Origin of the sequence: Blastomonas sp. AAP25, from assembly GCF_001295965.1 — a bacterium.
Classification (GTDB): Bacteria; Pseudomonadota; Alphaproteobacteria; order Sphingomonadales; family Sphingomonadaceae; genus Blastomonas; species Blastomonas fulva.
In genome coordinates this window covers 52,371-107,975 of sequence record NZ_LJHP01000005.1, presented here as the reverse complement: position 1 = coordinate 107,975, position 55,605 = coordinate 52,371, and the positions used below count along the sequence as shown (strand labels likewise).

Here is a 55,605-nt window from a genome sequence, read left to right as displayed (position 1 = left end):
CCCAGATCGCCGCCGCCGCGGACATGGGCAATCACATAGGCCACGCCGCGCGTCAGCAGGCTGAAGCGCTGGGTATCGAAGTCGGGATCGGACGGGACGCCGTAGGCGCCGTAGCCATACAGCACCGCCCCGTGCAGGGGGCCTGTGCGCGGGCGGATCATCGACATCGGGATGATCGTGCCATCGGGCGAAGTCGCCTGCAGACGCTCGGCAAGGTAGAGGCCTGATGCTGCGGTGCCCGCTTGCAGCTTCTTGAGCGCGCCTTCTGCAAAACTGTATTCATACAGCGCCTTGGGCTGCGCAAATGTCTCGACCCCCAGCCGCAGCTGTGCAGGCTCGGGCTCGCGATTGGCCTCGGGCCCCGCGGTCCAGCGGTCGAAGCCGACCACCGCCACCGGCTCGGGAATGTCGATGATTCGCCATGTGGCGCTGGCCCGGTCGAACACCCGCACCCGGCTGTTCCCTTCATGGCGCTCCGCCACGACCAGATGACGGCGGAATGCCTGATGCCATGCAAGGCCGGTTCGATCCTGCGCCGGAACCAGCTCGCTCCACCGGTCCGGCTGGTCCAGCGGCGCGCTTACGAGGCGGAAATTGGGGTGAGTGTCGTTGGTGAGAATATCGAGCGCATCGCCGCCGCCATGATCGACGGCATAAAGCCTGCCGGCCCTCCGCGCGCTTACCAGTCGCACAGAGTCGGTGTTTTCGCGGTCGACAAGCCGTGCTTCCGTGGTGTCGACCGAGCTCGAGTGGATTACGGCAAAGCGGCCCGAGCCGGTCTGCCGGATTTCGATGAAGAAGCCAGGGTCGGCTTCCTCGTGGATGATCGGCGCCCCGACCTGCGGCCGTCCCAGCCAATGGATGCGCGCCCGCCACGGCCGCCCCGACGCATCGACCTCGCCATAGATGACCCCGCGGCCATCGGCGGTCCAGACCAGCCGCTCCGAGGTGATCTGCACTCCGACATCGCGCACCACCTCGGTCCGCATCTGGCCCGTCGCGATGTGCTTGAAGCGGATGTCATGATGTTCGGGCACGGCAACCGTGGCAAACGCCAAGGTTGCGTCGTCGGGCGAAATTCCCCAAGCCACGACATTGCCGATCGCCTTGCCGTCGGCATCGGTCTCTGCGGCATCGAGCAGCAATTGCCGGGCACCGCTGGCAAGATGGATCCGCCAGAGCTGACGGCGGCCTTGCGACCAATCGCTCCAATAGCCGTATGCGCCGTCGGGCACGGGCGCAGGGTCGGATGGGGGCGGGCTGGCGGCATCCGCCTCGGCGCGCAGCCGACGGGTGAGCGCTTCCAGCCGAGCCATCACCTGATGGGCTGAGGCGTCGAATTTAGCCCTCAGCCGGATCACCTGCGGATCATCCAGCGCTGCATCGTCCAGCCAGCCGAATGGGTCGGTCAGGGTGACGCCGTGGATGATGCGGGTGCGCCCGCCTGTCGCCGCTGTCTCACCTGCCGCGGCCCAGACCGGGCCGGCAAGACCGCTCAAGCTGGCGGCCACTGCCAGGCCGCGCAGCAGTTCGCGCCGGTCCAGAGAGCTTATCGTGCCGATATCTGTGGGGGACAAAGGAATCATCGCGCTGCTCCAAGGTTGATGGAGCCTGCAAGTGCGCTGAACACTCTTTCGAGTGGGAATTATGCCGTGAACGGACAGATCGATCCTGCGAACGGACCCGTCAGACGATCAATGCGCGCAAACTTTGTGAGCCTGTCCGGCTGAGCGCAACAGTGGTGCCATCGGTCATGTGCGCGATCAGGCGCCCCGCCCCGGCGGGCTCGGCATAATCGAGGTGGTCGATGTTGATGATCCGCGAGCGGTGGACCCTGATGAAGCGCTGCGGATCGAGCCGCTGCTCGAACTCGCTCAGGCTCATGCGCACCAGATGCGTGTCGGTCAGCGTGGTGACCTCGGCATAATCCTGCGCGCCCGCGATCACGATGATATCGCGCACATGGACCGGCGCGATGTCGTCGCCCTTGCGGGTCAGATAGCGTTCAAGCGGGGGCGCGGAAACGATGGTGACCGGCGCCGCGGACCGCCCGCCACGCACCGCATAGGTGGTGGCGGCAAGCGCCCAGTAGAGCACCAGCCCTTGCAGGTTCTGCCAGATGAACGCGCCTCCGGTTAAGCCCGACAGATCGAACTGCCCACGCTGCACATAGCCGACCAGCGCCAGCGTCAGCGTAACCAGCGCAAACCATGTCGCAGCGAACGCCGAACCGATCAGCACATGGCTGATGATCTGAGCCGGGACAGACAGCCGCATCACATGCCGCTTGATCAGCAGGTGCGCTCCAGCGGCAAGCAAGGCGAGCGGCGCGACATTGGCCAGCGCATTGATGGCGGCATTCCCCAGGCTAGCCTGGGGCACCTGCAGGAACACCGCAAAATACATCAGCCACGCGCCTGCCACTCCGCACAGCCACAGCGTCAGCGCACTGGGTGGCGGAAGCAGGGTTTGGGGTTGCGGCGCGGGGTCCGGGGGCTTCAGCATGGCGCGAGCCTATCATCCGCCCCGGTTTGATCAAGCTGGTGCGGCTGCTTGAACACCGCGTGGCCAACTGTGCGAAATCGCCATGCTGCGCGATTCTCACACTAGTTGGGAAATGCCGCGCTCAACCCTCCATCGGGCTCGGTTGCCAAAGTTCGATCTTGCGCCCGTCGGGATCCATGATGTGTGCGAAGCGGCCATTGGGTGCGGGCGGAAACAGCTTCGCCGGCTGCACCCCCTCGGCGGCGCAGCGCACGAGCATCGCATCGAGATCATCGACCATCAGGTTGAACATGAAGTCCTTTTCCGATGGCGAAAAATAGTCGGTGTCAGCGCTGAAGGGCGAGAAGACGGTGCCGGCTCCCGGGTGCGCGGCGGCGGCATCCGGCGTGAACACCACCCCGCCCCATTCACCGAACTCGAGCCCGAGCACCCGGCGGTACCATGCGCAGGTGGCCGCCGGATCCGCCGACTTGAAGAACAGACCACCCAGTCCCAGAACCCGTGCCATCGTCGCCCCCCAAGATTGCCGTATAAGGCGACCATAGCATGCGGGCAGTTGCGCATCACAAGGAAAAACCCGCCGGCGTTGCCACCGGCGGGTTGGTCCTTTTCCTCCCCAGGAAAACTCTATCGGTTATTCTGACCCATCCGGATTAGCCGAACTGGTTCATGGTGTTGTTGACGCCGCCAGCCTTCAGCGCGGCTTCCCCGGCGAAATACTCCTTGTGCGCATCGCCGATGTCGCTGCCCGACATGTTCTGGTGCTTCACGCAGGCGATGCCCTGGCGCAGTTCCTGGCGCTGCACGCCCAGAACGTAACCCAGCATGCCCGCCTCGCCGAAATATTCCTTGGCCAGGTTGTCGGTCGAAAGCGCTGCGGTGTGATAGGTCGGCAGCGTGATCAGGTGGTGGAAGATGCCTGCGCGCTTGGCACCATCGGCCTGGAAGGTGCGGATGCGCTTGTCGGCGGCGATGCCGAGTTCGGTATCGTCATACTTGGCGTCCATCAGCTGGGCACGGTCGTACTCTGACACGTCGAGACCTTCGGACACCATCGCATCATAGACCTGCTGGCGGAAGTTCAGCGTCCAGTTGAACGACGGCGAGTTGTTGTAGACCAGCTTGGCGTTGGGAATGACCTCGCGGACGCGGTCCATCATGCCGGCGATCTGCTCGACGTGGGGCTTTTCGGTCTCGATCCACAGCAGGTCGGCGCCGTTCTGCAGCGAAGTTATGCTGTCGAGAACGCAGCGGTCCTCGCCGGTGCCTTCGCGGAACTGGAACAGGTTGGAAGGCAGACGCTTGGGACGCAGCAGCTTGCCGTTGCGGTTGATGATGACATCGCCGTTGCGCGCGGTGGCGGGGTCGATTTCCTCGCAATCGAGGAAGCTGTTGTACTGGTCGCCCAGATCGCCCGGCTCGTTGCTGACCGCGATCTGCTTGGTGAGGCCCGCGCCCAGCGAGTCGGTGCGGGTAACGATGATGCCGTCTTCGACGCCCAGTTCGAGGAACGCATAACGGCAGGCGCGGATCTTCGCGAGGAAGTCCTCATGCGGCACGGTAACCTTGCCGTCCTGGTGACCGCACTGCTTTTCGTCCGACACCTGATTTTCGATCTGCAGCGCGCAGGCACCCGCTTCGATCATCTTCTTGGCGAGAAGATAGGTGGCTTCGGCGTTACCGAAACCGGCGTCGATGTCGGCGATGATCGGAACGACATGCGTCTGGAAATTGTCGACCTGCGCAAGCAGCTCCTTTTCCTTTGCGCTGTCGCCAGCGGCACGCGCCTTGTCGATGCCGGTGAACAGCAGGTCGAGTTCGCGTGCATCGGCCTGACGCAGGAAGGTGTAGAGCTCTTCGATCAGCGCAGGCACGCTGGTCTTCTCGTGCATCGACTGATCGGGCAGCGGTCCGAAATCGCTGCGCAGCGCCGCGACCATCCAGCCCGACAGGTACAAATACTTGCGCTTGGTGGTGCCGAAGTGCTTCTTGATCGAGATCATCTTCTGCTGCGCGATGAAACCGTGCCAGCAGCCCAGCGACTGGGTGTACTGCGACGAATCCGCATCATAAGCGGCCATGTCCTCGCGCATGATCTTGGCGGTGTAACGGGCAATGTCGAGCCCGGTGCGGAAACGGTTCTGCAGTTGCATGCGCGCGACCGACTCGGCATCGATGCCGGTCCAGCGACCCTGCTTGGAGCCGATAAGCTGCTCATTTGCGCGGATTTGATCGGTATAGGGCATGGGACGTCTTCCTTCTGCGAATCACGAGGTGTCATAACTTGACATCTGATGATGCGGGAATACGCCCGAACCCCTGCCTATCCTAATGTGCAGTGCAACATTTCGTGTCTTGCCCTATCAGAAAGCGCCAATCCGCCTGTCATGATGTAAATATAATTACAAATGACTGCCTCTTGTGGAAATCGGAAGTCGGCCCAAATCATGCCGCAATTTGTTGCAATGCAGCACGCGCTGCGACGACACCTCCCCGGGTGCTTACAGCAGCCGGGGGGCAATTAAATACAGGATGCCCTCGATGATCTTCAAGACCCTTACCGCCCTGGCTCTGGTCGCCGGCGGCAGCAGCGCCGCCCTTGCACAAAGCGCAGCCCAGCCTTCCCCGAATGCCACAGCAGACACCGCCGACATGGGCCCTGTCGACCTTGCCCAGGCGACGCCATCGCCTGCTCCGGATGCAGCCAAGCCCTATGGCCCCACACCCGAGGAGCTCCGGCTGCTCGCCAAGGCCGCGCGCATGTCGCAATCGGTGTTCGCCAAGGATTTCTACATGACCGTCGGCCTGGGTGCCGGGATGGTGCCCAGCTATGAGGGGTCGAACCAGTACGTGTTCTTCCCCGCGCCGGTCGTCCAGGGCAGCTACAAGGGCTATAATTTCGGCGCGCGCGGCCCCGGACTGTTCGTCGATCTGATCAAGGACCCGGTGCTGCCCAAGGTGGAATATATCGCAGGTCCCGTGATCCGCGCGCGCATCGAGCGCAACAACCGCATCCGCGACGCGGTGGTCAAGCGCCTCGGCAGTCGCCCGATCGCGGTCGAGACCGGTGCCGCCGGCGGGGTCAAGATCAACCGCATCTTCAACCGCTTCGACAGCCTGACCTTCCAGGCTGATGCGGTGTTCGACATTTCGGGCGCGCATTCGGGCGCAATCGTCACCCCGCAGGTCAGCTACAACCGCCTGCTCGGCACCAAGGGCGTGGTCAACATCTCGGCCTCGGCCGATTTGGTCGATGGCGATTTTGCCGATTATTACTTCAGCGTCGACGCCGCGGGCAGCGCGGCATCGGGCCTGCCCCGCTATCGCGCGGGCGGCGGCCTCAAGTCGATCGGCACCAGCGCACTGGTCGGCCTGGACCTTTCGGGCAATGCGCTCGATGGCGGCTGGGGCGTGTTCGTGCTGGGCAGCTATTCGCGGCTGCAGGGCGACATCGCCGACAGCCCGATCGTCGCCATCCGCGGCGATGCAGACCAGTTCTTCGGCGGCATGGGCGTGACCTACACCTTCTGATCGCCTAGAAGCCCTTCTGGTCAGCCTGGCGGCAGGCCGATCACGCTGACCAGGAGGGGGATGTATGGGCCGGACATTACCACGCGCGCTGACCGGGTTTGCAGCGCTGGCGCTGGCCGGCACGTCCGGCTCTGCACTGCCTGCCCCGGCGGGACCCGCCGCGTCCGTCGCAGCGCGGACGCCGCCGGTCAGCCTGCACATCACCCGGTCGTCGGGCGACAGCGTCCAGGCCGAATACCGGCTGGCCCGCCCGACCCGCGCGCTGCATTTCGCGCCCCCGCTCGATGGCTATCGCGCCCGGGACTGGAAGAGCCTGCCGGGTGAATTCCGCTGGGTGCGCGAGGGCGATGGCGAGCGGATCGAACGCACCGACGGCAAGCCGTTCGCGCGGCTGAGCCTCGACATCCCCGTGCGCTACAGCGCGCTCGAAAAGGCCTATGCGCCGTTTTCCCCGTTCAGCGATGGCGGGGTGCTGGTCTATTCGGGGCACTTCCAGGCCTGCCCCGCGCTGCCCTGCAAGGGTACCGAGCCACTCGCCGTGTCCATCGCGGCGGAAGGCGAAACGATCGGGGTGGGCGGCAAGCGCAGCGCGAACACCGCCGCCTTTGTCAGCCGCGAGGAAGGAACGAACGTCTATATCGGCAGCGCCCAGCCGGTCCCCACCTCGGGCTTTCTCGCGATCGTCGACCCGGCGCTGCAACCTGTGCTGCGCGACCATCTGCTCGAATCGCTGCCGCAATCGATGCGCGACTTCGCCGCCATCTACGGCCCGCTGTCGATCACCCCCGAACTCTATGTCTCGCTCGATCCCAAGCCACCATCGGGCACCAGCCTCTCCAGCCAGGGCGGGACGCTGCCCGGCCAGGTGTTCATCCACCTTTACGGCGATGGCTGGCGCAAGCCGATCCGGCTGGGCGATGTGGTGTGGCTCGACTGGTTCTTCGCGCACGAGGCCGCGCATTTCTTCCAGCGCGCGGGGACAAACGACGTGATCGGCCCCGATTCGCAGGCGTGGATCCATGAGGGCGGCGCCGACGCGATGGCGGCGCTGGTGATGCGCGGCCGCAGCGACACCGAACGCAGCTATGTCACCCGGCGCATTGTCGAGGCGCGCAAGGCCTGTGCTGCGGGGCTCGCCGAGGTCGCGCTGAACGCGGCGTCGCGCGCGGGCAAGTTCGATCTACACTATCAGTGCGGCATGCTGATCGCGCTGGCGATCGACGCCGATGTCCGGCGCGGATCGGGCGGTGCCCGCAGCCTGCACGACGTCAACCGCCGCTTCTTCGCCACCGTGCGCGCGGGCACGCCCTGGAACGGCCGCAGCTTTCTCGATGCCGCGCGCCGCACTGGCCTCAGCGCGCCGACGCTGGCCACGATCACCGCGATCACCAGCCAGAAGCTGGCCGACCCCGCCCGGCAGATCGACACGATGCTGCGCCAGGCGGGGATGGATCCGGCTGCGCCCTGACGCGACTCAGTTGCCGCTGATCAGATCGCCCAGCGATCCGAGCGCCGAGCCCTCGCCGCGGTTCGGCCCGCCCCGGCTGCCTGCCGCAGCCAACATCCGTCCGGCGAGCCGCGAGAACGGCAGCGACTGGATCCACACATGGCCCGGACCGCGCAGCCGTGCGAAGAACAGCCCCTCGCCGCCGAACAGCGACGACTTGATTCCGCCGGCCGAGATCAGATCGAAATCCACGCTCGAAGTGAACGCCGCAACGCAGCCGGTATCGACATGCAGCTCTTCGCCGGGCGCCAGCTCGCGCTCGATCAGCGCGCCGCCCATCTGCACGAACACCATGCCATCGCCCTCGAGCTTCTGCATGATGAAGCCCTCGCCGCCGAACAGCCCGGTGAGGATGCGCTTCTGAAAGTGAATGCCGATAGACACGCCCTTGGCCGCCGCCAAGAAGCTGTCCTTCTGGCAGATCAACCGGCCGCCATAACGCGTGAGGTCGAGCGGCAGGATGTTGCCCGGGGTCGGTGCGCCGAAGGCGACGCGCGCCTTGCCCGATCCGGTGTGCGTGAACACTGTGGTGAACAGGCTCTCGCCGGTGACCAGACGCTTGCCCGCGCCGAGCAGCGCCCCCATGAAGCCGCCACCCTGGTTGGCGCTGCCATCGCCGAACACCGTGGTCATCTCGATGCTGGCATCCTTCCACACCATCGCCCCTGCTTCGGCCACCGCACTCTCGCCGGGGTCGAGCTCGATTTCGACGAACTGCAGTTCCTGTCCCTTGATTTCGTAGTCGATTTCGTGCGCGGGCATGATGGGCTCCTGATGGTGGGTGTTGGCGGAAGATTATCGTGCGACTGTGACAGCGGCAATGCAGCGGGTCACAGGGCCAGGACGAATGTTCAGGCGCTAGCTGGACAGATAGACGTACCAGCCGATCAGCAGCACGACGCGCGGGGCAAACGACGAACCCGTCAGCGCCGCCAGCGCGATCGCAACAACCGAGGCGGCACCTCCGCTTGCCAGCGCCAGCAGCAGCGGGTCTGCCGATCCGCGCGCTGCTGCTGCAGGAACCGCGAGCAGCAGCGACCAGCCCGTTCCTGCCAGCACGAAGGCGAAGCGCCGGACAGCAGGCGACATCGGGGTGGTCAGCGCAAGCTTGAGCAGGCCGCGCGCCTCGCTGCGCCCGGCATGCGCGCTGAGGCCAAAGATGAGCAGCAACAGCGCAAGCGGGCTGCCGACATGGCGATAGTCCCCGTACAGACCTGCAAGCGCAGCGGCGGCGGCGAGCAGCAGGAAAAGCCGCCCCGCACCGATCAGCCGGGCCTCTGCTATCACCAGCCCCGCAAGGCGCGATCGTGCAGCTTTTGCGGGGGGTGCATCGCTCTGCGCCGGGGCTGGCGGCCCCGCAGACAGCAGCCGGGCAATCCGCCCCTGCCGGGCCTGGCTGCGTCTCGACCGGTGCGGGCGGTAGATCCCACCTGCGAGCAGCACCAAGGCAAACGCAACGGCGACCCAGCCCAGGCGCGCAGCGACGTAGCCGGGCGCATGCAGCCCGGCCATCACGTCCAGCGCAATCCGCCCCGCGCCGAGATCGCGGGGCGCGCCGATGATGATGTTGCTGTTGTCCGCAGGCTGAGGACCGACAAGCGGACGGACAAAGCCGCCATAATCCAGCATGTTGGCAGCCAGGCTGGATGGCTGGTCCGCAGTTATGATCGGCGCGACGAGCGAAAACATCCAGATGAAGAAATAGCACAGGTCACCCAGCGCACCGCGCAGCCATGGCACCGCATCGAATATGATGCGCAGCGCCGCTAGCCCGATCAAAGCGGGCGCCGCCACTAGCCACAGGGCATAGGCGATCAACCAGGGCTGCCAGGGGCCCGTGACCATCAGCCAGCCCAGGAACCAGCCTGCGACGGTCAGCGTGCCCAGCGACGCGAGCAGCACCGCAGCATCAGCGAGAAATCGCCCCATCAGCATCGCAACGCGCGGCGCGGCGGTCACCTCTTCAACCTGCCAGGGCTGGCGGCGGTTGGTGTTGGCGCGCAGATAGATATAGCCTGCGGGCAGCAGCAGCGTCGTCACCACGATGCCCAGCCACACGCCCAGCACCGGCGAGGTCAGCACCGGAAGCTGATCGTTCACCGCAATCGCGATGCCCTTGCCGCTTTCATCCGATATCATGAAGCGCGCGCCCACGGGCGCGATCAGCAGCAGCAGCCACAGGCCCCAACTGCGCTGATAGCGGATCAGGCTGGTGACGAGCGACGACCGGAGCACCGCGCCGGTTTGCGGCCCTGCAATCATGCCGGCACGACCCTGCCCTGATCGACGCGCAGCACCTGAACCGCTGCCGGAGCCAGCGCATCGGCGAGGTGCGTGGTCATCACCACCACCGCCTCGCGGGCGCGTTCGACGATCAGCTCGCTCAGCCGCGCTGTAGTCTCGCCGTCCAGTTCTGCCGTGGGTTCATCCAGCGCCAGCAGCCGGGGTGCGCCCAGCATAGCCTGCGCGAAAATCAGCCGCCGCCGCATGCCGCCTGAGAAGGTCGAGATGCGGTTGTTGATATCGGCGTGCAGCCCGATCCGCTCGGTGATCGCTCCGAACTGCACATCTGCCTCGCGCGCATCCAGCCCCTTCAGCGCGGCCATGTGCAGCGCGAATTCGCGCGCGGTCAGATCATCGGGCAGTTCGACCGCCTGCGGGGCATAGCCCAATGTGGCGCGCAGCGCCTGCCGTGCGCCCGGCAGCGCGGCGCCATCCCAAGCAACTTCCCCCTTGTTGGGCTTTTCCGCCGTGGCGATCAGCCGCAACAGCGTGGACTTGCCCGCCCCGCTCGGCCCGACCAACAGGGTGAGCCCCACCGGAAAGCTCGCGGAAACCGCATCCAGCACCGTCTTGCGGCCATAGGATCGTGATATCTGTGTCAACTTCAGCATATCGCTGTGTTATAGCGGCAATACAGTGCGCGCAAGCGGATTTCTCTGGTCAAGCCGCACCGGACCCCCTAATCTCCCGCCCATCCCCGGGGAGCCGAGCGGCTGAGAGGTGGGCGTTGCGCCCCACGACCCGTTGAACCTGAACCGGCTGATACCGGCGGAGGGAGGGAGCGGCGTTTTTACCATCCGCCCGCGTCCGCTCTCCCGTCGACCAAGGAGAGTTTACCCATGGCAGATATCCACGCACGCACCGAAATCGGCGTTACCACCGGCCCCATCCGCGGCAGCCGCAAGGTGCATGTTGCCACCAAATCGGGCAGCGGCATCCGCGTTGCGATGCGCGAGATCGATCTCGCCGGTGGCGAGCCGTCCGTCCGCGTCTACGACACCTCGGGCCCGTACACCGACGCAGAAGCGCATATCGACATTTCCGCAGGCCTGCCCGAGCTGCGCCGCGACTGGATCTGGAATCGCGGCGATGTCGAGGTGGTCGACCAGCGCGAGGTCAAGCCCGAAGACAACGGCCAGCTCGGCCCCGATCGGTCGGGCGGCGTGCCCGCCTTCCCCAACGTCCGCAAGCAGGTGCTCCGCGCGAAGCCCGGCATGAACGTCAGCCAGATGCATTATGCCCGCCGCGGCATCATCACGCCGGAAATGGAATATGTTGCCGAGCGCGAGAACCTGGGCCGCGAACGCCTCGCCGAATACAGGCGCGACGGCAACAGCTTCGGCGCCTCGATCCCCGATTACGTGACGCCCGAGTTCGTCCGCGACGAGGTCGCGCGCGGCCGCGCGATCATCCCCAGCAACATCAACCACCCCGAAAGCGAGCCGATGGCGATCGGCCGCAACTTCCTGGTCAAGATCAACGCCAATATCGGCAACAGCGCGGTCGCATCGAACGTAGCCTCCGAGGTCGACAAGATGGTCTGGTCGATCCGCTGGGGCGCGGACACCGTGATGGATCTCTCCACCGGGCGCAACATACACGACACCCGCGAATGGATCCTGCGCAACAGCCCCGTGCCGATCGGCACCGTGCCGATCTATCAGGCGCTGGAAAAGGTCGGCGGCGTCGCCGAGGAGCTGACCTGGGAGATCTTCCGCGACACGCTGATCGAACAGGCCGAACAGGGTGTGGACTATTTCACGATCCACGCCGGGGTCCGCCTCGCCTATATCCCGATGGCGGCCAAGCGCGTCACCGGCATCGTCTCGCGCGGCGGTTCGATCATGGCGAAATGGTGCCTGGCGCATCACAAGGAAAGCTTCCTCTACGAGCATTTCGACGAGATCACCGAGATCATGAAGGCGTACGACATCGCCTATTCGCTGGGCGATGGCCTGCGCCCGGGATCGATCGCCGATGCCAATGACGAGGCGCAGTTCAGCGAGCTCTACACGCTGGGCGAGCTGACCCACCGCGCGTGGAAATCCGACGTGCAGGTGATGATCGAAGGGCCCGGCCATGTGCCGATGCACAAGATCAAGGAAAACATGGAAAAGCAGCTCGAGGTGTGCGGCGAGGCGCCGTTCTACACCTTGGGCCCGCTCACCACCGACATCGCGCCGGGATATGACCATATCACCAGCGGCATCGGCGCGGCGCAGATCGGCTGGTATGGCACCGCGATGCTCTGCTACGTCACGCCCAAGGAGCATCTGGGCCTGCCCGATCGCGACGACGTCAAGGTCGGCGTGGTCACCTACAAGCTCGCCGCGCACGCCGCCGATCTTGCCAAGGGCCACCCGGCAGCGCAGGTGCGCGACGATGCGCTGAGCAAGGCGCGCTTCGAATTCCGCTGGCGCGACCAGTTCCACCTCAGCCTCGATCCCGACACGGCGGAACAGTATCACGACCAGACGCTGCCCGCAGAAGGGGCGAAGACCGCGCATTTCTGCAGCATGTGCGGGCCCAAATTCTGCTCGATGCAGATCAGCCAGGAAGTCCGCGACTTCGCGACCAAGCAGAACCAGGGGGTAGAGGGCTTCATCGCCACCGGGCCGAGCGGGGCGGAGACGGCAGCGGCAAGCAAGGAAGCCGCGCTCAAGGGCATGGCGGAGATGAGCCAGCTTTACGAGGACATGGGCCGCGAGCTGTATCTGGGCGCGGGCGACCGCGAGCATGATTGAGCCGGTGAAGGCCGCGCTGGCAGCCGCATCGCTCGCGGTGCTGCTGCTCGCGGGCTGCGGGTCCGAACCCGCAGCCGAGCGGGCCGCGCCGGGGCCGGATGCTGTGGTCGTGGCGGATGCGCCTCAGGCGGCAGACCCGGCGCCACCAACGCCGCCGATCGCCACTGCGCAGACGCTGACGCTCGAAGGCTTTGGCGGACTGACGATCGGCAAACCGGTGCCCGCAGGCTCGCCCTGGGCCGCGCGCGGCGCGCAGATTTCCGAGGGCTGCACCGAAATCAGCGCGCCCGACTGGCCCGGCGCCTATGCGATCGTCGAGGAGGGCGTGGTCCGCCGCATCACGGTGAGCAACAAGTCCGAGGCGAAACTGCTCGAAGGCATCGGCTCCGGATCGACCGAGGCCGATGTGCGCAAAGCCTTCCCCTCATTCGTCGCCGAGCCGCACAAATACGTCGACGCCCCCGCCAAATACCTCACCCAACCCGGCAACGACCCGCGCCTGCGCTTCGAGATCGACGCCGAGGGCAAAGTCAGCCTGGTTCATGTAGGGATGATGCCGACGCTGGCGTATGTCGAGGGGTGTGCTTGAGGGTTGGGTAGCGGTTGACGAGGACGACGGGAGGCTGGGTCGTGAGCGGGTCGTCAGGCGCTGAACAAGCTATGACTTACAGTGGCCAGCGCCTGTCAAACTTTAAGCGTCACATCACAAAGACTAAAGCTCCCAACTGCCAAAGGGCATGGGCGGATAGACAATTTTGTCATCTCCGAAATACGAATGGACCACTTCGTCCCTGACCTCAAACTCATCTTTTTCAAGGTCGATATCCTTAGCGTAGAGAATGTTTGTGGTGAGCTTTCCGGATTTTATAAACATCTCGATAGCTTCACACCGGCTAGCCGGGGGAGGTGTGAATGCCAACTCCCATAGAAGATCAAGATTTTCTCTGTCATCAGCCACGACATTACAATATTGAATATAGCCTTTTTTTCCAATAAACACACTGTACGTGATGCTGTCTGTAGAAATTCCGCTCAAAAGCAGAATTCCTCTGTTTTCCGATCCATGTTTCGCTACCAGATTTCGGGCAATTTCAGAAATGATATCTGCCATTTCAACCTGCCATTCGGTCATTTCCGTTTCCCCTTTCGCTTCTTTGGAGCTCGAATAGCGCTGGGTCGATTAGGTACTTCAGCAAATTCCGTGCGCCCACCGATATTGTACCAAATGAGAAGCCGATCAGGTCGCCTCGATCCCTTGGGATAAATTATGTCCATGGCCAGACTGACGGGCTTACCCTTGGCTTTGGCATCGAACCACTTTTGTTCGAGGACGCGATACTTTCCGCGATTGATCGATGCGTCCTGCGCGAAATGGTTAAAGGCATCGCGTGGTCCATTGAAGCGGTGCGCAATGAAATGGCCGCCGTCATCCGTCGGCAGCCGGTCCGGCTTACCGGCATTGCGCTGCGCCGATCTAGACCTTGGTGTCCGGGCGTCGATCGAGAGGTCAGGAACTTCAATCCTGTGGGGATCGCCGTTCTCATCCAGCGAAAAGTGGTAACCATTGCGTTCAACCTTCCGCCAACCTGGCGTCCTGACGGGCCGCGCCAGTTCAGGCTTGACGGATGGACGCGGTTTGACCGGTCCTGTAAGGATGGTAGCCTGCGCAGGCGCGCTTCGAGGAATCGGTTTTGGCTTGGGCTTGACCTGACCACCAGTTGATCCTCTCGCGTCCCATGAACCACTGGCACCCCCGCCACCGAAGGAACCCTCGCCCCTAACCGGTCGGCGCGGTGGATGGCCTTGAACATCCACCCGGTGCGGAGGCCTACGAGGCGGCGAGCTTGCCTGTCGTGCCGCACGCCCCTGCCCGCCCGACCCGTAATGCCGCCCGGTGCCGGCAAAGGTGAAACGACCGTTCTCCGGGTCGTGCCAGGGATTGAACTTGCGTTCAATCGCGCGAATCGTTCCCCGATCAGGCCAGCGCCCCGTTCGCAACCATATTGCAAAGCCATTGCGCGTGCCATCCGACGAACCCTGCATAGTGCCGCTCCATAAAGGAAAATCGGCAAGAACATATCAGCAACATTTTCCAACAAGTCAATCGACGGTAGAAAAGCTTGAGCAGGGGAACCCTAAACGACATTGCGTGAATAGTAATGGATACCCACCGTTTCAGTAACTTAGGTCTGGATCAGGCTCGCTGCAGGTTGTCGCCGGCCATCTGCTCCGTTTCGGATGCAATAGCGCTGCAGAGGGTGCTTCTAATCCAGTCGCTGGTTTATGCTCACTCTCGCGGCGCGAAGCTGCAGCAAGAGCCGGGGGCGAAACAGTGAGGCGTATCAAAATAGCTTTGGCGCTGGCGCTCTCCGCCGCCTCGGTCATGACCCCGCCCGCGTGGACCATGGCGCCCAAGGACTCTCAAGCCATGCCGATGGACTTTTCCCATGTCACCAGCCGCGCGCAGGCCGAAGCCCTGGTCAAGCGCGGGGATCTGGTCAGGATACGCTTCTTCCCCAAAAGGTTCGGCGGACGGGCTGATCGGGAGAACATCGGCTATGTCCCTCCGGGCGCGCTGATGATGATCGACTTTGCCAATGACCGGGTCAGCGGGCTGATCGATCTGAAGGCCATCGATCGCCTGGTGGTGGAACCTAAATATCGCGGCAAAAGCATCGTTCCGGTGCAGATCGTCTACATCTGCTCGGGCGAGGGCGAAGCCACGATCGACATGACCCTCAATATCTGGTGAGCGCAGATGCTTGCATTCGCGCACCGGAGCCCCGCTCTGCAGGGCGGCCTGCTTCTGTAGGTGCGCCTCGGGCAGGTGCCGGTACGGGGTTGCCGGTAAACGGTCATCGGGTTCGGGGATCATGACTCGAGACAAGGACCGCCCCGCCAATCCGGCATGCCGGATGACGCGCGAAATCGACCCAGGCGTGCCTCGAACGCCGGACGAAGATATTGGCTTTCGCTCGACCGATATAGGCAGCTTCCTGCCGGAAGCGACGTATCGCGCTGTGCCCATCGTGTGGTTCGTTAGCGCGCTGATGGTCCAGTTTTTCGCGCTGGCATTCCTGCTGTCGTTGCCCGTATCGGCGTCGCGATAGTCGCGCTTTCGACGGTGGTGAGTGTGATGGTCCGCTACTGGACATTCAGGCGCGGCATGTCGCGCGCATCGCGCGCATGGAAGATAGCGACCGATGTCTCTTTGCTGCTGAACTGGGCCTGGTTGTCGGGAATCGCGTTGGTGCGATAGGCGCTGCAGGAGCGAGAACCTCCGTGCGAGGCGCCCCCGTCACCCCACCACGAAGTCCCCCTCGTCCTCGCCATCCCAATACGCCACCCGGCTCGCGCGGACGTGGAGCATGACCAGGCCTTCGGTGTCGATGCCCTGTTCGAACCATCGTTCGAGATCCTTGCTCCAGTGCTTGGCGAACTGCGCCTTGTCGCGCACGATGTCGGCGGTGCCCTCGACCGCGATGAAGATGCCCGGCTTGCCGAACAGCGAGGTATTGCCCTGCAGCGACAAGCCTACCTTGGGGTCGCGCTTGATGTCGTCGACCATGCGGCAGTCTTCCCAGGTGAAGTAATAGCTGTCGCCGTCGTAATCGACCTCGCGGTTGTTGCTCATCGGCCGCCCGCCGATCGCGCCGCCTTCGGCATGGGTGTTGAGCATCGCGAAATCGATGTCCCGCATGGCCTTGGCGATGTGGGTGAGCTGCTGGGCGTGGGTGGTATCGGGCATTGGGGCGTCTCCTGGCGGGTGTGCCAAGGATGCGCGTGACCCGGCGGAAGGTTCCGCGGCGGCTGTCAGCGGACCGGTTTGACCCGCGAGCGGGATCAGGCCAGTTCGATCTGCCGGGGCTCGCTCGCCTGGGCCCGGGGCGCAGCGGTCGGCGCGGAGGCATCGGTTGCGATGGTTGCGGGAATGTCGCTGCCGCGCACGCGTACCGCGCGCCGCATCGCCAGTGCCACCAGCGCGATCAGCAGCAGCAGCGGGGGCGCCATCAGCGAGAGCGGATCGCGGCCGACGCCGGCGATCTCGGGCTCCTGCGCAAAGGCGGTGAACAGGCCATAGCCGGTGCCGACCCAGCACAAGGCGAGCAGCGCGAACTGTTCGATCGGGCGGGTGCGTTCGAGCAGCCCGGGCAGGACGAAGGCCAGCCCTACGCCCAGGATGCACAGGTCGTAATCATAATTGTACGGGCTGACGAACAGCGATGCGGCACATGCGCTCGCGGCGAGCAGCTGCGGCGGCAGCTTGCGCCACCAGCCATAGAACAGCAGCGCGATCACTCCCGCGGCGGATGCCCCGTGCACCGCAAACGCCATGTCCGAGGACAGCCCCGCGCTTCGGGCGGTGGCGTAGATCGATGTCATGCGGAACAGCGGGTATTTGCCCTGCGCCAGATAGGCGCTCGATTCGCGTACGCCATCGAGGAACGCCGGCCAGATCGACAGGCCGAAGATGAAAGTCGGCAGCGCCAGCGCGGCGATGACGATGCCGGCGGCGATGAACATCGCCTGCCAGCGGCGCTCGACCAGAGCGAGCAGCGAGATCGCCGCGGCCAGATGCGGCTTGATCACCATCAGCCCCAGGGGAATGCCCGCCCGGGAGCTGCGCTGCTGCAGCGCGAGCAGGAAGGTCCCGATCAGGGCGCCGGTGAGAAAGCCGTTCTGTCCGGTCATCACGGTGAGCAGGATCACCGGCAGGATCGCGACGATCACGCCGGGCAGATGGTCGCCCGCAATCCGCCTGAGCACGGTGACGTAGAAGGCCAAAGTCAGCCCCACGAACAGGCCATAGGCCCATCCCAGCGGCAGCGCGGCCAGCGCGGTGACGAACAGGGTGAACGGCGGCGGATAGGTCCACGGCATGAACACCTTGACCCCGGTGAAGTCCTTTTGCGCGACCTCCATCTTGGCCATGTTGTAGCTGTCGTTGGCCCGGCCTTCCTGGCCCAGCTTGCCCGCGACATAAAAGGCGTGGAAATCGACCACCGTCTTGTCGCTGCCCGGCGGAACCGGGGTCTGATAGGATATCGCCGCGAAGGTCAGCAGCATGGCGGCAACGGTCAGCGCGGCCTTGAGCAGCAGACGGCTGGTTGCGATCGGGTGAAGATAGGCCTGGGTCATGGATCGGTCGGACGCGGCGGGCCTCAGGCCGGCGGAGCGGCGGCCACGGCATAGGGCGCGGTGCCCGCAGCCTTGGTGTTGAACACGAAGCGGCGGTCGAGCTGATACTTGACGAAATAACCGATGCCGAGCCCCAGCAACGCGCCCGCGACGCGCGCGTCGTGCGTGTGCCAGGTGAACCAGAACAAGGTCTCGGTACCCCAGAAGATCAGCGTGGTGACCACGCCCATCAGCGTGTAGAGCGAGAATTTCTGCGCATGGGCGGCAACACCGCGGCTGTGATCGGCAAAGATCCAGCGCTTGTCGAGCAGGTACTTGACCACCAGCCCGACCCCGGTCCCGGCGGCGAGCGCGAGGTAGTAAACCAGCGCCTGGTCGTCAAAGGCGAGGATCGCCGATTGCGTGCCCAGATTGGCCGTGGTGGCAAGGATGGCGAAGGCGCCATAATGCAGCGCGAGGGTCAGGTTGCTCACAGCGCACCCCTTTCAAACGCCAGTGCGTGCGGCTGAACCCCAGGATTTCGCTCGGCAGCTGGCATCGAACACCCCATCTTCGCTCCCGTCGCGACATGCAGACAGGGGGCTTTGGAGCGAGGATAGGATCGGCTGGCTTAGATTTCGTTAACGCAACGCGGATGGCGGGCGATGAAGGCGCCGACTGTGGCCGACAGCCTGATGCCTACAGATAGTATTTGATCTTCACCCGCTGGCTGGTGCCTGCGCCCTGGGCCACGAAGACCACCTGCGAAAAGCGCGGCGGGCCGAAGCTGAAGCTGGGATTGCGCGAGAAGCCGATGCCTTCCTTGGGAATACCGGCAAAGGTGTCGAGCTTGCTGTTGCCGTTCTCGTCGTGGACGATGGCGAGTGCATACTGGCCTGCGGGCAGGTTGGAGAAGCGCGCGACGCCATCCTTTGCTCGCGCCGTCATCCGGCGCGCCGCAGGATCGTCCTCGCAATCGGGAAAGCTGCGTTCGTTGGCGGTCAGGCAAAGCTGGAGCAGTCCCTTGGACGAGCGCAGATGATCGACGGTGATGTCGATATCGCTCAGCGGAGCGGCCCCCGGCAGGACAGACAGCGCGGCCAGGCCGAGCGCCAGAGTCTTGGGCAATGCCACCATATCAACTCCCAGAATGTGCAGAACGCGCGGCGTCGAGCGCCGCATTTGCCTGCCCCTTGTGCGATCCCGTTGCAGGGAACTCCCCCAGCCCCTTGTCCGTACCGCATAGCCTGTCCCAGAAACGGAAATAAAGCCCGTAATTGCAGGTGTAGCGCGCATGGTGGTGCTGATGGTGGCTGGCGGTTATCAGTCCCTTGCCTAACGGCCCGTGAACAAGCCAGCGCGGAAACAGCTCCCAGCCCATATGGTTGGTCACCCCCATCAGCGTCATGATACCCAGCACCAGCCCCAGCATCGCGGCATGGATGGGGATGACGAACACCAGCACGGGGATCACGATTGCCCCGGTGAGCGCCTCGATCGGGTGAAAGCTCATCGCCGCCCAGGCGGTGGGCGGGCGGCTGTCATGGTGCACCGCATGCGCGATGCGGAACCATCTGGGCTGGTGCATCCAGCGATGTGTCCAGTAAAACCATGTATCGTGCGCAAAAAGATAGGCGATCACCGAAACCGGCAGATACCACAAGGGATAGGCGCTCCAGTCGGTATAGACCTGCGTCCAACCATGGTTCTGCCAGCCCCAAGCGACTACGCCGGTGGGGATGCCATAGATCGCCGCGCTGTACAGCGACCAGCGGATTTCCCGGCCGATCTGCGGCTTCATGCCCTTGTAAAGCCCCGGGCGGACCTTGTCAGTCAGCCACGCAAACAGGCCGCTGGTCAGCAGATAGCGCACACCGACAATCAGCGTCATCGCCAGCGCCGACAGCGCGATGTGAGAGGAACCGAGCATCGTCACGCTGTAGCGTGGTTATGCTGCGCTGCAAAGCGGTCCCTGAACCCTTCCCCTGCGCCGCTGGCTGCGCTAGGGCGGGTGGGACATGAAATCTCCGCGCAATCTCTCCAGCAAGACTCTCAAATGCGATGTGGCGATCCTCGGTGGCGGGCTGGCCGGCGGGCTGATCGCGCTCGCGCTGCGCCGCAAGCGGCCCGAGCTCGACGTGCTGCTGATCGAGGAGAGCGCATCGCTGGGCGGCAACCATATCTGGTCGTTCTTCGGACCCGACGTCGCGGACAAGCATCGCTGGCTGGTCGCGCCCTTGGTCTGCCATGGCTGGCGCGGCTACGACGTCAAGTTTCCCGGGCACGAGCGCGCGCTAGAAGAAAGCTATTATTCGATCCTGTCCGACCGGTTCGACGAATATCTGCGCGAAACGCTGCCCGCGCATCACATCGTCACCGGCACCCGCGCGCTGGCGGCCAGCCAGACCAATGTCGTGCTGGAAAACGGCGCACGGATCGAGGCCGGCGGCGTGATCGATGCGCGCGGCGGGGGCAATGTCCGCCATCTGCGCTGCGGCTGGCAGAAGTTCATGGGGCAGATGCTGCACCTTAGCGAACCCCACGGCCTCACCCGCCCGATCGTGATGGACGCGACGGTCGAGCAGATGGACGGCTATCGCTTCGTCTATTGCCTGCCGATCAGCCCGATGGAGATCTTCGTCGAGGACACCTATTACAGCGACACTTCGGACCTCGACACGCAGGCGCTGTCGGCGCGGATCAGCGCCTATGCCGATGCCAAGGGCTGGCAGATCGAACGCGTCAGCCGCACCGAGACCGGCGCACTGCCGGTGGTCTATGGCGGCGATTTCGGCGGATACTGGCAATCGACCGGCGGCGATGTCGCCAAGGCAGGCACGCGCGCGGCGCTGTTCCACGGCCTCACCGGCTATTCGCTGCCCGATGCGGTGCGGCTTGCTGCGCACATCGCCGAGATGCCCGACCTGTCGGGAGCGGCTCTGGCCGAAATGAGCCGCAAGACCAGCCTCGACCATTGGCAGGCAGACGGCTTCTATCGGATGCTCACCAAGATGCTGTTCAAGGCGGCGGGCCCGGATGAGCGGTATCGCGTGCTGGAACGCTTCTACACCCTGCCCGATGCGCTGATCGCGCGGTTCTATTCGGGCAAGTCGACGCTGTTCGACAAGGTCCGCGTGCTGGCGGGGCGCCCGCCGATGCCGATCTGGCGCGCGATCCGGGGACTGTTCAGCTAACGCGAGCGGTCTGCCAGCCTTGCAAGCAGCTTGGTGTTGTAAGCCGTGGACTTGAGCCGACGACAATCCTTGAGGAACTCGGTATTTCCCGCCCGCGCAAACGCCTCAGCCTCTTTTTCCGACTTCGAATGGTCTAGCAGGAAGCTGCGAATTCTGGAGACCAGGCTGTCGGACGGAAGCCTTTTGTCCGTGATGGAAAGCGGAGAAAATTCCTTTGGATACACGTTGTGCTTCCACAGGAAATCGCCCTCCGCGATATCGTGTTGAAGAATTTCCAGGTTCATGTGCTTGCCGCGCGCGACGATCACGCCAGTATCGTAATCGATCCGATATTCGTCCCGCATCTTCCGGATGAAAACCCAGCAAAACGGCGTCATGGTCGCAAACGGACCAGCAATGATGTGCTCTGCGTCCAACTCGAAGTAAGTCAGACCGACGTCAACTCCGGCAATCGCCTGACAAATTGATTTGCGATCCGATCTGGCTGACAGAGGCTTTCTCCTTGCGGCGGGTTAGATGAGGCGCGGAGCCTATCACCCTCGGCGCATGGCAGCCATGGGGTCGTTGGGTGGACAACAGCTTATTTCGCAACAGCGCGGCGAACGGACGGGCGGCTTGGCCCCGCGGCACCCTAAACGGGCCTCTGCGCGGCTACCCGATCGTCCCGATGACATCGCCGATCTTGTAGGCTTCGCCTTCCTCGCCGGTCACGCGCAGCACGCCCGATTCCTGCGCCTCGATCTCGGTGGTGCTCTTGTCGGTCTCGACGGTGTAGAGCACGTCGCCCTTTTCCACCGTCTCGCCGTCACCGAACATCCATTCGACCAGAGTGACCTCGGTGACGCTCATGCCCAATTTGGGGATGCGGATTTCGGCCGGCATCAGCGTTTCCATTCCATCGTCGTGCGGATTGCGCCTGCAATCTCGTCCTTGTTGGGGATCCAGGCCTGCTCAAGCACGCTCGCCATCGGCACCGCGGAGAACGCGCCGCCGATGCGTTGCACCGGAGCCTTCAGCTCGTTGAACAGCGCCTCATGTAGCCGCGAGGCGATTTCCGCGCCGGTGCCATAGGCGCGCACCGCCTCGTGCAGCACGACCGCCCGCCCCGTCTTGCGCACCGATGCAGTGACGGTCGCCTCGTCATAGGGTGCGATGGTGCGCAGATCGATGACCTCGACCGACACGCCCTCTCCGGCCAGCGTCTCAGCCACTTCCAGCGCATCGAGAACGGTGCGACCATAGGTGATCAACGTGACATCGCTGCCCTCGCGCGCGATCGCCGCCTTGCCCAGCGGCACGCGGTAATCGACGCCCGGATCATCCGACTTGAGCCCGTAGCACAGGATATTCTCGATGAAGATCACCGGGTCGTTGCATTCAATGGCGCTGCGCATCAGCCCCTTGGCGTCTGCCGCGTTCGAGGGCGTGACGATCTTCAGCCCCGGCACATGCGCGAACCACGCCTCCAGCATGTCCGAATGCTGGCCACCGAAACCGACACCGACCCCGGTGGTGGTGCGGATGACCATCGGCACGTTGGTCTGCCCGCCGGACATGAAGCGCAGCTTGGCCGCGTGATTGACGATCTGGTCCATCGCCACGGTGACGAAGTTCATCAGCATGATTTCGGCGATCGGGCGCATCCCCGCCAATGCCGCGCCGACGCACGCGCCCATGATCGCCTGCTCGGAAATCGGCGTCGCGCGGATGCGGTGGTCGCCATATTTCTCGCTGAGCCCGGACGATACCTTGAACACGCCGCCGCCCTGCTTGGCACCGACATCCTCGCCCAGCAGGATGACGCCCTCATCCGCGGCCATGGCCTCGTCGATCGCGGCGTTCAGGCCTTGCACGACGGTGATCTGCTTCACCTTCGCCTTCTTCTCCGCCTTGGCGTCCAGCGTGGCTGCATCGCTCATGCCGCGATCTCCTCTTCGAATACATCCTTGCGGATTTCGTCGGCGTCCGGATAGGCGCTGGCGAACGCGAACTCGACCGCCGCTTCCAGCTCCGCCTCAAGGCCGGCGACGATCGCGTCGAGCTCGGTTTGGTGGAACTGATGCTCGAGCATCAGCGCGTTCAACTTGGGCAGCGGGTCTTCAGCCTTCATCTCCTCGATATGCTCGGGCGGCATGTACGAGAAGTCGGCGCCGAAGAAGTGCCCCATCATCCGGTAGCACATCGCCTCGATCAGCGTCGGCCCTTCGCCTGCCCGCGCCCGGTCCACGGCCTCCTTGGCGACCTGATACATCGCGACCGCGTCGTTGCCGTCGACCTTCACGCCCTTCATCCCGTACGCGGCGGCGCGGGTGACGATCGAGTCCACCTTGGTGTGATCGGCAAATGCGGTGTGCTCGCCATAGCGGTTGTTCTGGCACAGGAAGATCACCGGCAGCTTGTAGAGCTGCGCCATGTTCATCGCCTCGTGGAACGCGCCGATATTGGTCGCGCCATCGCCGAAGCAGGTGACGGTAACCTTGCCGTCCTTGCGGTTCTGGCTGGAGAGCGCGAGGCCGTTGGCGATCGGCAGCCCCGATCCGACCACGCCTGTCGTGACCATCACGCCGGTCGCGGGATGAGTAATGTGCATCGACCCGCCCTTGCCCTTGCAGGTGCCGGTGACGCGGCCAGCAATCTCGGCGATCAACAGGTCGAGCGGGACCCCCTTGGCGATCTGATCATGCTGGCCGCGATAGGTGGTGACGAGATAGTCGTCCTGGTTGAGCGCCGCCATCATCGCCGACGTCACCAGCTCCTGACCGCGCATCGTGTAATAGATGGTGGCAAGCTTGCCGCTCATCAGCAGCGAACGCATCTTCTCGTCGAAGCGCGCGACCTTCATCGTGCGGGTGTAGATATCGAGCAGTTTTTCTCGGTCGATGGTCATTACGCCACCCCCTTTTTGGCGTCGAGGCTGGCGGTGGCGCTGGGGCGCGCGGCGACCCGCTCCGACCAGGCCTTGAGGTTGGCGAGATCATCGGGCGTCGGCTGCCCGACCATCTTGCCAAACTCGGTGAGGCAATAGAGCAGGATATCCGCAAGCGTGAATCGGTCGCCCGCCAGCCAGGTCTTGTTGCTGAGCAGCGCGTCGAACGCGGCGAGCCCATCGCGCGCGCAGGCCTTCAGGCCATCGGCGGCCTCGGGCAGGCAGCGCAACCGGTTCTGGAACATCGGCAAGCCCTCCGAGCCGCGGAACGCAGTGGTCATCGGGGCTACGACATCATAATCGAGCCTGCGCACCAACATGTTGGTCACCGCGCGCTCTTCTGCGGTGGCGCCGATCAGCGGCGGGGCGGGGAATTTCTCCTCGATGTATGCGCAGATCGCGGTGCTTTCCGACAGATGGCTGCCATCGTCCATCTCCAGCAAAGGCAGCTGGCCGAACGGATTGAGCGCGGTGAACGCGGGCTGGCGGTTTTCGCCGGTCATGATGTCGACGAACGCACGGTCGATGGTCGCGCCCTTCTCTTCGAGGAACATCAGGACGACGCGCGGATTGGGGCCGATCGACTGGTAGAGTTTCATCTGCAAAGGCTCCGGATCAGAACTGGACGCGCTGGGTGAAGCCGCCATCGATGACGACATTCGCCCCGGTCATGTACGGGCATGCCGGGCTGGCGACGAAGACAATGGCCTTGGCCACCTCTTCTGGCTCGCCGAAGCGACCCATCGGCATCTTGGCCAATGTGGCCTCGTACAACGCAGGGACGACGCCCTTGATCATTTCCCAGTTGCCGCCGGGATATTCGACCGCGCCCGGGGTGATGCAGTTGACGCGAACGCCCTGCCCGGCCAGCGCCTGGGAGAGCTGCGAGCCATAAGTGATCAGCGCGGCCTTCAGCGCATTGAAGGCCTGGGGCGCGATGAAGGTTTCCAGCGCGGCGGTGGACGACATGAAGATGACCGATCCGCAATCCGATTCGGTGAGCGCGGGGGTCAGCACCTCCATGCCATGCACCGCGTTCATGATGTCCATGTCGAGGCAGCGCTGCCAGTCGCCGGTCGCGCCCTGGCCCGAGGCACTGGCAGTGTGGACGAAGATATCGCAGCCCCCCAAAGCTTCCAGACAGCCGTTCAGCCAGGCCCTGTAGCCTTCCGCATCGCCGGTGATGTCGATCGCAGTGCCGTGCACCTTGCCCGGGCCGCAGCCATCGATCTCCTTGACCGCAGCCTCGACCTTGGCCGGATCGCGCGAGAGGAAAGCGACATCGGCGCCTTCGCGCGCGAAGTGCCTGAGCGCAGCGAGGCCCAGCCCGTGCGCACCGCCATTCATGATGACCTTCTTGCCTGCCAGACCCAGATCCATAACCGCTCTCCTGCTGCCTATCGCGCGTGATTTTATGGCCGCCACGCTAACGGAATCACCTTTCCCCCGTAACCAGCAAAAGTGACAGCAGACGCCGCGGGCAAAGCCGTTTCTCGCGAGGCCGACCGGGATCGAAAGCGGTCCCTGCCCGTATCTGCGCAATGCTGGACATGGTTACCGCGAGCCCATAACAGGGGGCAAAAGGGCCAACGGAGAAGGATCACATTTCATGACCTGGGTCATTCGTCTGCTCGTCGCCGCGATTTCGGCGCTGTTCCTCATCATCGGCGTGCGCGCGATGCTGGATCCACAGAGCATCATCACCCAGTTCGAGCTTGGCCGCCAAGGTGTGACCGGCACCAGCGCGATCCGCGCCGACATGGGCGGCTTTTTCGTCGGAACCGCGCTCGCTGCGCTGATCGGACTGTTTCCGGGCAAGCGGCAATGGCTGTTGGGCGCCGCCGGCATGGTCGCGCTGGCGTTCACCGGACGGGCGATCGGACTGCTCAGCGACGGGCTGACCGCCAACATCGCGCAATCGATGATCATCGAGGCGATCACGATCGCGCTGCTGGTCGCCGCCTTCGGCATTCTCAACCCGCTCCGCCGCGAAGCGCTGGCCGCAGAAAGGGCGGCAGAAGCCGAAACCCAGCGGCTCACCACCGAGCAGGAACGCCTGGCTGCCGAGCAGAACGACATGATGGCACAAAACGATGACCAGCAGCAAAGGGACCGTGACTTGGCCCAGCCGATTGTCTAGGGCAGTATCCATTCGATTCTGTCGCCGTTCGGGGGTTTTGCGATCTTGTCTTCGACCCGCTTCCAGCAGCCCCCGGCCCGGACTGCCTGACCCATGGCACTTGATGGCCTGATCGTCACCTGTCCGCTGTCCGCCGATGCCGCGCTGCACTGGTGGCGTGCCGAAGACGGCCATATTGTCGCGCGCGGACAGGATTTCAGCCCGCCTTCTGCTGCTCCAGGAACCGACCGGGGCCTTACGCTGGCGCTGATTCCGGCCGCCGACACCGTGATCCGCATCCTCGACATGGGCGAGATGAGCGCCGCGCAAGCCGAGGCCGCCGCGCGCTACCGCGCTGCTGACCTGTCGATAGGCGGCGACCTGTTCGTCGGTGTCCGCGCGTTGGGCAACGGCGGCGGCGGCATGCAGGTGCTGTGCGCGACCATCTCGCGCGCGCGTCTGGCCGATCATCTCGCCGAACTCGCGCTGCGCGGGCTCGACCCCGATGTGCTGGTGCCTGTCGGACTGCTGCTGCCTGCGACCGACGCGGCCGTCAGCGCCGTGTTCGGCGATCTCGGCGCGGAACGGCTCGGCGATGTCGTGCTCCCCCCGGATGACGCACTGGGTGCATTGCTTCTGGGTGAAACACCTGCGCTGGCGCTCGACCAGGATGCGCGCGATGCCGCGATGGTTGCCGCGCTCGCCGATCCGCCGCTGAACCTGCGCCAGGGCGACTTTGCCCGCCGCACGCCGATGTTCGCGCTCAGTCCCGGCCAGGGCCGCACCCTGGCATGGCTGCTGGGCGCGCTGCTGCTGGTCAGCCTCGCCATCCCGCTGATCGAGATCGGCAAGAACTATCTGGGCGCGGACCTTGCCGAGCGCCGTGCGCTCGCCAGCGCGCAGCGGCTGGTGCCCGGCGCCACCGACGTTGCGCAGGCCGAACAGCAGCTCGACGGCAAGCTCGCCGCGCGCGGCGCGGGCAACGCCATCGCCACCGTCCCGCTCGCCGGATTGCTCTCCGCGATGCAGCCTGTAGCCGGCGTCACGATCCGTCAGGCCGATTACCGCCCCGGCGGCGTGATCGGCGCGATGATTGCCGCGCCTCGCGTCGAAGACCTCAATGCCGTGCTGATCGCGCTGCAGAACAACGGCTATACCGTCACCGCCGCCAACCGCAGCGATGCGACCGGGCAGGCCGTGGCCGACATCACGGTGCTGGCACCATGACCGAGGCAGCGAAAAACTGGTTCATCGCGCTGTCGCGGCGCGAGCAGATCATGGTGGGCCTCGCCGCGGTGCTGGCGCTCGCCGTCATCGGCTTTTACGGCATCTATCGGCCGCTGTATGATGTTGCGACCGATGCCCGGCGCAGCTTCTACGAGGCCACGATGCAGGCCGGGCGCATCGAGGCGAAGACACAGGCGCTCTCCATGCCCGCCGACACGCGCCCAGCAGAGGCGATTGCCGCACTCAACCTGCTGCTCGCCAGCGAAGCGGCGGAACGCGGATTCACGCTCGATGCCAACACCGCGCAAGGGTCTGACCGCGCCGAGATCGCGATCGGATCGGCCCGATCGACCGCGTTCCTCGGCTGGCTCGCCGATCTGGAGCGGCGCGGCGTTGTGCCTGAAACGCTGATCATCCGGCGGATGGACAACGGCACCGTCTCGGTCTCGGCGCGGCTGGCCAAGGTTGGCGGATGACCTGCGCATGACGGGGTTCACAGTGAAACGCGCAGGCCTGATCGCACTGGTGCTGCTGGCGGCGCTGCTGGTGCTGCTGCCGCTCAGGATCGCGTTCGACATGAGCGGGCTGGGCAGCAGGGGCGTCAGCGCGCGCAGCGTCGAGGGCACCATATGGTCGGGAACCGTGCGCGATCTGCGAATCGGACGGCTGAGCCTGGGCGACATGGATGCATCGCTTTCCCCCCTGGCGCTGCTGGGCGGCGAGACGGTGCTGGCGATGGCGCGCGCGGGTGACACGCCGGGCCAGCCGCCGCTCGCCTTCGACCTGGCACGCAGCGGCGACAGCATCGCGATGCGTAACGCCAGCGGCGATATCGCCACGGCTGATCTGTTCGCCCCGCTGCCGCTGCGCAGCGTGACGCTGGATGGCGCGAACATCGCCTTTGCCGGGCGGACGTGCAGCGCGGCATCGGGTGCGGTCCGGGTCAATATCGAACAGAGCCTGTTCGGCATCTCGCTGCAGCGCGGGCTCAGCGGCACGCTGCGCTGCGATGGCGGCGACCTGCTGATCCCGCTCAAAGGCCAGTCGGGGCTCGAACAGATGGACATCCGCATCACCGGCCAGGGCCGCTACACCGCCGATTTCAAGCTTGGAGGCCTCGCCGGCGGTGCAGGCGCAGCGCTCTCGGTCCTCGGCTTCCGCCAGCAAGGCGATGCCATGGCGATCAGGATCAACGGACGGTTTTGATCGTGGCACTGGCTCAGGGACGGTGCTGCGCGCGATTTTCTCCCCTCCCGCCTGCGGGAGGGGTGCCCGCAGGGCGGGGTGGGCGCGAGGCGCAGCCGAGCCAGTCACCTACGTCTTTCATGCCCACCCCGGTCCGGCTGTGCCGGACCTGCCCCTCCCGCAAGCGGGAGTGGAGAGGGCTGAGCATCATCCGCAGACCATATAGCAGGAGCAGGCCATGACCCTTTCCCCCAATACCCCGGTGCTGATCGGCGTCGGCCAGACGGTGGATCACTGGGACGGCAGCGATCCCGCCGCCGCGCCCAGCCCGCAAGGCCTGATGCAGCGCGCGTGCGAAGCGGCGCTGGCCGATAGCGGTGCCGCCGACGCGGTCCGCGCGGCGATCGATGTCGTCGCGGTGGTTCGCCATTTCGCCGACAGCGCGCCCGGCATGGTGCCCGAAGGCACCGGCGGCTGCGACAAGCCGCCGCTGGGCCTCGCCCACCGGCTGGGCATCACCCCTGCGCGCGCGATCTATTCTATCGTCGGCGGGCAGACTCCGCAGTCTTTGGTCAACGAGTTTGCCGCCGCGATCCATGCGGGCGAGGCGCGCTGTGTGCTGCTGTCGGGCTCCGAAGCGATTGCCGCCGCCAAGACCGCCGCGCGTGCGGGCGTGGCGATCAACTGGAACGAAAGCATCGCGGGTGAGATCGAGGATCGCGGGCTTGGCCCCATGCTGCTCGACCGACACGAGCTGAAGAACGGCGTCGGCGCGCCGATCCTCACCTACCCGCTGTTCGAGCATGCGCTGCGCGCCCGGCTGGGCCGTAGCCGCGCCGAGCATGTCGCAGCGATGTCGTCCTTGTGGGCTGGCTTCAGCGAGATCGCCGCGGCCAACCCCTATGCGCAGTTTCCCAAAACGATGAGCGCGCAGTATCTGGCGACGCCATCGGACAGCAACTACCCGGTCGCCGACCCCTATCTCAAATGGCATGTCGCGCAGGATGCGGTGAACCAGGGCGCGGCGCTGATCCTGACCAGCGTCGCCCAGGCCGAGGCAATGGGTGTACCGCGCGACCAGTGGGTCTTCCTGCACGGAAGCGGCGAGGCGATGGACAAGCCCGTCAGCCTGCGCCCCGATCTGTCGCGGTCGCGCGCAATCGAAGTGGCGCTGACAGGGGCGCTCGACAGTGCGGGCAAGACCGCGAGCGATATCGCGCATTACGATATCTACAGCTGCTTCCCCGTCGCGGTGCTGCTGGCGGCAGAGGCGCTTGGGCTCGATCCTGCCAACACCGCGCTGACGCTGACCGGTGGGCTGCCGTTTGCAGGCGGTGCGGGTAACAATTATTCGATGCACGGCATCGCCGCAATGGCGCAGACGCTGCGCTCCAACCCCGACAGCTTCGGGCTGGTGCTGGCCAATGGCGGGTTCCTCTCCAAGGAAGCGGTGGGCATCTACAGCACCACAGCGCCCGAGAGCTGGGCACCGGTCGATCACGCGCCGATGCAGGCCGAAATCGATTCCGAGCCCGCCCCCACAAGGCTGGAGGAGGACGCGACCGGCACGATCGAAAGCTACACCGTGGGCTATGCCAAGGGCCGACCTGCGCGTGCGGTGGTGGTCGCGCGCACCCCGCAGGGCCGGGTGATCGCCCGCCCTGCCGACGCCGACAAGGACGCGGCCTTCGCCGCGCTGACCGATCCCGAGCGCGATCCCATCGGGCGCACGGTGCACATCACGCATGCCGATGGCGTCAACGGCTTTACGGTCGCCCCGTGAGCCGACCGCAGCGCCCCGTTCGTTCCGATTATGCCGCGTTCACCACGATCAGCACCCGCTGGTCGGACAACGACATCTACGGGCACGTCAACAATTCGGTCTATTATTTCTGGTTCGACACCGCGGTGAACGAATATCTGATCCGTGCAGGTGCGCTCGATATCCATGCCGGAGACACCATCGGTCTGGTGGTCGAAACCGGATGCGCGTATTTCGCGCCGACCGCGTTCCCGGACATCATCCATGCGGGCGTCCGGGTCGATCATGTCGGCACCAGCTCGGTGCGCTATGGGGTGGGGCTGTTCGCCAACGACGACGCAGATGCTGCCGCCGCGGGACATTTCACCCATGTCTATGTCGGGCGCGAAAGCCGCCGCCCGGTGCCCCTGCCCGACGGTCTGCGGACGGCGCTGGAGGCCATCCGCAGATAGACGTCAGTAGCTGCAGTCAGCCGACGAACGCGCGCTCGAGCACATAGGTGCCGGGGTGCGAATGCGCTCCCTCGATGAAGCCCATGCTTTCGAGCAGCGCGCCGGTTTCCTTGATCATCGCCATGCTGCCGCACAGCATGACACGGTCGGTCTCGGGGTTCAGCGGATAATCACCCGCCTCGATCCTGGTGGTGATGCGGCGGCTTTCTCCGGTCCAGGTCGGGCACTTTGTCACAGCGCTGTCATAGATCAGCCGCGTCACCGCCTCTTCGCCGACCAGCGGATCGTGCTCCATCCGCCCTTCCAGCTCCCGGCGATAGGCCAGATCCTGGATCTCGCGCACGGTGTGCTGAACCGTGATCTGCTCGAACCGCTCGTAGACCTCGGGATCGCGGATGATCGACATCCACGGCGCAAGACCGGTTCCGGTGCCGATCAGGTGCAGCCGCTTGCCGGGGAGCAGCGCATCGAGCGTCAGCGTTCCGGTGGGCTTGGCGCCCAGCAGGATCTCGTCGCCGGGCTTGATCTTATAGAGGTGGCTGGTCAGGGGACCATCGGGCACGATGATGCTCAGGAATTCGAGCGTCTCGTCCCACACCGGCGAGACGATCGAATAAGCGCGCAGCAGCGGCTTGCCGTTGATCATCAGCCCCAGCATCACGAACTGCCCGCTCACGAAGCGGAACGACGGGGGTCGCGCCACGGTGAAGGAGAACAGCCCGGTATTCCACTGGCGCGTCGTCAGAACCTCGACATTCGTAAAAGCCATTTTCGTCCAATCAATCAATCTGATCTGCCCGTTAGCAGCAATGGCCGCCAAGGGAGAGGAAGCATAATTTTGCACCGCCCAACGCCAGCTTGCGGCGCGACGGCATCCAACCCGGGGCTGGTTCTTGGCCAGAAGGAGGATCCTACCGGCTGGCGAAACTGGCGCGCCCTACAGGAATCGAACCTGTGGCCTCAAGATTAGAAGTCTCGCGCTCTATCCAGCTGAGCTAAGGGCGCGCGCCTTTTGACATCGCATTGGATGTCGGGGGCGCAATAGCGGGCTTTGCATGGGGCTGTAAACCGCGATATGGCAGGGAGCCATGCATCCTGACAGCACCAGCCCTGCCGCTTCAGCCCTGCCTACCGGCAGCGGCTTCGACCCCGCCACGCACCGGTTCCGCTATTATGACTTCGTGATGGCGGCGTTCGTTACCGTGCTGCTGCTGTCGAACGTCATCGGCGCGGCCAAACCGACCTTCATCACGCTGGGCGGCGAACAATGGGTCTATGGCGCAGGAATCCTGTTCTTCCCGCTGGGCTATGTGATCGGCGACGTGCTGACCGAGATCTATGGTTATGCCCGCGCGCGCCGCGTGATCTGGGCAGGCTTTGGCGCGTTGCTGTTCATGGCCTTCATGAGCTGGGTTGTCGTGAGCCTGCCGCCGGCGGATGGCTGGGATGGCCAGGCGGCGTATGAATCGGTGTTCGGACAGGTCCCGCGCATCGTGCTCGCCTCGATCGTCGCCTTCTGGGCGGGCGAATTCGTCAACAGCTATGTCATGGCGCGGATGAAGGTGTGGACTGCGGGGAAGATGCTGTGGACCCGCACCATCGGATCGACGGTGGTGGGCCAGGGCGTCGACAGCCTGATCTTCTATCCGCTCGCCTTTTACGGGGAATGGGAAACATCGCAGGTGGTCACCGTGATGATCACCAACTGGCTGCTCAAGGTCAGCTGGGAAGCGGCGCTGACCCCGGTGACCTATGTGGTCGTCGGCTGGCTGAAACGGCGCGAAGGCGTGGAGGTTTTCGATACCGCCACCGATTTCACGCCGTTCAGCACCCGCGTGTGATCCTGCATAGGCTGAGGTCCTTTTACCGGTCGGAAGCGATCAGCCCGATCACCAGATAGATCAGCACCGGAGCGCCGACGCCGAACAGGGCGGCCAGCACGAAGGCGATGCGGATGATGTTGGCATCCCAGTCGAAATAATTGGCGATGCCCGAGCACACGCCCATCAGCTTGCCGTTGGACTTGTCGAGATGGAACGAGCGGTTCTTCATGATGGCTTTCCCTTAAAAGCGGAATGAGTGGAGGCGGTGGCCGATCAGACGATCATCGCCGACACGGTGCCAATTTCTGCCGGACCTACGCTCAGGCCGATGAAGAGTGCCGAGGTGGCAAAAGCGCAGATGGCGGCGAGCAGGTTGCTGTTGAGGTTCGAGAGCGAAAACATGGAGTGGTTCCTTTCTGATGAGTGGGTCCCTCTGGGCTGTCCGTCGGGAGATGCCAGAAGCGTTGCACGCGTCGTGCCAAACTGAAAAACCAAGAAAATTCAGTTCCTTATACGCGGAGTGACCATTCTTTCCACAGGCTGAATGCGAAGGTTTGGGAATATTCACGAAAATTTGGCGAGCGGCCTTGCTGATCAGCATGCAGGCATGCGATTTTGCGCGCGATAGCCCGGACAAGCCGCTATAGCCTTGCCCACATGGCGCTCTCCAACCTGTCCCTCAGCCAGTTTCGCAACCACGAGGCCAGCCGCATCGCGGCGGGCGCGCGGTTCAACGTGATCTGGGGCGACAATGGCGCCGGCAAGACCAACATCCTCGAAGCCATATCGCTGCTCGCCCCCGGTCGCGGAATGCGCCGCGCCAATAGCGACCAGATGGCGCGGCAGCAGGGGCCGGGGGGCTTTGCCATCTCGGCCGACCTTGCAGGCGAAGAGGTCAGGATCGGCACCGGGACCAACGCGGATGCCCCCTCGCGGCGGCTGGTGCGGGTGAACGGTGCGGCGGCGGCGGCGACAAGCCTTGCCGACTGGCTGGCGGTTGTGTGGCTGACCCCGGCGATGGACCGGTTGTTCCTGGAAGGCGCAGGCGGCAGGCGGCGGTTTCTCGACCGGCTGGTGCTGGCCCTGCACCCCGCGCACGCCCGCCACGCCGCGCGCTACGAGGCTGCCATGCGCGAGCGCAACCGGCTGCTGGGCGAAACCCGTGCGATCGATCCGGGCTGGATCGATGCGCTCGAAGCGCGGATGGCCGAGCATGGCGGCGCGATGGCCGAGGCGCGCGCCGATACGCTTCAAGCGCTCGAGGTGCAGATCGATGCCCTCACCGATGGCCCGTTCGCCCAACCGACGCTGGCGCTGGAGCGCAAGGGCCCTGTGGAAGCTGGCGCGCTTGCTGCTGCGCTGCGATCGGGCCGCGCGCGCGACCGTGCCGCTGGACGCGCTCTGGCCGGGCCGCACCGCGACGACCTGATCGTCACCATGCGGCAGAAGGGCCAGCCAGCGGCTTTGTGCTCCACCGGCGAGCAGAAGGCGATGCTGATCGCAATCATCCTCGCGCATGCCGATCTGGTCGCCGAGCGCCGCGGCAGCCGCCTGATCCTGCTGCTCGACGAAATCGCCGCGCATTTGGACCCCGCACGCAGAGCGGCGCTGTACGAGCAGCTTGCCGACCGATCGGGCCAGGTGTGGATGACCGGCACCGATGCCGCGCTGTTCGAAGCCGTGCCGCTGGCAGGCCGCGCCGACTGGAGCGTCAGCGGCGGGGTGGTGACGGAGGTTGCGGCGAGCGGATCATAGGCAGATTCCCAGGCACGCCCTGCCATATCCCTCATGCCAACCCACCCCCGCTCAGCCTGAGCGCGTCGAAGGCCCCGCACCAACTCCGGCGAATCCTCCAAAACGTTATTCCGGCGAACGCCGGAACCCAGGGCGACGATAGCGCCATCCGACTCCTGGGCTCCGGCGTTCGCCGGAGAACGGCATATCAATCTGGCCACCAGCAGCGCGAGGCCTTCGACAGGCTCAGGCTGAGCGGGGTTGTTTAAGCGCAAGTTACCCAGGATCCGAATACCCCCTGTCCGCACCTTCGCGCCGCTGATATAAGAACAAATGGCCAAACTTCTGCTTAGCTATCGGTTCGATCAGAGCTATTTCGATAAAGAGCTCGACCGTGATGACTTTGGTCGCCTTTCAATACGATTTGAGACGGAGAATTTCACAGGCAGTGGAGGTTTTTGGGTCCAATGGCAGGATGTCGTCCGCTTTGGAGATGATCTGGTGGCATACCCGATCAACGCAGAATCTCCTATTATCGCCCAGTGGGGCTACGAGATGCAGAAGGGCGACGACCTCATAATTCGTATAGCGGTTGCTCCGAAGAACAAGACCGGTGATCTGCTCGTGTCAGTGGTTCTTGCCGACGACCACGACCAGTCTCAGCGTTTGAACGGCTCATTCGTCACGGAGTACGCTGCAATCGAAAGCTTTCGTCAAGATATAGCGCGAATGATGACAGACGGCGCACATGAGGCAGTGCTGCACGGACAGTGAAGTCGTCTCTCGGGCCCTGCCCGACCAAACCCACGCCTCAGTGAATCGTGCCAATACTTTGATCGATCGTCATGATCACCAGCAGCCGTTCGATCTGGCGCCAGTGGCAGAAGTGGATGTGGTTGCCGCGGGCGCGGGCGGCTTCGGCGCGGTCCGAGGCTTCGAGGCCGGCGGTCTCGCCGAAGCGCGAGAGCAGCATGCAGGCGTCGTCATAGGCTTCGCGGGTTCCGATATAAGGCAGGTTCATGTCCGCTGTAGTGTCCCCATTCTCGTTGCCGCCTCCCCTGCTGGCTGCGGTTCGACGAGGGATAGACTGCGGCGATGGAAGAAGGCTCAACCGGCGTGGTAAACGCGGTGTTAGGATTTCATGTCCGCCGCCTGCTTCACTTCGCATTGGCAAATCGCGGCCAGCCGTGGCAAGGGCGAAGGCATGCAGAACGACACTTCCAAATCCCCTGCCCGCGATGAAGACCGCCCCCCCGTGCGCGGCGGCGGCGTGTTCATGGCGCTGGGAACTCTGGCCGGCACAATCATCGGCGGACTGATGGGCCAGCCCTCGATCGGCTTTCTGGCCGGCCTGGGCGGCGGCTTCGCGCTGCACGGCGCGCTGTGGTACATGGACAGCCGCAAACGCTGAAGGCTGCCTCGCGCTGCCCCCCTTCGTCATTCCCGCGCACGCGGGAATCCCGCTTTTCAGGACATTCGCGCAAAAGCGGCACCCCCGCCTTCGCGGGGGTGACGATCAAAAAGTGATCAAGCGAGGCTGATAAAGCTGTCGATCACCCGCTTGCGACCCGAAGTCTCGAAATCGATCTCCAGCTTGTTGCCCTCCTTCTCCGCCACCAGCCCGTAACCGAATTTCTGGTGGAAGACGCGAGTGCCGATATCGACATCGCTGCGCCCGGCATTGCCCAGGCTGATCGCGCTGGTACGGGCTTCGGCGACACGCTGCGGCGTCGCGTTGAACCCGCCGGGGACCTGCGCCGCACGCTGCCAGCCGGGCCCGCGCCGCGCCGCGCGTTCGGGGTCGCGCGCCAGGTGCGCGAACGGATCGTCGCGCTCTGACAGCCCTGCCCGCCACAGGGACGCCCCGCCGGTCATCGAGCTTTCTTCCTCGATATGCTCTGCCGGCAATTCGCCGATGAAGCGCGAGGGGATCGAACTGGTCCACTGGCCATAGATCCGCCGGTTGGCGGCGTGCATGATCGTGCAGGTGCTGCGCGCACGCGTAATCGCGACATAAGCCAGGCGGCGTTCTTCCTCGAGGCTGGCAAGCCCGCCCTCGTCGAGCGAGCGCTGCGAGGGAAACACCCCCTCCTCCCAGCCGGCGAGGAAGACGTGCTCGAACTCGAGCCCCTTGGCGCCGTGGATGGTCATCATCGTGACCTTGGCCTCGTCGGCCGATGCCTCGTTGTCCATGACCAGGCTGACATGCTCGAGGAAATCGCCGAGGCTCTCATACTCTTCCATCGCGCGGGCAAGTTCGGAGAGGTTCTCGAGCCGCCCCGATGCCTCGACCGACTTTTCCGCCTGCAGCACCTGGGTATAGCCCGATTCGTCCATGATCTGCCGAACGAGGTCCGCAGGGTTCATCGTGGTGAGCATCTCGCGCCAGCGCGCGATGCCACGCATCAGCCCCGCCAGCGCCGTGCGGGCACGCGCGGGCAGTTCGTCGCTGTCGAGGATCTGGAATGCGGCAGCGCTGAGCGGCAGCCCGGTGGCGCGCGCGACGCGGTGCACCTTCTCGACCGCTTTGTCGCCCAGGCCGCGCTTGGGCGTGTTGACGATCCGCTCGAACGCCAGATCGTCCGCAGGCTGGTTGACGACGCGCAGGTAAGCCAGCGCATCGCGGATTTCGGCTCGCTCATAGAAGCGGAAGCCCCCGACGATGCGGTAGGGCATCCCGATGGCGATGAACCGGTCCTCGAACTCGCGGGTCTGGAACGAGGCGCGCACCAGGATCGCGGTCTTGTCGAGGCTGGTGCCCTCGCGCGTGATCCGTTCGAGCTCCTCGCCGGTCCGCCGTGCCTCTTCGGGCCCGTCCCAGACGCCCAGCACGCGCACCTTCTGCCCGGCATCGACCTCGGTCCACAAAGTCTTGCCGAGCCGGTCGCTGTTCGACGCGATCAGGCCGGATGCGGCGCCCAGAATGTGCGGGGTGGAGCGGTAATTCTGCTCGAGCCGGATGATCCGCGCGCCGGGAAAATCCTTCTCGAACCGCAGGATGTTCGCGACCTCTGCGCCGCGCCACGAATAGATCGACTGGTCGTCATCGCCGACGCAGCAGATGTTCTTGCGCGCCTGCGCGAGCAGCCGGAGCCACAGATACTGGCTCGAATTGGTGTCCTGATATTCGTCGACCAGGATGTACTTGAACCGCTGCTGATACTGCTCGAGCACCGCGCGGTCGGTCTTGAGCAATGTCAGCATGTGCAGCAGAAGGTCGCCGAAATCGCACGCGTTCAGGGCCTTCAGCCGGTCCTGATAGGCGGTGTACAGCTCCTGCCCCCGCCCGTTGGCATACAGCTCGCTCTCGGCCGCGTCGAGCTCGTGCGGATTGAGCCCCTTGTTCTTCCAGCGGTCGATGCACCCGGCGAGTTGCCGCGCGGGCCAGCGCTTGTCGTCGATATCGGCGGCCTGGATCAATTGCTTGAGCAGCCGCAACTGGTCGTCGGTGTCTATGATCGTGAAGTTGCTTTGCAGCCCGACCAGTTCGGCATGGCGGCGCAGCATCTTGGCGCCGATCGAGTGGAAGGTGCCCAGCCACGGCATGCCTTCGACCGCATCGCCGATGATCCGCCCGACGCGCTCGCGCATCTCGCGCGCAGCCTTGTTGGTAAAGGTGACGGCGAGAATTTCGGACGGCCAGGCACGGCGGGTCGCGATCAGATGCGCCAGCCGCGCGGTGAGCGCCGCGGTCTTGCCCGTGCCCGCGCCTGCCAGCACCAGCACCGGCCCCTCGGACGACAGCACAGCCTCGCGCTGCGGCGTGTTGAGCCCCTGCAGATAAGCGGGGTCACTGGCCGAGGGCGGCGGGAATTCGGATGCGGGGGCGAGACTGTTCACCACGAACGTTTAGGGAACGAGAGGCCAAGGGGCAAGGGGGCAGGTGGCAGCGATGCGATGGGTAGACTAGGCGCAGACCTCGCCACCACCGTCATCCTGAACTTGTTTCAGGACCCATCGTGCCCCAGCAGCCGAAGCATTGTTAGGAGAAATGGGCCCTGAAACAAGTTCAGGGTGACCGAAAGGAAAACGGGGAACGTTGTTCAGTCCCTCCACCCGACCCCGCAGCAAGCTTGGGGAGGATTTGAATGGCATGATCAAGACATCAATCGAGGACGAACCGCTCCAGAATCTCGACATCCGCAGGCAGCGCCAGCCCGATCTTCGCGCGCGCGAACGCCTCGTGCGACATCGCGCGGGCAGCCGCACCGAACAGCACCGGATCATGCGCGGCGAGCGACGCCAGCGCCTTTTGCAGCCGGATCTGCACCTCAAGCTGGCCAGCGCCATCGCGCGCGATCCAGCGGAATGCGTCGACCACCAAATCCTCGACGCTGACCCGTGGCACGTGCAGCCGCGGGCAGGTGACGCGCGCGGGCGTTTCCCTGGCCGCGCTGCTCCACCCTGCGAGCACGCGCAGCGAGGTGCCCAGCACGTCGATCGCGGTCCCTGGATCGTTCACCCCGGGAGACAGCGCCTTCGACGCGGTTTCGGACAGCACGACCAGGCAATAGCGCGGATCGGCCTCGAAAGTGCGATCGCCGCCGATGACGAAAGCCCGATGCACCGACCGCGCCGTCTCCTCGTCCAGTGCCTTCGATGTCTTGAGCAGCACGGTCGTCGAATCGACATAGGTGCCGGGGCGAACGGCGAGATGGAAATCGACATCCTGCTCGGCGCTGATCGTCGCGAACAGGTCATCGTCGATCGCCTGGACAAACCCGAACCGGTCGGCGCGCAGCGGCACGCCATGCTCGGGAAGCGCGATCATCTCCACCCCGCCCAGCAAGGGCCGCCTGGCGAGTTCTGCAAACGCCTTGTCGGCGGCACCTTCGAGCAGATCGACGACCTCGGAGACATCGCCCAGATTGCTCAGCCGCCCGATCCAGCGGATCAGCGCATAGATCACCGACAGGATGACCAGACAGGTGGTCATGAACAGGATGACCCGTGCAGGTGCGCCAAAATAGCTGGTCGAAAGTCCCACGGTGCCGACGATCGCGAAGATGAACCCGCCGATGAACACCGAGATCGCGTTCTGCGCGGTGCGGTCCTGCATCAGCAGCGGCCGCGCGCGCGGTGTCGCCGCAGACGCTGCTGCCTGCAGCGACGAGACCATGATGCCAAGCGAGAAGATCGCCACCGCGAGCAGCGTGTTGGCCAGCACGCCGAGCAGATCATCGACGCCATCGAGCCCGATCAGCTTGTTGAACTCGTCGGGCAACAGCACCGCCGCCGCCGGAGCCAACAGCAACACCGCCACTGCCAGCACCGCATAGGCTGCGGGTGTGAACCACAGGGAGCGGACCACCCGCCGAGCGAGCAGCCGCGCATAGGACAGGCTCATCGCGGCAACTCCCCGCCCCGCGGGCCCAGCGGTTGGCGCTTATCCAAGCCGCGCGAGCGCCGCTGCCAGCCGCTCGGCCTCGGCGGATTTCTCGGCATGGTCGGCGCGGGCCTTTTCGACCGCTTCGGGCTTGGCCTTCTCGACAAACGCCGGGTTGGACAGGCGACCATCGAGCGATTTGGCTTCCTTCGAGACGGCTTCGAGCGCCTTGGCGAGGCGTGCCTTTTCGGCGGCGATGTCGATGATGCCGTCGAGCGGCAGCACGAAGGTCGCCTCGTTGACGACGATCTGGATCGTCGCGCCTTCGGGAGCGGCATCGTCCAGCGGTGCGAAATCGATCCGGGCCAGCCTTTGGGCCCCCGTCCAGAAGCCGTTGATCCAGCCCTTCGTTTGATCGTTCGCACCCTGGACAAAGGCATTGAGACGCGCACCCGGCGAAATGCCCAGCTCATTCTTGGCCGAGCGAATTTCACGGACCAACGCGATGCGCCACTCGGTCTCCGCCTTCGCCTCGACATCGACGCTGGCTTCCGGCTGCGGCCACTCCGCCACGATCAGATCGCCCGCCCGCTCGCCCAGCGCATGCCACAATTCTTCGGTGATGAACGGCATGAACGGGTGCAGCATCACCAGGATCTGGTCGAGCACCCAACCTGCAACGCGCCGCGTTTCTGTGGCCTCGCCCGTGTCGCCCTCGGCGGACAGCACCGGCTTGATCAACTCCAGATACCAGTCGCAGAACTGATCCCAGACGAAGTGATAGATCGCGTTGGCTGCCGCATCGAAGCGCAGATCGGCGAGCGCCTTGTCGAGCGCCGCGACGGTGTCCACGACTTCGCCGATGATCCAGCGGTTGACCGCGAGCGTCGCCTGTGGAGCCGCGACCGATGCACTCGCACCGATGCCGTTCGACTGGCAGAAGCGCGCGGCGTTCCAAAGCTTGGTGGCGAAGTTGCGATAGCCCTCGACGCGGCGCTCATCCATCTTGATGTCGCGGCCCTGGCTTTCCATTGCCGCCATGAAGAAGCGCAGCGCATCGGCGCCATATTGGTCGATCAGGCCCAAAGGATCGACGGTGTTGCCCTTGGACTTGGACATCTTCGCGCCATCCGCCGCGCGGACGAGGCCGTGCAGATACAGCTGCTTCCAAGGCGCTGCGCCCATGAAATGCGTCCCCATCATCGCCATCCGCGCATCCCAGAAGAACAGGATGTCGAAGCCGGAGATGAGCAGGTCGTTGGGATAGTGCTTGGCAACCAGCGGCGCGTCTGCACCATCCTGCGGCCAACCCAGAGTGGCAAACGGCCAGAGCGCAGACGAGAACCAGGTGTCGAGGACGTCGGAATCGCGGTCGAGCGTGACGCCTTCGCCTGCCAGCGCGCGCGCTTCCTCTTCGGTCTCGGCGACATAGCATTTGCCGTCCGAGCCATACCACGCCGGGATCCGGTGCCCCCACCAGAGCTGGCGCGAGACGCACCAGGGCTGGATATTGTCCATCCAGTGGAAGAACGTCTTTTCCCAGCTCTTGGGGACGATCTCGATCACGCCGGTCTTCACCGCCTCGATCGCGGGCTGGGCCAGCGTCTTGGCGTCGACATACCATTGGTCGGTGAGCCAGGGTTCGATGACCACGCCGCCGCGGTCGCCATAAGGCGTCTGGATCGTGCGCGGCTCGGCGTCGTGCTCGGTGACTTCGCCATCCTTGGCGGTCACGGTGTGCGGGACCAGACGGCCCAGCGCCTTCATCTGCTCGACCACAAGTTTGCGCGCATCGAAGCGATCCACGCCGACGAATTCTGCCGGGATCAGGCCATCGGCGGTCTGCACCACCTTCGCCTCGGCATCGAACATGTTGAGCATGTCCGCCGCTGCAATCCCTGCGCGCCGGCCAACCTCGAAATCGTTGAAATCATGTCCCGGGGTGATCTTCACTGCGCCCGAACCCAGCTCGGGGTCGGCATGGTCATCGGCGACGATCGGCACGCGTCGTCCGGTGATCGGCAGCTCGACGAACTTGCCGATGACGCTGGCATAACGCGGGTCTTCGCCGTTCACCGCCACCGCCATATCGGCGAGCATCGTCTCGGGCCGCGTCGTCGCAACCACGATATGATCGCGGCCATCGTCGAGGGTAACGCCATCGGCCAGGGGATAACGGAAGTGCCAGAAGCTCCCCTGCATTTCGCGCGTCTCGACCTCAAGATCGCTGATCGCGGTCTTGAGCTTTGGGTCCCAGTTGACCAGCCGCTTGTCGCGATAGATCAGCCCCTGGTTGTACAGGTCGACGAACACCTTGAGCACCGCCTTGCTGAAATGCGGGTCCATGGTGAACTGCTCGCGCGACCAGTCCATCGAGCAACCAAGGCGGCGCAGCTGGCGAGTGATCTGGCCGCCGCTCTCTTCCTTCCACTCCCAGACCTTTTTGACGAAGTCCTCGCGGCTGTAGTTGGTGCGCTTGTCCTGCGCCGCTTCGAGCTGGCGCTCGACCACCATCTGCGTCGCGATGCCCGCGTGGTCAGTGCCGACCACCCAGAGCGCATCCTTGCCGCGCAGCCGCTCGTAGCGGATCATGATGTCCTGCAGCGTGTTGTCGAGCGCATGGCCGATGTGCAGCGATCCCGTCACGTTCGGCGGCGGGTTGACGATCGTGTACGGCGCAGCATCGGGCCGCTCGGGACGAAACGCGTTCGTCTCCTCCCAATGCGGATACCATTTCGCCTCGATCGCGGATGGATCGAATGTCTTGGGCAGCTCTTGCTTGTCGGTGCTCGTCATCCCGCCGCTTTAACGCAGGATGCGTTATTTTCCAGACGTTTTGAGATGGCGCTCCAGCCAGTCGAACACGTTGCGATGCCATTGGACGCTGTTCTGCGCTTTCAGCACCCAATGGTTCTCGTCCGGGAAGATCAGGAGCTTCGATTCGATCCCTTGCCGCTGCAGCGCGGTGAACGCGGCGAGCGATTGCGAATAAGGAATGCGGAAGTCCTTTTCTCCGTGGATCACCAGCGTCGGCGTCTTCCAGTTGGTCACATGATTGACCGGGTTCCACTTCTCGGCATCCTGGCGCTGCCACCACGGGCCGCCATGGTCCCATTCGTCGAACCACAGTTCCTCGGTCTCGAACGCCATGGCCCGCAGATCGAACACGCCCGCGTGCGTCACCAGGCACTTGAAGCCGTCGGGCCACTGGCCTGCGATCCAGTTCATCATGTAACCGCCATAGCTGCCGCCGAGTGCGCAGGCGTTGCTGGTGTCGAGCCCGGCATCGATGCCGGGCAGCGCCGCCATGCCGAGCTTGAGGTCCTCGAGCGGCTTGCCGCCCCAGTCCTTGTTGATGCTGTCGGTGAACGCCTGGCCATATCCGGTCGAGCCGTGGAAATCGATGGTGACCGCAGCATAGCCCTGCGAGGCCATCACCGCCGGGTTCCAGCGATACGACCAGCTGTTGTTGAAGCTGCCCTGCGGTCCGCCATGCACCAGCAGAGCGACCGGCAGCTTGCCCTTGGCACCCTGCGGCTTGACGATCTGGCCGTGGACGAGATCGCCGTTCGCGCCCTTGAAGCTGAACTTTTCGTACTGCACCGGATCGAGCCCTGCGAGCTTGTCGGCATTGACGTTGGTCAGGCGGCGGGTCTGGCCGTTCTTCTCCATCAGCACCAGATCGTCGGGCGCGGCGATCGAGTTGACAGTATAAAGCATGGCGCCACCGGCGAGCGGCACGACATTGGCAACATTGCCGCGCTCGGTCAGCCGGGTCACCTTGCCGGTCGGCACATCGATGCGGAACACAGGGTGCTCGAGTGTGTCCTGCGCGGTGACCAGCAGGCTCTTCGAATCCATGCCCCACGCGATCGAGCCTGCCGAGCGGTCCCAGTCCTCGGTGAGCTTGGTGACCTTGCCGGTCTTCATGTCGCGCAGATGCACGACCATCCGGTCGGCCTCATAGCCGGGGCGCGCCATTGCCGCCCAGGCCAGCCATCTGCCATCGGGCGAGGCCGCAGGCAGCGAATCGGTCGCCTGGTTGGCTTGCGTCAGGTTCACCGCCGCGGCGCCTTCGGCCAGCGGCTGCCAGACGATGTCGAGATTGGTCGATCGCGGCTCGTCGCCATCGGATTTGCGGATGGTGAAGGCGATCGCGCTGCTGTCCGCGGCCCAGGCGATCTCCTCGCCCCCGCCGAACGGCTTGCTCGGCGCATCGCCCTCGATCGAGCCGCTGATACTGCGTCCAGGTCCCGTGGCTTTGCCGTCGCTGCCCAGCGCATAGGCATAGATGCGGCTGTAGGTGCCCGGTTCGCGCCAGCTATCCCAGTGGCGCACGAACAGCCGGTCGTACTCGCGGCCGCTGCCTGCCAGCTTGGCCTTGCTGTCTGCGCAGCCTTCGAGCGAGCAGCCCTGCTTCAGATCCGCCCAGACCGCGAGCCGCGCGCCGTCGGGCGACAGGCTGAACCCGCTGATATCGGTGGCAGAGCTGGTGACCTGCATCGGCTCGCCGGTGGGCAGCGCCACGCGCCAGACTTGGGCAGTGCCCGATCGGTTGGAAAGGAAATAGAGGTGCTGGCCATCGCGCGCGAACACCGGCGCGCTTTCGTTGTGCCCCGGAGAATCGGCGATTGCGATCGCCTGCGCATTGCGGCTGGCGATATCGAGCAGATACAGCCCGGTGCTGCGCTTGTTGGCGGCCAGATCGGTGGTGGTCAGCTGATAGGCGACCCATTTGCCATCGGGCGAGGCGGCGGGCGCACCCAGCCGGTTGAATGTGGCCAGATCGCTTTCGGTCATCGGTCGCGCGGTGGCGGGAGCGGCAAGCAGCAACGGCGAAAGGGCGCTGGCCAGCAGCGCAGCAATGACGGTGTTTTTCATGGTTTCAGCTGATACCAGCAAGCGCCGCGCGGCGCAAAGCCCCTTGGGGGCGAAGAGCTGCTCAGCCCTTGCGACCGGTGATCCGGCCGATCTCCTTGGCGACCAGCGCCTCGACCATGTCGGGCAGGTTGCGGTCAAGCCATTCGGCAAGCATCGGGCGTAGCATCTCGCGCACCATGCCCTCGAGCGAGGTCTCGCCCGAACGCACGATCTGCGGGCTGACACCCGGTTCGGTCAACGTCGCCAGCACCGCCAGCGATTCGCGCATCGACTGTTCGCCCGCGCGGCCGACCAGCGGGGGCTCGTCATCCAGCGGATCGCTGGGCTCGACGCTTTCGGTCAGTTCGAGAACGTCTTCTGCGGGCTTTTCCTGCCGGGCGGGCGCGGGCCGCGAAGGCGCGGGACGGCGCGGTTTGCGGCCATCCTCGGCAATCACCTTCTTGATCGAGGCAAGAATCTCTTCAAGGCTTGGCTCGCCGATATCGCGCGTCATTGTTCAAGCCCCTGATTCGAGAACGCCCCTGTGCCCGGCCTATTGGTTGGGCGGTCCCACCACTGCGGCATTTTGCGCGGGGCTGTCAACGGTGCGCGTCGATTGCGCTACCGGGTTCTTGTCCGAATCCCAGTCGTTGATCTTGTCGCGGACACGCTCGTAATTGATGTCGGGATCGTACAGCACGCCGCCATCCAGCCCCAGATCGCGCGCTTCTGCCCGGCCCATCGCGGCGAGCAGGGTAAAGCCCGCGACATAGGCGTTGCGCCGCGCGGTGACGAGCTGGACCTGCGCATTGAGCAGTTCGCGCTCGGCATCGAGGATATCGAGAATGGTACGGTTGCCGACGCTGTTCTCGGCGCGCACGCCTTCGAGCGCCAGCGTGTTCGATTCGACGGCCTTTTGCGATGACTCGATCACCTGCATCGAGGCATTGAAGCTGGCATAGGCCGCGCGGACCTGCGCGATGATACCGCGCTCGACCGCGATTTCCTGCTCCATCGCCTGGCCCGACACCGCCTGCGCACGGCGGATCTGCGCGCCGGGGCGTCCACCCTGATAGACCGGGACCGTCAGCTGCACGCCGGCGGCAGCGCTCGACTGCTGCTGCACGAAATTACCCTGGATGAGCGTGCTGCCCAGAGTGCCGAGAAAGTTCTGATAGTTGCCCTGCGAGAACAGGCTGATCTGCGGCATCCGCGTGCCGCGCGCGGCCTTGACGTCGAAATTGGCGGCCTCGACGCGCTCGCGCGCCGCTTCCAGATCGGGGTTATTGTCGAGCGCGGTGAACACTGCTGCCTCAGGCGCCTCGGGCAGGTTGGGCAGCGGCGGCGGAGGTTCGAGCTGGCCCGGCGCGGTGCCGACCAGCTGGATATAGGTTTCCTTGCTGCGGATCAGATTGGCTTCGGCGGTCTGCAGATCGCTGCGGGCGATCGCCAGCCGCGCTTCGGACTGGGCGACATCGGTGCGGGTCAGGTCGCCGATCTCGAACCGGTCGGACGAGGCCTGAAGGTTGACATCGAGCACCGACACGTTCTGCCGCTGCAGCCCCACGATCGCCTCGTCGCGGATGACATCCATATAGGCCGCGACGACATTGCTGAACACCGTCGCTTCGGTGCCGCGCAGATCGGCCTGCCCGGCGCCGACGCGAACCTTGGCGGCGTTGATCGCGTTGCGCGCGCTGCCGCCAGAATAGATCGGCACGTTAAGGCTGATGGTACCGTTGACCGACCGATCCGGCGCGGTGAACGCGTTGGCCGGGTTGAGGAAGTTTTCCGAATACTGCGCCTGGACCTGAGAATTGGGGCGGCCATCGGCCAGCGCGATCGGCACGCCTTCATCGGTCGCGCGCTGCTGGGCGCGCGCCGCGTTGAGCGTGGGATTGGTCTGATAGGCCGCGACCAGCGCATCGCGCAGCGTTTCCGCGTGCAGCGGCGCTGCGCCCAGAACGAATACCGCACCACAACCGGCCAGCCAATGCGAAGTCTTCATCAATCCGGTTCTCATATCTTCCCCCGCCCTGTTGCCGGGCGATGGTCATGCGTCAGAAGCTATAGCTTTTTGGCCGGGCAAAGGCCGCAAGCGGGGCAATATCGGTATCGGCAAAGGGAATGAGGGCAAAGGCACCTGCCTGGCGCCGGCCCATGGCCAGCCGCGAGACACCTGCTTCATCCACACCTGCGAGCAGACGACCCCCTTCGGCCAATTGGGCCACCAGCGAATCGGGCACCTGTTGGACCGCGCCGTCAATGATGATCAGGTCATAGGGTGCGTCGGCTGCATGTCCTTGTGTCAGATCCGATTCGATGACGGAGACATTGGCCATGCCGCCCAGCGCGGCGCTGGCATGTTCGACCAAGGCACGATTGTCTTCGACGGCGACCACCCTGGCGACGATGCCAGCCAGAAGCGCGGCGAGATAACCGGTGCCTGCTCCGATCAGCAGCACCTTTTCGTTCCCCGAAAGTTCGGCGCGGGTAAGCAGCAGGCCGCTCGACAGCGCCGGGTTGAGTACGCGGCCACCCGACAGCGGCACGGCGCGATCGATATAGGCAAGATGCTGCTGGGCAGCGGGAACGAAATCCTCGCGGCGGGTCACCGCCATCGCTGCGATGACGACGGGATCGCTGACATCGCTGGGACGCAGCTGGCTTTCGATCATGTGCCTGCGGGCAGCGGCAAAATCTGGCGGAGCAAGAGTGTGTGTGTCGGTCATGTCCAAGCGCCCTAGAATATGCGACCAGCGATGCAAGCCCAAACGGTCCGAACGGTGCCGCTTTGATAGCCTTCCGGTTGCAAAATGCAATCGATATCGCTGCATCGCTGGTTATGGCACGGCTGTATTATTATGGCAATACAGCATTTGCGCCAACGCGAGAGCTTTGCGCACTGCCGCTTCCCCCTGCCCGTTTCGAGCGGCATGCCATGCGCTTGCGGCTTGACTTTCGCTGCAAAGCGGCACAATGCCGCGTCCTTCCACACCGGTGGCCCGATGGCGGAGTGGTTACGCAGAGGACTGCAAATCCTTGCACGCCGGTTCGATTCCGGCTCGGGCCTCCAACTCCCCCCGCATGATTGTCCCTTCCACCCCGACCCCGTCGAGGGTCAGGCACGGTCGTGTGACGAGGGCTTGGCAGACACGCGAAAATCGCCGTGCGGTTCAGTCGGCTTGCGTGAACGCGGCGTATTGCTGGCGCCAGGCGGCGACCTCGGCGGCCAGATGTGCGGGCGCCGGTTCGCCTGATATCACCAGCCGGGCCACGTCGCTCTCGGGGTGCAGCAGCATCTTCTTCGACCCATCGGTGAACCATACCGCCACCTGCCGGTCGCACAGGCTGTCGATGATGGTCCGCGCGACACCCTCGTCGAACCCGTCGCCGTCGCCTGTGGCGCGCACGTTGAATGCCACCGCCTCGAGGCAGTTGCGCGGATCGCGCACGAAGTTGAGCGAAACCAGCAGGCCCGAACGGTCCGGGCGGGCATCGTCGGGCATGGCGGCCACCCTGCGCCACGCGCAGAACCATGTCCGGCAGATCGGCGGGCGGACCGCGTGGATGGTGCAGCCTTGCGCGCCTGAATGCTCGCCGAGAATCGGGCCGAGATGCCTGCACGGCGTCCCGGCAGGCTTGCTGAATTCCGGGGTGTTGACGGTGAGTACGCTGCAGCAAGCGGTGCACGCGCCGCAGTCACGATTCTCCAGGACAGGCCCCAGCAGGATGGTTTCCAGATCTGTATCGTTGGACATGCCTGCAAACCCTGCCCCGGCGGGGTCGCGAAAGCAACCGTCCAGGCCAGCAGGTGCAGCGCAGAATGCTATGGCGCGATCAGCCCGCTGCTGTCGGCGATGATCGGCCCGCGTTCGGCCATCGGTTCGTCGGCGCCCCAGCCGGGGGAGGCATTGGCCAGCAGGATGACGAGCGCGGTGGCCAGCGCGCTGATCGCGGCCAGCTTCACATCGGTCATCACATTGTTGTCGCGCTGGTTGTTGCGGGTCATGCGTCGGCCCCCTGCCCCGGTTGGTCACTGGCGCAAGGATAAGCGGCGCGGCCTGCCATGGCCCGTGACAACCCCTGCGCGATAGATGACAAACCGCGTTAATGGGCCGCACCACGACGCGCGTGGACGGGGCCGGCCCGGCGAAGCGGCGGATTTCCGGCTGGCAGCCGCAACGGTCAATCGATACACGCACGCATGTCCGGTCATCGAACGCGTGACACAAGAGGAGCGATGTACCGATGATGATCCTGGTCGATGCCGATGCCTGTCCGGTGAAGGACGAGATCTACCGCGTCGCGCTGCGCCATGGCGTGGCGGTGATGATCGTCAGCAACAGCCCGATCCGCATACCCGACCATCCGCTGATCGGACGCACGGTGGTGGGCGATGGCTTCGATGCGGCCGATGACTGGATCGCCGAGCGCACCGATGCCAGGACGGTGGTGATCACCTCCGACATCCTGCTCGCCGACCGCTGCATCAAGCAGGGCGCGGTGGTGATATCGCCCACCGGCAAGCCGTTCACCGCCAACTCGATCGGAAGCGCGATCGCGACCCGCGCGATCATGGCCGATCTGCGCGCTGGTGGCGACATCGTCGGCGGACCGGCTCCGTTCGGCAAGACCGACCGGTCGCGCTTCCTGCAGGTGCTGGACGAGACGCTGGTTCGCCTGAAGCGCCCAGGCTGACCCGCCTGCTGACCGGCCTGTTGAAAGGCTTTGGCCCGGCGGGCTCAGTGATCCATGTTGCCGATCGGCATTCCGGGCGGGATCGGAACTTCTGCCCCTTCCCCAGCCAGCGCAGCGCCCAGCGCCTCGCGATCCTTGAGCAACCGCGCGGTCGAAAGCGCCCAGGCGCGGTCGGCGGGATCGGCAAAGCGGCGGCCGCCTTGCGCACCTGCCCAGTCGGTCAGCGCCTGGTCGATCAGGCTGGATGCCTCGATACCGCTATCCGCATCGCGCGATGCCCTGGCGAGCGACAGGATGATCCGCGTGCCCAGCGCGCGGCGCACGGCCGCCAGCCGGGCATCGCCCAAAGGTGCATCGGTGAGCGCCAGCAGACGCTGCGCGATGACCTGCGGCCCCGGACTGGCGCGGTCGGCGCGATGCTGCTGCGCCATCCGCGCCAGCCGCTCGGGTGCGAGCAGCGCATTCAGCGTGACCTGCGCGGCGACCGCAGACGCGGCGAGCGGATCGAACGCAGCCGCGCCGGCCATCGGCATGATCTCGATCTCGGTCTGGCGGTCGCTGTCGCCCGAGAACCCGGCGGACAGCTGCAGCGCAAGCGATGCGGGCACGTCGAGTACCTGCGGGCTGAGCGTCGCCAGCAGCGAATCGAGCGCGCGCAATTGCTCGGCAGGGGCAACCGCCACCGCCGCGCCATCGCCCTGCCCCGCCACGGCATAATCCGAATACAGTCCGCCCAGCAATTTGCCCGCCGCCTCGACCTGATAGCGGTGGACCAGCCAGACCGGCACGAACTTGCGCCGCAGATTGGCCACCGGTTCTCCCGGCTGCAAGGCCGCAGGTCCGAAGCGCGAGACGGCTGCGGCGCGCACCTGCATCATCCTGTCAAGCTCTGCCACCGGATCAGCGCCATCGTCCCACAGGCTGCCCCAGGGCTGGCTGGCCGAGGCGCTGCGCGCATTCTCGTCCGCGACAAAGCGCAGGCCCTGCCGCGCGGCCTCGTTCGCCTTCGCCATGGCGGCAGCATCGGGGTTTCCGCTCGCCGGATCGCCATACAGCCAGTCGATCGCATGGACATCCCAGCGACCCAGCCCGACGCCATAGGCATCCGACAGATCGGGCGCGCCATCCTTGAGGCCGATGCGCGGCGCGGGGTAATCCATCACCGAGGCGCGATCCTGCGTGCTGCCCGCAAAATTGTGGAGCAGTCCCAGAGCATGGCCGATCTCGTGCGCGGACAGCTGGCGGATGCGCGCCAGCGCCACCTGGGCTGGATCGTTAGGCCCGCCGGTGCCGGTCTTGTCCGCACCGACCAGCGCTTCATAGATCAGCATGTCCTGCCGCACGCGCAGCGAACCCAGCAGCACCGCACCCTTCAATATCTCGCCGGTGCGCGGATCGGTGACCGCATAGCCATAGGACCAGCCGCGTGTCGCGCGGTTGACCCAGTTGACAACGTTGTAGCGCATGTCGAGCGGATCGGCGCCTTCGGGCAGGATCTCGACCTGATAGGCATCGATATAGCCCGCCGCCTCGAACGCGGTCTGCCACCAGCGCGCGCCCTCGAGCAATGCGGTGCGGATCGGCTCGGGCGCGGCGTTATCGATGTAGAACTTGATCGGCTTGCGTACCCGCGAGCGCGGCGCACTGGGATCGATCCGATCGAGCCGGAAGCGGTTGGCCAGGTTCTGGACGATCTCGCCATCGAGCGGCGCGGAAAAATCGAGGATCTGCGTGGCAAAGCTGCCGCCGCGCGGATCGAAGGCGCGCGCGACATAGCCCGGCTCGGGCAGCGCGACGAAGCTGTGGCGCACCACCAACGTCACCTGGCGGGGATCGGGCGCGATGTTGCGCACCTCGGGCCCCGGCGTATCGGTGGCATAGGTCTGCCGCGCCTCGAACTCCAGGTTCAGCGGAAAGGCGCGCACGGCAGCCGGATCGGCGGCGCTCAGCGCATCGACCAGCCGCCAGCCCTTCTCACCGCTGGAGTTGAGCTGGCCGATGACATTGCGGGTATCGCGCGCCAGAAACGGGGCGATATCGACCAGCAGACGGCCATCGGGGGCATCGATCACGTCCCCCAGCCACAGCATCGATGTCGCAAAGGCATTGGCGGCGGCGGCCTGTTCCGACGCCGAGCCTGCGCTGGCGCGGAAGCGCGGGTTTTCGAGCTCGAACGAGACCTTCTTGCCCATCCGGCGGACCAGCAGGATCTGCGCCGGACCGGGCTGTGCGCGGTCGAGGCCGATCGGCGCCGAGCCCAGGCCGGTGCGCAGCGCGGTGGTATACAGCATCCGCGTCACCACCCCGTCCGCGCCGGCGGCGGGCAGCGAGAGCAGGATGCGCCCTCCCTTGCGGTCGACATGCACCGGATAGAGCCCGTCGAGCTTTTCCGTCCCCGCATAGGGGCCGGATGCCGACGCCGAGGGCGCGGCATGGGCCTGCGGCGTGGAAAGAGCAGCCGCAAGGCCCAGCGCAAGTGCAAGTGTTCGGTTCATCGGACCCCCAAGGTTTGATCGAAGACTAGGGGCCAATGCCGTCAGCGGGCAAGCGGCTTTTGGCATCGCCTGCGGTCAGGCACCGGACCGGTGGTGGCCCGGTGCCTGACAGGGTCGGCTTATTGCGGACCGTCGGGAGCCGCGACAGGCTGTTCGGTTGCCGATACCGCCGCAGCGGCAGCGGTGCCGACCACCATCGGCGCAGGCTCGGCGGCCTTGGCGAAGGACAGCGGCACGTCTTCCTGGACGAAGCCGGTGATCGAGCTTCCGGCAGGAATGACCGCGCTGGTGCCGGTGAGGAAGAATCCTGCGATCGGCAGCAGCACGACGGCGCCGACAACCCCAGCCGTCCCGGTCACGCCCTTGTCGTCGGTGGCACCCGACAGCCGGATCTGGCGCCCGTTAACGGTGGCATAGAGCATCCGCACCTCGATCGCGCCGGACTTGCCCCACATGCCCTTGTTGCGCACGCTGGTGATCTCGCCGATCGCCGGGCTGCCCACCGGTATGACCGTGACGCCGTTGACCATGACCGGTTCCGACACCTCAAGATTGAAGCGGTCGCCCACCCGCAGCTTCTTGCCCTTGGTGGTCAGTTCGGTGAGCGTCTTGAGCGGAACCGAGGTTCCGGCGCGCAGCGTCGGACGCTGATCGGCCCCAATTGCCAGCGCCTCCTGGGCTGCAACCGGTGCCGAAATCGTTCCGGTGAGCAGCGCTAATGACATGGCATATGCTAAATTTTTCATTAATTTTCCCCTGCGTTTTCAAGTCGCTAGGCGCCGATGCGCTTGGGCGGGACGCCTGTCAAACGGCATTTACGCCATATCGGGGCTATGCCGGTCGGGGCTCAAACCGACCGGGGGGGGAGCCCGCACAATCGTGTGCTTTTAATGCCTTTCAGGAATCTGCGTCATGCTGTCTGGCGACGCCCTGGGTTGCGGCACCCAGGGCGCATTCGGCTTGCTCTAGGTCCGCGTTCTCCGGCGCCTGCGGTCGAGCACCAGACCGATTCCCGCCATGAAGCCCAGCAGCAGGATCACGAACACGCCGACCACCACGTTCAGTCCGACCCGGCCGATCGGGAACAGGAAGTTCCATTTGTGGATGAAGCTGAAGATATAGCGCTCGGGCTTCTGCCAGTTCTCGGTGCGGTCGGCGAGGACGCCGGTGGTGGTGTCGACGAACAGTGTCGCGTTCACTGGCTCGCCATAATCGATCCGCCACACCGGCAGGCGCTTGTTGCGGAAATCATAGTCCGGGCCGAAGCGGGTGACGACCTCCATCGACGTGATCGCGCTGTCCGGCGCGCCGCTGAACCTGCGCCCCAGCGCCTTGGCCAGCGCCCTGTCCCCCTGCGGCCAGGGCCTGCCGGTGGCGGCATCGACATAGAGCGCGGGGCCGGTGGGGCTGATCCCGTCGAAGCGCGCGTTGCGGATCGCGGTGTCGCCCATCGGCATCGTGTGTCCTTGATGCGCGCTATGATCGTGCTCGCCTTTGGGCATCGCGTCGCGGGATTGCGCGAGGCCGAGGCGATAAAGTGGACGGCCATCAGGGGCTTCGACCAGCGACAGGCTGGCAACCTCGAGCCCGGCAGCGACCTCCGCCCAGTCGCGTTCGATCGGGTAGCGCGCATCTGCGACATTCACCGGGGGCGACATCCGCATCTGGCTGGTCGGGCGTTCGAATGCCGACTGCACCAGATGGATGATGCCGCTGATCGAGAACATCAGCAGGGGCAATGCCAGCACATAGCCCATCGCGCGATGCCACCCCTTCGATCCGGGCAGCCGCTTGCCGCGCCGGATCGCAACCAGCAGCAGGATGCCGGTGACCGCCAGCGCGGCAAGGCTGCCGACCATCAGCGTGATGACGACGACGCGCAGCCATTCGAGCTGCGGCGGCACCCATTCCCAGCTGTGCAGCCAGCGGAACACGGTCTGCATACGGGTCTTGGTCACGTTGTTGACCGCAGCGAGGCTTCCCGTTTCGGTGTGGACATACGCCGTAAGCCGATCACCGCCTGCAAAGCGAACCCGCCACACCGGCAGCAGCCGGTTGACCCAGGGATAGTCGGCATCGAACGCGGTCTGGTGGACAATCTCGGCCACTGGGCGCGTGTCCTTGAGGTAGTGCCGCGCGATGAATTCGGCCTGGCGTGCGTCGTATCCTGCCAGCTCCGCCCCGGTGCCAAGTTCAAAATAGCGCCGCGCAGCCATGGGCGTCTGCGTCACCTGCAGCAGGTTGGCGCCCTTGCCGACCACCACCCTGACCGCAGTGGCTTTAGCGATCCCGGCCTTGGCCAGCACCGTTTCCACCGGCTGCGCCGCCGACATATCGACGGCGCGCATCGGCGGCATGAACTCGGCCTGTTGCGGGCCGAACAGCACCATGGCGATATGCGCCATGCCTGACAGCCCCCAGATAAAGAGGCTGATGCCGCCGATCAGCGCCAGCCATTGGTGTTTGCTCATCGACCAGCGTGCGAGCCTGGGACGGTTTGCCATGATGCTGTTCTCCCTTGTCTTTTCGTTCAAAACTGGGCGGTGATGCCGCCATAGATCGCGCGCCCGACCCCGGGCGTGTAGATCGCGGCGCGCTCGAGCGACTGGTTGGCGTTGGTGGCGACGTTGGAGATGAACGCGGTGTCGAACAGGTTCTCGACCGATCCGAACAATCGCACCCCGGGCAGCACGTCGACCCCCGCGGTCAGCCCGACCAGCTCGTATCCCGGGGCTCGCTCGGTGTTGGCAAAGTCCGCCCAGGGGCCATCGAACACCCAGCGCAGGTTGGCCGAGACGTACCATGAGTCCTTCTGCTCGAACCGCGCTTCGGAGACGAAGAGATAGCGCGGGACGCCGGCGAGCTGGTTGTCGCCATAAGTGACATCATCATCGAAGCGGAAGTCGTTGAACGTGAACGCCCCGCGCAGCGTGAACGCCTGCCCGCGCGCCGCCAGCCGCGCGCGCGCGACGTAGACGTCCAGGCCGAGCTCGATCCCCTGGTGAATGGTCCTGTCGGCATTGTCGGTGAACGACACGAACCCGTTTGTGCCCGGAACGCCGAAGTCGAGAAACTCGTTCTCCACCTCGCTGCGATACAGCGAGATGTCCCAGGCGACGAAGTCCGCCTGCCCCCGGCTGCCGATCTCGTAGGTCGTCGCGCGCTGTTCCGTGAGCGGGGCGAAGGGCCGCGAGCCGCCCGAGGTCAGGTCGGCAAGGCTCGCAGGTTCGAAGCTGCGGTTGATGTTGGCATAGAGCTGCGCAGTATCGCTCAGCGCATAGAGAAGTCCGAAGCGCGGGCTGAACTGCTCGTACTCGCCGCGTCCTGACACTTCGGCGAGGATCGCGTCGACGTCGCGCACCACCTTTACATATTGCCCACCCAGCACCGCTGTCAGGCGCTGGGTCAGGCCGAGGTCGAGCTGGCCGAAGGCGGTGAGGTTGGTGGAATCCTGGTCGGATTCGTTGGTCAGCCCGGCGCGCTCACCATTCCGGTTGCGGTGACGGCGGGCGCGGTTGTCGGCCTTGGCGTAGCTGCCGCCCAGCGTCCAGCGGCTGACCGTATCGCCGAGCAGCGTGAACTCGCCCAGCGCGCGCAGCGAGACGCCGAACTCGTCCTCTTTCTGGTCGATGATCCCGGCAAAGCGGGTGATCGCATGGTCGAGCTTGCGCCGGGTGTACCAGCCGCCAATCTCCAGCGTGCTGCTGCCCAAAGTGATCGCGGTAAGGTTGGAGAGGCGCAGGACATCGAGGTTGCGGTCCCAGTCATCGGCGACCGGGCCGGGATCGAGCACCGTGACCGGACCGCCGGGACGGAAGGGCCCAACGGTGACCGGGCGCCCCGCAGCACGCGGATTGGCAAGCGCATCGGCAAGCCGCAGCGATCCGTTCAATTCGAAATTGTCGCTGAGCGCGGTGACATAGAACCGCGTTTCGACCGCATCGCTCAGCCTGAAGCCGATATTGCCATGGCCGTAGAGGCTGCGAACATCGCTGTGCTCGCGAAAGCCGTCATCGCGAAGGCCGGTCAGTCCGATGTAATAATCGGTACTTCCCGAGACTCCCGCAGCGCTGACGTTGCCGCGCAGGGTGTTGAAACTGCCGCCCTCGATAC

The 55,605-nt window shown here is 65.0% G+C and carries 55 protein-coding genes, 2 tRNA genes and 1 riboswitch (2 of these 58 running past the window's edge); of the genes, 19 read left to right on the top strand and 38 right to left on the bottom strand.

Going from position 1 to position 55,605, the window contains the following annotated elements:
• From IP68_RS05235 to IP68_RS05220, 4 genes are all read right to left on the bottom strand, one after another.
• Nucleotides 1–1,586, bottom strand: partial view of a prolyl oligopeptidase family serine peptidase gene (locus IP68_RS05235; protein WP_082382147.1) — the 5' portion only. Its footprint begins 574 nt before the window's first position; the window shows 1,586 of its 2,160 coding nt (coding positions 1–1,586); its start codon is at nt 1,584–1,586; its stop codon lies off the left edge, out of view.
• Between the two features lie 100 nt (nt 1,587–1,686).
• The gene (locus IP68_RS05230) at nt 1,687–2,505 is read right to left on the bottom strand and encodes a LytTR family DNA-binding domain-containing protein (RefSeq protein WP_054133922.1); all 819 of its coding nucleotides are present in this window, start codon (nt 2,503–2,505) and stop codon (nt 1,687–1,689) included.
• A 121-nt stretch (nt 2,506–2,626) separates the two neighbouring features.
• On the bottom strand, nt 2,627–3,013 hold the full coding sequence (locus IP68_RS05225; protein ID WP_054133921.1) for a VOC family protein: 387 nt from the start codon (nt 3,011–3,013) through the stop codon (nt 2,627–2,629).
• A gap of 145 nt (nt 3,014–3,158) precedes the next feature.
• Nucleotides 3,159–4,751: an isocitrate lyase gene (locus IP68_RS05220; RefSeq protein WP_054133920.1), complete on the bottom strand. Its 1,593-nt coding sequence runs from the start codon at nt 4,749–4,751 to the stop codon at nt 3,159–3,161.
• Between the two features lie 295 nt (nt 4,752–5,046).
• Here IP68_RS05220 and IP68_RS05215 point away from each other — a divergent pair, with 295 nt between their 5' ends.
• Together IP68_RS05215 and IP68_RS05210 are read left to right on the top strand one after the other, a co-directional pair.
• Nucleotides 5,047–6,036 carry a MipA/OmpV family protein gene (locus IP68_RS05215; RefSeq protein ID WP_197275736.1) on the top strand — a complete coding sequence of 330 codons (990 nt, stop codon included), beginning with the start codon at nt 5,047–5,049 and terminating at the stop codon, nt 6,034–6,036.
• Between the two features lie 64 nt (nt 6,037–6,100).
• Nucleotides 6,101–7,504 (top strand): hypothetical protein, encoded by a 1,404-nt coding sequence (locus IP68_RS05210; protein ID WP_054133918.1) that lies wholly within the window; start codon nt 6,101–6,103, stop codon nt 7,502–7,504.
• A gap of 6 nt (nt 7,505–7,510) precedes the next feature.
• Here the strand turns inward: IP68_RS05210 and IP68_RS05205 are convergent, their stop codons facing one another.
• The 3 genes from IP68_RS05205 to IP68_RS05195 form a co-directional block, all read right to left on the bottom strand.
• Nucleotides 7,511–8,305 carry a TIGR00266 family protein gene (locus IP68_RS05205; protein ID WP_054133917.1) on the bottom strand — a complete coding sequence of 265 codons (795 nt, stop codon included), beginning with the start codon at nt 8,303–8,305 and terminating at the stop codon, nt 7,511–7,513.
• Between the two features lie 96 nt (nt 8,306–8,401).
• Complete coding sequence (locus tag IP68_RS05200) at nt 8,402–9,805, bottom strand: hypothetical protein (RefSeq protein ID WP_054133916.1); 1,404 nt, start codon at nt 9,803–9,805, stop codon at nt 8,402–8,404.
• On the bottom strand, nt 9,802–10,437 hold the full coding sequence (locus tag IP68_RS05195) for an ATP-binding cassette domain-containing protein (RefSeq protein WP_054133915.1): 636 nt from the start codon (nt 10,435–10,437) through the stop codon (nt 9,802–9,804). The genes IP68_RS05200 and IP68_RS05195 overlap by 4 nt, the downstream gene beginning before the upstream one ends.
• Before the next feature lie 77 nt (nt 10,438–10,514).
• Nucleotides 10,515–10,620: riboswitch (TPP riboswitch) on the top strand.
• 45 nt (nt 10,621–10,665) lie between these two features.
• Between IP68_RS05195 and thiC the strand changes: the two genes are divergently transcribed.
• Both thiC and IP68_RS05185 read left to right on the top strand, forming a co-directional pair.
• The gene (gene thiC / locus IP68_RS05190; RefSeq protein WP_054133914.1) at nt 10,666–12,570 is read left to right on the top strand and encodes a phosphomethylpyrimidine synthase ThiC; all 1,905 of its coding nucleotides are present in this window, start codon (nt 10,666–10,668) and stop codon (nt 12,568–12,570) included.
• On the top strand, nt 12,563–13,159 hold the full coding sequence (locus IP68_RS05185) for a hypothetical protein (protein WP_231683751.1): 597 nt from the start codon (nt 12,563–12,565) through the stop codon (nt 13,157–13,159). Before thiC ends, IP68_RS05185 begins: the two co-directional genes overlap by 8 nt.
• Before the next feature lie 123 nt (nt 13,160–13,282).
• On the opposite strand, the gene IP68_RS05180 is transcribed toward IP68_RS05185, so the two are convergent.
• Both IP68_RS05180 and IP68_RS20580 read right to left on the bottom strand, forming a co-directional pair.
• The gene (locus IP68_RS05180; protein ID WP_054133913.1) at nt 13,283–13,702 is read right to left on the bottom strand and encodes a hypothetical protein; all 420 of its coding nucleotides are present in this window, start codon (nt 13,700–13,702) and stop codon (nt 13,283–13,285) included.
• Nucleotides 13,699–14,613 (bottom strand): DNA/RNA non-specific endonuclease, encoded by a 915-nt coding sequence (locus tag IP68_RS20580; protein ID WP_082382146.1) that lies wholly within the window; start codon nt 14,611–14,613, stop codon nt 13,699–13,701. The genes IP68_RS05180 and IP68_RS20580 overlap by 4 nt, the downstream gene beginning before the upstream one ends.
• Before the next feature lie 289 nt (nt 14,614–14,902).
• Between IP68_RS20580 and IP68_RS05175 the strand changes: the two genes are divergently transcribed.
• Nucleotides 14,903–15,322: a hypothetical protein gene (locus tag IP68_RS05175; RefSeq protein ID WP_156317953.1), complete on the top strand. Its 420-nt coding sequence runs from the start codon at nt 14,903–14,905 to the stop codon at nt 15,320–15,322.
• Between the two features lie 163 nt (nt 15,323–15,485).
• Nucleotides 15,486–15,680: a hypothetical protein gene (locus IP68_RS05170; RefSeq protein WP_054133911.1), complete on the top strand. Its 195-nt coding sequence runs from the start codon at nt 15,486–15,488 to the stop codon at nt 15,678–15,680.
• A gap of 188 nt (nt 15,681–15,868) precedes the next feature.
• Here the strand turns inward: IP68_RS05170 and IP68_RS05165 are convergent, their stop codons facing one another.
• The 5 genes from IP68_RS05165 to IP68_RS05145 form a co-directional block, all read right to left on the bottom strand.
• On the bottom strand, nt 15,869–16,318 hold the full coding sequence (locus tag IP68_RS05165) for a pyridoxamine 5'-phosphate oxidase family protein (protein ID WP_054133910.1): 450 nt from the start codon (nt 16,316–16,318) through the stop codon (nt 15,869–15,871).
• 95 nt (nt 16,319–16,413) lie between these two features.
• On the bottom strand, nt 16,414–17,709 hold the full coding sequence (locus IP68_RS05160) for a glycosyltransferase family 87 protein (protein ID WP_054133909.1): 1,296 nt from the start codon (nt 17,707–17,709) through the stop codon (nt 16,414–16,416).
• Nucleotides 17,710–17,732: 23 nt separating this feature from the next.
• A complete protein-coding gene (locus IP68_RS05155) occupies nt 17,733–18,182 on the bottom strand; it encodes a GtrA family protein (RefSeq protein WP_054133908.1) in 450 nt (149 codons plus the stop codon).
• A 205-nt stretch (nt 18,183–18,387) separates the two neighbouring features.
• Complete coding sequence (locus IP68_RS05150; protein ID WP_069050800.1) at nt 18,388–18,825, bottom strand: DUF2141 domain-containing protein; 438 nt, start codon at nt 18,823–18,825, stop codon at nt 18,388–18,390.
• Nucleotide 18,826: 1 nt separating this feature from the next.
• Nucleotides 18,827–19,618, bottom strand: a complete 792-nt coding sequence (locus IP68_RS05145; RefSeq protein ID WP_054133907.1) for a sterol desaturase family protein — start codon at nt 19,616–19,618, stop codon at nt 18,827–18,829.
• Nucleotides 19,619–19,706: 88 nt separating this feature from the next.
• Here IP68_RS05145 and crtY point away from each other — a divergent pair, with 88 nt between their 5' ends.
• Nucleotides 19,707–20,882, top strand: a complete 1,176-nt coding sequence (gene crtY, locus IP68_RS05140; protein ID WP_054133906.1) for a lycopene beta-cyclase CrtY — start codon at nt 19,707–19,709, stop codon at nt 20,880–20,882.
• Here the strand turns inward: crtY and IP68_RS05135 are convergent.
• From IP68_RS05135 to IP68_RS05110, 6 genes are all read right to left on the bottom strand, one after another.
• Complete coding sequence (locus IP68_RS05135) at nt 20,879–21,298, bottom strand: hypothetical protein (RefSeq protein ID WP_054133905.1); 420 nt, start codon at nt 21,296–21,298, stop codon at nt 20,879–20,881. The genes crtY and IP68_RS05135 overlap by 4 nt on opposite strands.
• Before the next feature lie 235 nt (nt 21,299–21,533).
• The gene (locus tag IP68_RS05130; protein WP_231683750.1) at nt 21,534–21,764 is read right to left on the bottom strand and encodes a biotin/lipoyl-containing protein; all 231 of its coding nucleotides are present in this window, start codon (nt 21,762–21,764) and stop codon (nt 21,534–21,536) included.
• Nucleotides 21,764–22,801, bottom strand: a complete 1,038-nt coding sequence (locus IP68_RS05125) for an alpha-ketoacid dehydrogenase subunit beta (protein ID WP_054133903.1) — start codon at nt 22,799–22,801, stop codon at nt 21,764–21,766. The genes IP68_RS05130 and IP68_RS05125 overlap by 1 nt, the downstream gene beginning before the upstream one ends.
• Nucleotides 22,798–23,769: a thiamine pyrophosphate-dependent dehydrogenase E1 component subunit alpha gene (locus tag IP68_RS05120; RefSeq protein WP_054133902.1), complete on the bottom strand. Its 972-nt coding sequence runs from the start codon at nt 23,767–23,769 to the stop codon at nt 22,798–22,800. The genes IP68_RS05125 and IP68_RS05120 overlap by 4 nt, the downstream gene beginning before the upstream one ends.
• Nucleotides 23,769–24,407 carry a glutathione S-transferase family protein gene (locus IP68_RS05115; RefSeq protein WP_054133901.1) on the bottom strand — a complete coding sequence of 213 codons (639 nt, stop codon included), beginning with the start codon at nt 24,405–24,407 and terminating at the stop codon, nt 23,769–23,771. Before IP68_RS05115 ends, IP68_RS05120 begins: the two co-directional genes overlap by 1 nt.
• A 16-nt stretch (nt 24,408–24,423) precedes the next feature.
• Nucleotides 24,424–25,188: an SDR family NAD(P)-dependent oxidoreductase gene (locus IP68_RS05110; RefSeq protein ID WP_054133900.1), complete on the bottom strand. Its 765-nt coding sequence runs from the start codon at nt 25,186–25,188 to the stop codon at nt 24,424–24,426.
• A 229-nt stretch (nt 25,189–25,417) separates the two neighbouring features.
• On the opposite strand from IP68_RS05110, the gene IP68_RS05105 reads away from it, so the two are divergent.
• From IP68_RS05105 to IP68_RS05080, 6 genes are all read left to right on the top strand, one after another.
• On the top strand, nt 25,418–25,948 hold the full coding sequence (locus IP68_RS05105; RefSeq protein ID WP_054133899.1) for a DUF4345 family protein: 531 nt from the start codon (nt 25,418–25,420) through the stop codon (nt 25,946–25,948).
• A 93-nt stretch (nt 25,949–26,041) separates the two neighbouring features.
• Nucleotides 26,042–27,154: a type II secretion system protein GspL gene (gene gspL / locus IP68_RS20455; protein WP_054133898.1), complete on the top strand. Its 1,113-nt coding sequence runs from the start codon at nt 26,042–26,044 to the stop codon at nt 27,152–27,154.
• Complete coding sequence (gene gspM, locus IP68_RS20450; protein WP_054133897.1) at nt 27,151–27,630, top strand: type II secretion system protein GspM; 480 nt, start codon at nt 27,151–27,153, stop codon at nt 27,628–27,630. Before gspL ends, gspM begins: the two co-directional genes overlap by 4 nt.
• Nucleotides 27,631–27,637: 7 nt before the next feature.
• Nucleotides 27,638–28,360, top strand: coding sequence for a type II secretion system protein N (gspN, locus tag IP68_RS05090; protein ID WP_054133896.1), 723 nt, complete (start codon nt 27,638–27,640; stop codon nt 28,358–28,360).
• A gap of 217 nt (nt 28,361–28,577) precedes the next feature.
• Nucleotides 28,578–30,122 (top strand): hypothetical protein, encoded by a 1,545-nt coding sequence (locus IP68_RS05085; RefSeq protein WP_082382144.1) that lies wholly within the window; start codon nt 28,578–28,580, stop codon nt 30,120–30,122.
• The gene (locus IP68_RS05080) at nt 30,119–30,553 is read left to right on the top strand and encodes a thioesterase family protein (RefSeq protein WP_054133894.1); all 435 of its coding nucleotides are present in this window, start codon (nt 30,119–30,121) and stop codon (nt 30,551–30,553) included. Before IP68_RS05085 ends, IP68_RS05080 begins: the two co-directional genes overlap by 4 nt.
• A gap of 16 nt (nt 30,554–30,569) precedes the next feature.
• Here the strand turns inward: IP68_RS05080 and IP68_RS05075 are convergent, their stop codons facing one another.
• Both IP68_RS05075 and IP68_RS05070 read right to left on the bottom strand, forming a co-directional pair.
• Nucleotides 30,570–31,322: a ferredoxin--NADP reductase gene (locus tag IP68_RS05075; RefSeq protein ID WP_054133893.1), complete on the bottom strand. Its 753-nt coding sequence runs from the start codon at nt 31,320–31,322 to the stop codon at nt 30,570–30,572.
• A 159-nt stretch (nt 31,323–31,481) separates the two neighbouring features.
• Nucleotides 31,482–31,558 (bottom strand) — tRNA-Arg (locus IP68_RS05070).
• Nucleotides 31,559–31,641: 83 nt separating this feature from the next.
• On the opposite strand from IP68_RS05070, the gene IP68_RS05065 reads away from it, so the two are divergent.
• Complete coding sequence (locus tag IP68_RS05065; protein ID WP_231683749.1) at nt 31,642–32,394, top strand: queuosine precursor transporter; 753 nt, start codon at nt 31,642–31,644, stop codon at nt 32,392–32,394.
• Nucleotides 32,395–32,416: 22 nt separating this feature from the next.
• Here IP68_RS05065 and IP68_RS05060 read toward each other — a convergent pair whose 3' ends face one another.
• On the bottom strand, nt 32,417–32,605 hold the full coding sequence (locus tag IP68_RS05060; protein WP_054133892.1) for a PspC domain-containing protein: 189 nt from the start codon (nt 32,603–32,605) through the stop codon (nt 32,417–32,419).
• A 44-nt stretch (nt 32,606–32,649) separates the two neighbouring features.
• Nucleotides 32,650–32,778 carry a hypothetical protein gene (locus tag IP68_RS20735; protein WP_255352534.1) on the bottom strand — a complete coding sequence of 43 codons (129 nt, stop codon included), beginning with the start codon at nt 32,776–32,778 and terminating at the stop codon, nt 32,650–32,652.
• Nucleotides 32,779–33,033: 255 nt separating this feature from the next.
• Here IP68_RS20735 and recF point away from each other — a divergent pair, with 255 nt between their 5' ends.
• Both recF and IP68_RS05050 read left to right on the top strand, forming a co-directional pair.
• Nucleotides 33,034–34,131: a DNA replication/repair protein RecF gene (recF, locus tag IP68_RS05055; protein ID WP_054133891.1), complete on the top strand. Its 1,098-nt coding sequence runs from the start codon at nt 33,034–33,036 to the stop codon at nt 34,129–34,131.
• A gap of 312 nt (nt 34,132–34,443) precedes the next feature.
• A complete protein-coding gene (locus IP68_RS05050) occupies nt 34,444–34,884 on the top strand; it encodes a hypothetical protein (protein ID WP_054133890.1) in 441 nt (146 codons plus the stop codon).
• A 37-nt stretch (nt 34,885–34,921) separates the two neighbouring features.
• On the opposite strand, the gene IP68_RS05045 is transcribed toward IP68_RS05050, so the two are convergent.
• Nucleotides 34,922–35,131, bottom strand: coding sequence for a hypothetical protein (locus IP68_RS05045; RefSeq protein WP_082382143.1), 210 nt, complete (start codon nt 35,129–35,131; stop codon nt 34,922–34,924).
• Nucleotides 35,132–35,314: 183 nt separating this feature from the next.
• On the opposite strand from IP68_RS05045, the gene IP68_RS05040 reads away from it, so the two are divergent.
• Entirely contained in the window at nt 35,315–35,521 is a 207-nt protein-coding gene (locus IP68_RS05040; protein WP_054134320.1) for a hypothetical protein, read from the top strand.
• Between the two features lie 116 nt (nt 35,522–35,637).
• Here the strand turns inward: IP68_RS05040 and IP68_RS05035 are convergent, their stop codons facing one another.
• The 7 genes from IP68_RS05035 to IP68_RS05005 all read right to left on the bottom strand — a co-directional run bounded on the left by IP68_RS05035 (nt 35,638) and on the right by IP68_RS05005 (nt 47,028).
• Nucleotides 35,638–37,950 (bottom strand): ATP-dependent helicase, encoded by a 2,313-nt coding sequence (locus IP68_RS05035; protein WP_054133889.1) that lies wholly within the window; start codon nt 37,948–37,950, stop codon nt 35,638–35,640.
• Between the two features lie 265 nt (nt 37,951–38,215).
• On the bottom strand, nt 38,216–39,457 hold the full coding sequence (locus tag IP68_RS05030; protein WP_054133888.1) for a DUF2254 domain-containing protein: 1,242 nt from the start codon (nt 39,455–39,457) through the stop codon (nt 38,216–38,218).
• Between the two features lie 39 nt (nt 39,458–39,496).
• Entirely contained in the window at nt 39,497–42,232 is a 2,736-nt protein-coding gene (locus IP68_RS05025) for a valine--tRNA ligase (protein WP_054133887.1), read from the bottom strand.
• A gap of 24 nt (nt 42,233–42,256) precedes the next feature.
• Nucleotides 42,257–44,317, bottom strand: a complete 2,061-nt coding sequence (locus IP68_RS05020) for a S9 family peptidase (RefSeq protein WP_054133886.1) — start codon at nt 44,315–44,317, stop codon at nt 42,257–42,259.
• A 61-nt stretch (nt 44,318–44,378) separates the two neighbouring features.
• Nucleotides 44,379–44,810 (bottom strand): DUF2497 domain-containing protein, encoded by a 432-nt coding sequence (locus tag IP68_RS05015; protein WP_054133885.1) that lies wholly within the window; start codon nt 44,808–44,810, stop codon nt 44,379–44,381.
• 39 nt (nt 44,811–44,849) lie between these two features.
• Nucleotides 44,850–46,304, bottom strand: coding sequence for a TolC family outer membrane protein (locus IP68_RS05010; protein WP_054134319.1), 1,455 nt, complete (start codon nt 46,302–46,304; stop codon nt 44,850–44,852).
• A 52-nt stretch (nt 46,305–46,356) separates the two neighbouring features.
• Nucleotides 46,357–47,028, bottom strand: coding sequence for a protein-L-isoaspartate O-methyltransferase (locus IP68_RS05005; RefSeq protein WP_054133884.1), 672 nt, complete (start codon nt 47,026–47,028; stop codon nt 46,357–46,359).
• Between the two features lie 270 nt (nt 47,029–47,298).
• Here IP68_RS05005 and IP68_RS05000 point away from each other — a divergent pair.
• Nucleotides 47,299–47,372, top strand: a tRNA-Cys gene (locus IP68_RS05000).
• A 100-nt stretch (nt 47,373–47,472) separates the two neighbouring features.
• Here the strand turns inward: IP68_RS05000 and IP68_RS04995 are convergent.
• On the bottom strand, nt 47,473–48,057 hold the full coding sequence (locus tag IP68_RS04995; protein ID WP_054133883.1) for a hypothetical protein: 585 nt from the start codon (nt 48,055–48,057) through the stop codon (nt 47,473–47,475).
• 68 nt (nt 48,058–48,125) lie between these two features.
• A complete protein-coding gene (locus IP68_RS04990) occupies nt 48,126–48,308 on the bottom strand; it encodes a hypothetical protein (protein WP_054133882.1) in 183 nt (60 codons plus the stop codon).
• Between the two features lie 239 nt (nt 48,309–48,547).
• On the opposite strand from IP68_RS04990, the gene IP68_RS04985 reads away from it, so the two are divergent.
• Nucleotides 48,548–48,997 carry a YaiI/YqxD family protein gene (locus tag IP68_RS04985; RefSeq protein WP_054133881.1) on the top strand — a complete coding sequence of 150 codons (450 nt, stop codon included), beginning with the start codon at nt 48,548–48,550 and terminating at the stop codon, nt 48,995–48,997.
• Between the two features lie 44 nt (nt 48,998–49,041).
• On the opposite strand, the gene IP68_RS04980 is transcribed toward IP68_RS04985, so the two are convergent.
• From IP68_RS04980 to IP68_RS04965, 4 genes are all read right to left on the bottom strand, one after another.
• The gene (locus IP68_RS04980; protein WP_054133880.1) at nt 49,042–51,492 is read right to left on the bottom strand and encodes a zinc-dependent metalloprotease; all 2,451 of its coding nucleotides are present in this window, start codon (nt 51,490–51,492) and stop codon (nt 49,042–49,044) included.
• Nucleotides 51,493–51,611: 119 nt separating this feature from the next.
• On the bottom strand, nt 51,612–52,238 hold the full coding sequence (locus tag IP68_RS04975; protein ID WP_082382141.1) for a hypothetical protein: 627 nt from the start codon (nt 52,236–52,238) through the stop codon (nt 51,612–51,614).
• A 219-nt stretch (nt 52,239–52,457) separates the two neighbouring features.
• Entirely contained in the window at nt 52,458–53,996 is a 1,539-nt protein-coding gene (locus tag IP68_RS04970; protein ID WP_156317952.1) for a PepSY domain-containing protein, read from the bottom strand.
• A 26-nt stretch (nt 53,997–54,022) separates the two neighbouring features.
• Nucleotides 54,023–55,605, bottom strand: partial view of a TonB-dependent receptor domain-containing protein gene (locus IP68_RS04965; RefSeq protein WP_054133877.1) — the 3' portion only. Its footprint extends 553 nt past the window's final position; only the last 1,583 of its 2,136 coding nucleotides appear in the window; its start codon lies off the right edge, out of view; the stop codon is at nt 54,023–54,025.

Excerpts from the sequence above, each read along its gene's own strand:
- IP68_RS05230 (WP_054133922.1), bottom strand. The coding sequence starts at position 2,505 with ATGCTGAAGCCCCCGGACCCCGCGCCGCAACCCCAAACCCTGCTTCCG.
- IP68_RS05225 (WP_054133921.1), bottom strand. The coding sequence starts at position 3,013 with ATGGCACGGGTTCTGGGACTGGGTGGTCTGTTCTTCAAGTCGGCGGAT.
- IP68_RS05220 (WP_054133920.1), bottom strand. The coding sequence starts at position 4,751 with ATGCCCTATACCGATCAAATCCGCGCAAATGAGCAGCTTATCGGCTCC.
- IP68_RS05215 (WP_197275736.1), top strand. The coding sequence starts at position 5,047 with ATGATCTTCAAGACCCTTACCGCCCTGGCTCTGGTCGCCGGCGGCAGC.
- IP68_RS05210 (WP_054133918.1), top strand. The coding sequence starts at position 6,101 with ATGGGCCGGACATTACCACGCGCGCTGACCGGGTTTGCAGCGCTGGCG.
- IP68_RS05205 (WP_054133917.1), bottom strand. The coding sequence starts at position 8,305 with ATGCCCGCGCACGAAATCGACTACGAAATCAAGGGACAGGAACTGCAG.
- IP68_RS05200 (WP_054133916.1), bottom strand. The coding sequence starts at position 9,805 with ATGATTGCAGGGCCGCAAACCGGCGCGGTGCTCCGGTCGTCGCTCGTC.
- IP68_RS05195 (WP_054133915.1), bottom strand. The coding sequence starts at position 10,437 with ATGCTGAAGTTGACACAGATATCACGATCCTATGGCCGCAAGACGGTG.
- thiC (WP_054133914.1), top strand. The coding sequence starts at position 10,666 with ATGGCAGATATCCACGCACGCACCGAAATCGGCGTTACCACCGGCCCC.
- IP68_RS05185 (WP_231683751.1), top strand. The coding sequence starts at position 12,563 with ATGATTGAGCCGGTGAAGGCCGCGCTGGCAGCCGCATCGCTCGCGGTG.
- IP68_RS05180 (WP_054133913.1), bottom strand. The coding sequence starts at position 13,702 with ATGACCGAATGGCAGGTTGAAATGGCAGATATCATTTCTGAAATTGCC.
- IP68_RS20580 (WP_082382146.1), bottom strand. The coding sequence starts at position 14,613 with ATGCAGGGTTCGTCGGATGGCACGCGCAATGGCTTTGCAATATGGTTG.
- IP68_RS05170 (WP_054133911.1), top strand. The coding sequence starts at position 15,486 with ATGACGCGCGAAATCGACCCAGGCGTGCCTCGAACGCCGGACGAAGAT.
- IP68_RS05165 (WP_054133910.1), bottom strand. The coding sequence starts at position 16,318 with ATGCCCGATACCACCCACGCCCAGCAGCTCACCCACATCGCCAAGGCC.
- IP68_RS05160 (WP_054133909.1), bottom strand. The coding sequence starts at position 17,709 with ATGACCCAGGCCTATCTTCACCCGATCGCAACCAGCCGTCTGCTGCTC.
- IP68_RS05150 (WP_069050800.1), bottom strand. The coding sequence starts at position 18,825 with ATGGTGGCATTGCCCAAGACTCTGGCGCTCGGCCTGGCCGCGCTGTCT.
- IP68_RS05145 (WP_054133907.1), bottom strand. The coding sequence starts at position 19,618 with ATGCTCGGTTCCTCTCACATCGCGCTGTCGGCGCTGGCGATGACGCTG.
- crtY (WP_054133906.1), top strand. The coding sequence starts at position 19,707 with ATGAAATCTCCGCGCAATCTCTCCAGCAAGACTCTCAAATGCGATGTG.
- IP68_RS05130 (WP_231683750.1), bottom strand. The coding sequence starts at position 21,764 with ATGCCGGCCGAAATCCGCATCCCCAAATTGGGCATGAGCGTCACCGAG.
- IP68_RS05125 (WP_054133903.1), bottom strand. The coding sequence starts at position 22,801 with ATGAGCGATGCAGCCACGCTGGACGCCAAGGCGGAGAAGAAGGCGAAG.
- IP68_RS05120 (WP_054133902.1), bottom strand. The coding sequence starts at position 23,769 with ATGACCATCGACCGAGAAAAACTGCTCGATATCTACACCCGCACGATG.
- IP68_RS05115 (WP_054133901.1), bottom strand. The coding sequence starts at position 24,407 with ATGAAACTCTACCAGTCGATCGGCCCCAATCCGCGCGTCGTCCTGATG.
- IP68_RS05110 (WP_054133900.1), bottom strand. The coding sequence starts at position 25,188 with ATGGATCTGGGTCTGGCAGGCAAGAAGGTCATCATGAATGGCGGTGCG.
- IP68_RS05105 (WP_054133899.1), top strand. The coding sequence starts at position 25,418 with ATGACCTGGGTCATTCGTCTGCTCGTCGCCGCGATTTCGGCGCTGTTC.
- gspL (WP_054133898.1), top strand. The coding sequence starts at position 26,042 with ATGGCACTTGATGGCCTGATCGTCACCTGTCCGCTGTCCGCCGATGCC.
- gspM (WP_054133897.1), top strand. The coding sequence starts at position 27,151 with ATGACCGAGGCAGCGAAAAACTGGTTCATCGCGCTGTCGCGGCGCGAG.
- gspN (WP_054133896.1), top strand. The coding sequence starts at position 27,638 with ATGACGGGGTTCACAGTGAAACGCGCAGGCCTGATCGCACTGGTGCTG.
- IP68_RS05085 (WP_082382144.1), top strand. The coding sequence starts at position 28,578 with ATGACCCTTTCCCCCAATACCCCGGTGCTGATCGGCGTCGGCCAGACG.
- IP68_RS05075 (WP_054133893.1), bottom strand. The coding sequence starts at position 31,322 with ATGGCTTTTACGAATGTCGAGGTTCTGACGACGCGCCAGTGGAATACC.
- IP68_RS05065 (WP_231683749.1), top strand. The coding sequence starts at position 31,642 with ATGCATCCTGACAGCACCAGCCCTGCCGCTTCAGCCCTGCCTACCGGC.
- IP68_RS05060 (WP_054133892.1), bottom strand. The coding sequence starts at position 32,605 with ATGAAGAACCGCTCGTTCCATCTCGACAAGTCCAACGGCAAGCTGATG.
- IP68_RS20735 (WP_255352534.1), bottom strand. The coding sequence starts at position 32,778 with ATGTTTTCGCTCTCGAACCTCAACAGCAACCTGCTCGCCGCCATCTGC.
- recF (WP_054133891.1), top strand. The coding sequence starts at position 33,034 with ATGGCGCTCTCCAACCTGTCCCTCAGCCAGTTTCGCAACCACGAGGCC.
- IP68_RS05050 (WP_054133890.1), top strand. The coding sequence starts at position 34,444 with ATGGCCAAACTTCTGCTTAGCTATCGGTTCGATCAGAGCTATTTCGAT.
- IP68_RS05045 (WP_082382143.1), bottom strand. The coding sequence starts at position 35,131 with ATGAACCTGCCTTATATCGGAACCCGCGAAGCCTATGACGACGCCTGC.
- IP68_RS05040 (WP_054134320.1), top strand. The coding sequence starts at position 35,315 with ATGCAGAACGACACTTCCAAATCCCCTGCCCGCGATGAAGACCGCCCC.
- IP68_RS05030 (WP_054133888.1), bottom strand. The coding sequence starts at position 39,457 with ATGAGCCTGTCCTATGCGCGGCTGCTCGCTCGGCGGGTGGTCCGCTCC.
- IP68_RS05025 (WP_054133887.1), bottom strand. The coding sequence starts at position 42,232 with ATGACGAGCACCGACAAGCAAGAGCTGCCCAAGACATTCGATCCATCC.
- IP68_RS05020 (WP_054133886.1), bottom strand. The coding sequence starts at position 44,317 with ATGAAAAACACCGTCATTGCTGCGCTGCTGGCCAGCGCCCTTTCGCCG.
- IP68_RS05015 (WP_054133885.1), bottom strand. The coding sequence starts at position 44,810 with ATGACGCGCGATATCGGCGAGCCAAGCCTTGAAGAGATTCTTGCCTCG.
- IP68_RS05010 (WP_054134319.1), bottom strand. The coding sequence starts at position 46,304 with ATGAAGACTTCGCATTGGCTGGCCGGTTGTGGTGCGGTATTCGTTCTG.
- IP68_RS05005 (WP_054133884.1), bottom strand. The coding sequence starts at position 47,028 with ATGACCGACACACACACTCTTGCTCCGCCAGATTTTGCCGCTGCCCGC.
- IP68_RS04995 (WP_054133883.1), bottom strand. The coding sequence starts at position 48,057 with ATGTCCAACGATACAGATCTGGAAACCATCCTGCTGGGGCCTGTCCTG.
- IP68_RS04990 (WP_054133882.1), bottom strand. The coding sequence starts at position 48,308 with ATGACCCGCAACAACCAGCGCGACAACAATGTGATGACCGATGTGAAG.
- IP68_RS04985 (WP_054133881.1), top strand. The coding sequence starts at position 48,548 with ATGATGATCCTGGTCGATGCCGATGCCTGTCCGGTGAAGGACGAGATC.
- IP68_RS04980 (WP_054133880.1), bottom strand. The coding sequence starts at position 51,492 with ATGAACCGAACACTTGCACTTGCGCTGGGCCTTGCGGCTGCTCTTTCC.
- IP68_RS04975 (WP_082382141.1), bottom strand. The coding sequence starts at position 52,238 with ATGAAAAATTTAGCATATGCCATGTCATTAGCGCTGCTCACCGGAACG.
- IP68_RS04970 (WP_156317952.1), bottom strand. The coding sequence starts at position 53,996 with ATGGCAAACCGTCCCAGGCTCGCACGCTGGTCGATGAGCAAACACCAA.